Source organism: Streptomyces sp. NPDC008163 (genome assembly GCF_042956885.1).
Taxonomy (GTDB): domain Bacteria; phylum Actinomycetota; class Actinomycetes; order Streptomycetales; family Streptomycetaceae; genus Streptomyces; species Streptomyces drozdowiczii_A.
The window spans coordinates 108,705-163,785 of record NZ_JBIBHG010000017.1 but is presented as its reverse complement, the minus strand read 5'-3'; the positions used below and the strand labels follow the sequence as shown (position 1 = coordinate 163,785).

Genomic DNA, 55,081 nt, shown 5'->3' with positions numbered 1-55,081 from the left:
GGGCGGATCCGCCGCCGGGGTTACGGGAGCTGTGGGCGGCGACGCCGCCGCTGACCGGGTTGGCGGGGCGGCCGCCGCCGCTGCTGGTGTCGCCGCTGTTCTGGCCGCCGCGGCTGCTGTGGGTCTTGATGCCCTGGGAGACGAGGGCGGCGGGGGAGCTGATCATGGCGGCGGCCTGGGAGCCGTCGGTGGCCTGCTTGCGGTTGGTGCGGGCGCCTTGGATCTCGTCGCCGAAGCCGGGGACGAAGCGGTAGATCATGGCGGAGGCGAAGATGGCCAGCAGGATGATGGCGAGGCCGGAGACGACGGCGGAGAAGGCGTCGGGGCCGTCGTCGGAGGAGAGGGCGCCGGCGAGGCCGAGTACGACGACGATGACGGGTTTGACCATGATCACCGCGATCATGATGCCTGCCCAGCGGCGTACGTGTCCCCACATGTTCTTGTCGACGAGTCCGGCGTAGACGGCGGTTCCCAGGAGGGCGCCGACGTAGAGCAGGGCGGCGCGGATGACGAGTTCGAGCCAGAGGATTCCGGCGGCGAGGATGGAGACGAGGGAGACGACGATCAGCATGATCGGGCCGCCGCCGATGTCGGAGTCCTTCTTGAGGGCTTGGGCGAAGGAGCCGAAGAAGACGTCGGTCTGGCCGCCGGAGGAGGAGGCGATGACTTCGGTGACGCCGTCGGTGGCGGAGACGATGGTGTAGAGGATGAGGGGGGTGAAGGCGGAGGCGAGGACGGTGAGCCAGAGGAAGCCGATGGCTTCGGAGATGGCGGTGGTGAGGGGGACGCCGCGGATGGCGCGCTTGGCTACGGCGAGGAGCCAGAGGACGAGTGTGAGGACGGTGGAGGCGGCGAAGACGATGGCGTACTGCTGGAGGAAGCGGGTGTTCGTGAAGTCGACGTTGGCGGTCTCCTTGACCGCGTCGCTGAGCTTGCCCACGATCCACGCGGCGGCATCGGCACAGCCCCGCCCGAGCGAGGTGAGCGGGTCGAGAGCGGGGTCGGTGCTTGGGGGCGGGGTGGACCTGGAGGAACTGGAACTTCCGCCTTCGCAGTAGTCCTTGGCAGGACCGACGATCAGTGAGCACTTCCCGTCATCTGACGGGGAGGGGCTGGGAGCAGCTGTGGCACGCGTTGCCAGGACGACCAGCACGGCTTGGATGCTCGCCAGCATTGTCCCCAGTCGCAGCATGTGCCTTGCACTAGCGGGCATAGGTGAACCCTCCGTACTCCTCGACAGCCTTCGCGATTTCGTCGGCGCCTGAAGCAGTGCGATCGGCGTTGACGGGTGCCGGGCCGTCCTTCTGGGAGAAGCTGTCGACCTTCCAGTCGTTACTCTCCCAATGGAGTTCGAGCGTCATCGTGAACCAGTCGTTGCTCACGGGATTGGTGGAGCCAATGCCGGCTGTGCCGAAGACGCCAGTGCACCAGACCTCCACGGTGGCGGAGGTGTCGGTGAACTGCGTGACCTTTGTCCCGACGGGTGCTGTTCTCGATACGTAGGTCATGCCCTCTGCGGCGTCACCGTTTTCGTCGAGGCCGACCTTGTCGAGAAAGTCCTTGCTGTAAGCCTGGTCAAACTTGCTCTCGAGTTCTCCGGCCCTGTCGGTGACGAAGACCTGACGCACGATCTGTTTGCGTTGTGCCGGCTTGAGGATGTCCGCCGATACGAGGACGACCGAGTAATTCGCCGCCGCGCTCTCCGCGCCCTGTTGGTCGTGGGCGAAGCCCGAGGGGATTGTGCCGTTTTTGCCTGTTACCGGCTTCGTGCCCGTGGGGGAGGTCGGCGCGGCGCCCGCCCGGTCGCCGGAGGGTGCGCCGGACTTGCCGCTCGAGCCGTCCTTGTCGCCGCCCATGTTGGCGAAGGCGATGGCGCCCAGCAGGAGGATCACCACGCCGGCGAACGTGATGAGGGAGCGGGAGTTGCGGGCCGGGCGGCGGGGGCCGTAGGGGTCGCCGGTGGGGCCGTCGGGCAGGCGGGTGCGGGTCTGACGGGTGCCGCCGATCGTGCTGTAGGCGTCGCTCGTGCGTCCCGCGTCGTTGCCGTAGCCGTCCTCGTCGCCGAGACTCATGCCGCGTACGCCCCCTCAACCGTTGCTTGAACCGCGTCGTAGTACGACGGTAGCCGTGCTGCTCTCCGCGCGGACGCGGTGTGGTGACTCGACATCAGGGGTACGCAACCTCTGCCGGTGGGCACGACGGACGGATGGGAGGGGTGGGGCGGCCGTGCCCCGGTTCGGGGATGACGCGCGGTCAGACGGCCATCCCGTACACAATGGTGAACAGGGTGCCGAGCGATCCGATGATGAACACACCGGTCAGGCCGGCCACGATCAGCCCCTTGCCCTGTTCCGCGCTGAACGTGTCGCGCAGAGCCGTCGCGCCGATCCGCTGCTTGGCCGCGCCCCAGACCGCGATGCCGAGGCACAGCAGGATGGCGATCGCCATCACCACCTCGATCATCACGCGGGCCTCGTTGCCCAGGGTCCCGAACGGCCCCCAGTTCGGGGCGATTCCGCCGATGATGGTGGTGATGTCGCCCTTTTCAGCTGCCAGGATCATGTAAGTCACCGCCCCAGTTGGGTAGTTCACCGCCCGTACCGCATGGCACGGGTCACTCTCTATCTTCGCTGATGAAACTGGATTCGTACGACGGCTTCACGGCTCTCTTTACCCGGATCTCGCACATTTGACCGGTCTGACCGCCCTGACCTGCGGATCGAATCGGTGTGTGGGCGAAATGCGTATGGTTACTCTGTGTATCACGGAGAGTGACGCCGGGCAATGATCGTCATCACGCCAGGCTGGCCGAGATGCCCTCTGGTGGCCGAATCGCGCGCTTCAGGGCGGAGGGGGCGAGGTCGGAGCGCCCATCGGGCGCAGCAGGGGGTGACGCGGAGTCGGCGGTCGGGGCGGGGTTTTCCAGTACGACGGTGGCCGGAAGTCGCACCAGGAGCCGTCGAAGGGAAAGGTTCCGGCCTCGGCGAGCTGTGCGACGGTCGCTCCTTCGGACCGGATCGCGAGCGCTTCCTCGGCCGTCCAGTACGCGGGGTGGCCGGTCTTCTCGGCGAAGGACTGTTCGTCCTTCCAGCTCCACGTCCGGTCCGGAGCGACGTTGATGTCCAGCTCGTGGTCGGCGATGTCGATGTCCGCGCCGTGATGCACGCGCCGTTCGAGGTTGACGTACCAGCCGCGGAACTTGTGTCTGCGGCCGAAGAGCCACAGCACCGAGTGGGCCGCCCCCGTCGGCTGGTAGAAGAGGGCGTCGCCCATCGGCCAGCGGCCCGCGACGACGGGGAAGCCCTCGGCCGGGCGCTCGTGCGGGTCGATGTCGCGCAGGTGGGAGACGCCGCGCGGGAGGGCGGTGTGCCACATCGGGGTGCCCGATTTCATCCACACCAGTTGTCCGGCGGCCGTTCGCTCGACCAGGCGCACGGGTACGGAGGCGCTGAGGTGGCCGCCTATGAACAGGTTCCAGTGCAGGATCTCGCCCGGTGTGCCGCTTGCGGTGTCCCTGTTGTCCTCTTTCATGCGATTGATCATTCCCGCCGCGCATGCGCCGGACACGTGCGGAGCGCGAGGGGTACGTCCCTGACGGGGCGTCGGCGTTCAGTCGGTGGCGATGCCCCGGCTCGCGAGGACGTCCGTGTCGAACGACATGCCGATTCCGCAGTCGTCCACGCCCTCGATCAGCCGCAGGTTCGGCAGCAGATCCAGGTCGTCGAGCGAGCCCACGTCGAAGAGGTCGTCCTCCCCGTCCCAGACCGGCGCGCACTCCTGGTACACCTCGAGGCCGCCGTCGACGGTCAGCGTCTCGACGGTGGCCAGCAGCTCCGAGCTGATCTCCAGTGCCTCGAAGTGGGCCCGGGCCTCGTCCAGGACGGTGAAGGCGAGGTCGTTCTCGTAGGCGTAGCTCTGCGGGTCCTGGTCGATGCCCTTGGCCTTGAGGCAGTCGGCTATGCGGAACGCCGGGGTGAGCGTCTCGTCGGTGTACATGAGCTGTTCGATGACGAGCAGCTTGAAGTTGAAGTCGCGGAAAGCAGGCATGGCACGGATCGTAACGGTGCCCTCGGACAGACCCTTTCGTTCCGTTCGAGGGCACCGTCATCATGGCCGGGTACGGGTCAGGGCTTCGTGTTCGCCTGCTTCATGGAGGCCACCGCGTCGGCGACGGTGGTCCGGTACAGGCCCAGCTTCGGGGTGCCGACCTTCACGTCGGGGCCGAGCGGGAAGTTGAGCTGCTCGGCGTTGGGCATGTTGTCGCCGTCGGCGAGCACGTTCAGCTCGTCCACCCAGGTCACGCCGTTCCCGCCGCCCGGGTTGAGGTCGACCACCGCGATCGCGGCGGTCTTCGGCTTGACCGGGTACGCCGGTGCGCCGCCGAGGCCGCCCGGGACCAGCGGGATGATGTCGCCGCTGTGGTCCGAGGCGTTCGCCGCGCCCAGGCTGACGCGCGGGTAGTAGCTCAGGCCGCAGGAGTTCCTGCCGGTGTTGTTGACCTCGATCACGTGCTGGGTGGCCGAACCCTCGCGGGCGTACACGCGCACCGACAGGTCGCCGCTCTTGCAGGGGTGCTTGTACGCGTAGGCGTCGCTGGTGTCGCCGGCGGCGGCCCCGCCCGTCCTGGCGGCGCCCCCCTTGGACGTGCCGGTGCTGGAGGTGACCGCTTCGGTGGAGCCGCCGCCCGTCTTGGCGCCGTCGCCCGCCGAGCTGCCCTGGTCCTGGGCGGCGCCACCCGCGGTGTCCTTGCCGGTGTTCTTCGCGGCCACGGTGGCTTCGGCCGAGGCGGAGGTGTCGGCCGGGCCGGCCGCCTTCGTGCCGCTGCCGTCCCCGCCGCAGGCGGTGAGCGCGAGGGCGAGGGCGGCGGTGGCGCCGAGGACGGCGGTGCGCTTGCGGTGCGTCAGCATGGGATTCCCCGAGGTGTGTAGCGGTCGATTGGTCGGATCGGTGCAGACAGGGCCCGGATCCGCGGCGAACCGCTCCCCCTCCGGACCGTCTGACATGGGAAGCCTCCCGCGCGCCGCTCATGTTCTGCTAACGCCTGCCTGACGTCCCGCTGACGTCACTCGAAGGAGCGTTTCGGCTCACGCATGACCCGGTGTCCGGGCGGGAAAGGGGGGCCCGCGCGTGACTTCGGCGGTCCGATCACCGTTAGATGTGATGTGCCCAAGCCTGTCGTGTCCGCCGCGCCGCCCGTGACGACCGCTTCCGCCGGAGACGGTGCCGCCGCCTCGCCGCCGCCCTTCCTGCTCACACCGCGCCAGGGGGAGGGCGCCCGCGCGCTCCTCTCGTACGTGGCCGGCCTGCCCCTGGACTCCGCCGACGCACGGCTCCTCGCGGTCGTCGTGGGGATCCGGGCCGCGCGGACGGGCGCCGGGAACCTCACGGGGACCGATCTGCGGTCATTGCGGCTGGAGGACCCGGAGGGCGCCCTGGCCGAGCTGACGGCGGCGGGGTGGGAGGTGCCCGGCGGGCTCACCGGTGGGGAGCCGGACGTGCCGTACGCGATCGTGGTGCCGGATCTGGCCCCGGGGCCCGACCGCGCACTCCGCCTCGGCAAGGACGCGCGGTCGCGGGTGTCGGGCTGGTCCATGCGTACGAGGCTGGCCAAGCCGGTACGGAAGGGGGCGCCGGGGGTACGGCTGGCGGCGCTGTTCCTGGCGGCCCACTGCTCCGACGAACTGGCCGGCCGGGCGCCGGCGGAGCTGCCCGCCGTCTGTTACGGGGCGGTGCCCGTGCTCCTGGAGAAGGGGTTCCTCGCCGAGGTCTCCGGGCAGACCTACCGGCTCGGCACGTCGGTGGGGCATCTCGCGGGCCGGTTCCGTACCCCGGAGGAGCTTGCCGCAACCGCGCGGGCGGAGGAGGAACGGCGGGCCGCCCGGGAGGCGGCGGCCGCCGACGAGCCCACTCCGGAGAGCTGGGCGGCCTGGAAGTCCGGCGTCAGCCCGGCACTGCTGCGGCACGCGGAGGCGGTCGAGGCGTGCGGGCTCTGCCGGTTTCCCTTCGCGCGGGTCGCTCCGGCGTTCATGTCCGGGCCGTCCCCGCTGCCCGCGCCCCGGGCCGCTCTCGACGCGTACGAGGCGTGGCGGGCCGCCCACCCGGACTGTGGGCGCGAGGCGGCCCTGTTCACCGTCGAGTTCCGGGCGGAGCACGGCCACGGGCCGTCGTACAGCCAGCTGTGCAAGGGCCTGCGGTGGAAGAAGCTCGGGCGGGAGCTGCGCGGGGTCATCGTGCACACCCTCATCGCGGAGGGCTGGCTGACGTCCACGCCTCCGGTGCCGTGGACCCTGCGGCCGGGGAGGACCGCTCATGCGCAGGGGATCGCCCTGCCCGGTCAGGCGGTGCGGGCGGCCCGCTGACGGTCAGTGCGCCGGGGTGGACCCGGTGCCGCTGTCCGCGTTCCGGGCGGCCAGGAGCAGCGTCGCCGCGATGAGCAGGGCGGTGATGATGCCCGTGGTCAGGATGGGGGACGGGGCGTAGGTGGCCGCCAGGACCGCGAGCACCGCCACCGGGTGCAGCACGTCGGCCGTGCGGCGAAGTTCCGCGGTGCGGTGGTGCAGCAGCCAGACGAGGGTGACGAACACGGCGACCGGGACGGTGTAGACGGCCGCCGCCGTGCGGTCGGTGATGTGTCCGTGGCCCGCGGTGTGCGCGACGTTGAGGGCGAGCCCGGCGCCGACCGCGGCCGCCGACGCGAAGACGAGGTAGTGGCCGTACCCCCACAGCAGCGCCGTACGCAGGCTGGTCAGCAGCCGGGGTGCGCTCTGCGCGAAGTACAGCCACCACAGGGCGAACACCGTGAGGAGACCGCCCGCGACCAGTGCGGCGAGGTCGCCGAGTGCCGCGTGCGTGTCCAGTGCGGCGCGTACGGCGCCGGTGGCGGCGGTGATGGACTCGCCGAGCACGATCAGTGTGAACAGGCCGTACCTTTCGGCGATGTGGTGCGGGTGCCAGGTGGTGGTGGTTTTGCGTTCCGCCAGTGCGGGAACGGCGATTTCCGCGAGGACGAGGACCGCGAAGGTCCACAGGCCGGTGTCCTCGGGCAGGGCCAGCCGCACCACCCAGCCGATCTGCACCAGGAAGATCCCGGCGGCGTACCCGAGGCAGGTGCGGCGCCGCTCCGGGTCCGAGCGGGCGGCGCGCAGCCACTGCGTGACCATCGCGAGCCGCATGATCACGTAGCCCCAGGTGATGACGGTGAAGTCCTCGTGCTCCAGCGCCTCCGTCGCGCCCGCCGCGAGCACGAGCGCGCCGGTGATCTGTACGAGCGTCAGCAGCCGGTACGGGATGTCGTCGGTGTCGTAAGCGGAGGCGAACCAGGTGAAGTTCATCCACGCCCACCAGATCGCGAAGAACACCATCGCGTAGCCGAGTACGGCGTGGCCGATCCGGCCCGCGGCGAGTTCGTGTTCGAAGGCGGAGGCGGCCTGGGCGACCGCGGCCACGAAGCAGAGGTCGAAGAAGAGTTCCAGCATGGTCGAGGCGCGGTGCTGTTCGTCTGCGCGGCGCGCCACCATGGGCCGGTGCCAGAAGCTGGGGGAGGGGGACGATGAGCTCATGGGGGCGCATTCTTCCGGCTGGGCGCGGTGAGGGCGCGTGAACCGCGCCCGGTGGAAAAGCGATGGCGCGGTCCGGCGGGGCTCTGCCACACTCCGCGCCATGACCTATGGAATCGAGAACCACCCCGCCCGTTGAGCGCCCCGGAAGAGCGCGGAGCGCTCACTCCCCGGCCCTTCTCCCTGTACGCGTGCGCGTCGCGTGTCGAACACGCCGAGCCCGAGGGGCCGTGGTGCCTGGCGGACGCGGCACCGTCTGTACCCCGCCGTAGCCCGTCCAACCGGGTCAGCCGGGATTTCACCCAGACCAGGGACGAGCTGACCCGTCTCCTCGGGCCGTTGCTGGCGGCCCCCGATCCCGTCGACGCGGCGGAAGAGGTGCACCGGCGGCTCGACTCCCTGGACCCGCCCGTCAGGCACCGCACCCTGCGCCTCCTCGTGGCCGGGATGCCGGTGGAGAACGAGGAACGGGCGCGGGCGTTGGCACGCGTGCTCGTGCGCACGGGGACCGGCTACCTCGCCGTCTCCACCGGGATCGCCCTCCTCACCGAGCTGGGCGGGCCGCAGGATGTGCCGTATCTCCGGACTCTCGGCCGGCTGCGCTCCCTCGTCCGCCCTGTCGTTCACGCGCTCGACGCGCTCGACCGGCCGGCCGGGGCGCGGCTCGAACTCCGCAACCACCAGGAGCCCGTACCCTTCGAGCCGCTGCTCGCCGCCCTCGACGCCGGTGACCGTGTCGCCGTACGGCGACGGCTGGTCGCGTTGCCGCGGGACATGGCGCCCGAGGTGGCGCGGCGGGTGGCGGAGGCGTCCGGGCTGGCCGGTCTGCTGGCGGAGGCGCCCGGGCTGCCGGTCTCGGAGGGCGCCGAACTGATCGCCCGGGCCGGGCGGCTGCTGTTCCTCATGACCACCCTCCGCGACTACCGGCCCGAGATCCTCTCCTACCCGGATGCCCCTCACGCGTACGAAGCGTTCGCGCGGGGCGCCGGGCTCCTTCCCCGCACGCTCGGCCACCACGCGCTTCTCCTGTCTGCCGTTCAGGAGCTGAGCACGGGGCCCGCCGTCCTGCACGACTGGGGGGCGGGGCGGCGGGAGTCGGCGCTGGCGGAGCTGACGGCTGTCCTGGAGCGGCCGGAGTGGCGGGAGGTGCCGGACGCCGGTGCCGAGCCCGCTGCGCGGCGGCGGGTCGCGTGGGTGCGGCGTACGCGGGCGCAACTGCTCGGGGCGCCGGAGGCTTCGGGTGCGCGGTTGCGCATGGCGATCCACGAGCGCGATCCCGACGATCCGGCCACCGTCGAGGCGCGCGTCCTCGTCGACGGGCGGCCGCTGGTCCCGGACTGCTTCGGCCGGGGGCCCGCCGACTCCCCCGAGGAGTTGCTGTTCCCCGGCACCTTGCGGGCGACTGCCGAACCGCGCGAGGGGCGGCTCGCCGAGGCCTACTGCACCGAGGGCTGTTGCGGTGCGCTGTATGTCACCGTCCGGCTGGACGGGGATCAGGTCGTCTGGTCCGGCTGGCGGTGCCCCGTTCCGCCGGGCGGCACGCGTGAACTGCCCGACCTCCGCTTCGACGCCGTCGCGTACGAAGCGGAGGTCGCCCGAGCGGAGGGGGACGAGAGCTGGATGTGGCCGGCCCGGCGGGCCGCCCGCCTGATCGCCGACGGGCTGCGCGGCCGGCCGGATCTCCTCGCGCGCTGGAGCGTCCGGCTCGACTGGGCCGGGACGGGCTTCCACGACCCGGACGAGACGACGATCAGCCTGTTGTACGACGCCGAGAACGGGCACGTACGGCAGATCATCTGGCGCATCCCCGAGGACGGCACCCCACCGGAGGAGCGGGCGGCGGCCGCGTTGCGGCGGCTGGGCGAGGAGGACCCGAGGGCGTACGGGCGTTAGCGCCGGTCCACCGTTCGGGTGATCCCGGGGTGGGGGCCGGGCGTTGGCAGGGCCGGGGAGCGGGGGTGTGGCCGCTCCCCGGCCGCTGTGTGTCCGGCGTGTCGCGGTTGCCGGGTTTGGCACAGTGCCGCTCCACGATCTTCGTGATCAAGAACGGGGTGGACGATGAGTGGTGCGCGGCTGAGGCTGGTCGATCTGGCGGGCGGTGCGGGTGGCGGCTCCGCCGGTGGGGAAGAACTGCGGCACAGCGGTGCTGCGTGGTTGCGGGCTGCCGGGGGCGCGGAGGGGATGGGGGCGCATCTCGGGCCCGTGCGCGGGGAACTGGCGACGGCGCACGAGGGGGTGATCGCCGGGACCGCCGGTCTGAACTCCCTGGCCGAGTTGGGGGCCGTGCGGGAGTCCTGGGTACGCCGTGTCGAGTCCGCCCGCCATGAGTGCGGGGCGCTCGCGGGCAGCCTGCGCGCTGTCGCGCGGGCGCAGGGGGAGACGAATGAGTCCGTGCGGTCGTCCTTCTCGCCCGTCGCGCGGCTGACCCACGGGGTCGAGCGGTGACGGCGCTGTCCTCCACGTTGACGTGGGCTCAGTTACGCGACCTCAAGTGCGCCGAGCTGGAGAGCGCGGCGGATGGCTGGGGCAAGGCGAGCAACCGAGCGGATGCCGGGCGCGACCGGATCGAGAAGCAGTTGCTCGTCGGGCTGCGCGAATCCCAGCGCGGCGCGGCGGCCGAGGCGGCGGTGGGGCGGTTGCGGCGGATGAGCCGGAACCTGCAGTACGTGTACACCGAGTGCGGGTTGATCCGTACCGCGTTGAACAGCCTCGCGCACGAGATGCGGGTGCAGCAGGGGGTGCTGCGGCGTGCGTTGGAGGAGGCGGAGTCGCTGAAGTTCACCGTGCACGCGGATGGGTCGGTGTCGTATCCGCCGGGGCCCGGGGGGCTGTTCGACGGTGATCCGTTGCCTGGCGGCACGGCTCGGGCGGCCGGTATGCCCGGGCTGCTGCCTGCCTCGGGGCTGGTCGCCCCGGACACCCGTGCCGCGGCGGCGCGGGACATCTCGGACCGGGTCACGGGGGCGGTGCGGGCGGCCGCCCGGATCGACTGGCGCTTCACCCGGATCCTGAGGAGGCTCCGGGCGGAGGAGGGCCTGACGGTCCCGGACCGTACGTGGACCGACGCCGCGGGGGACGCGGCGGCGGTCCGGGAGGCGGCGCGCGGGTACCTCGAATCCCGCATCCCACGTGACGCGTCGCCTGCGGCGAGGCGTGAGTGGTGGGAACACCTGACGGACGAGCAGCGCGAGGAGTACCTCGCGGTGTACCCGGACCGGATCGGCAACTTGGACGGCATCCCGTCCCTGATCCGCGACACGGCCAACCGCGACAACCTCCAGCTCCTGATCGGCAAGCTGGAGGGGCGGGGTGACGAGGTGTCGGGGGTGCGGTTGGCGGGGTTGCGGGAGATCCAACGACAACTCGACGCGGGCGGCCAGCCGCCGATGTACCTCCTGGGCATCGGGGACGAGGGGAACGGTCGAGCGATTGTTTCGTACGGGAACCCGGATACGGCGCGGAATGTGGCGGCGTATGTGCCGGGGTTGAATACGTCGTTGGATGAGGATTTCGCTAGGGGGGACCTTAAGCGGGCACGTGACACCGCAATCGGCGCCAAAGAGATGGACCCCGATGCCTCGGTGGCATCGATTGTGTGGCTCGGTTACGACGCGCCTCAAGCATCGATGGATGACCCCCTGGGTGTGACGGGTCAGTCGAACGCGAAGACCGGTGCGGATGCCTACAATCAGTTCATGGCCGGTATTTCGGCGACGAATCAGAATTCAGACCCCCATGTCACTGCGATCGGACACTCGTACGGTTCGCTGACCGTGGGTCTCGCTGCGCAGGAGAGGGGAGGAATCCCGGGGGCTGACGACGTGGTCTTGGTTGGAAGCCCGGGCACGGGTGCACGGTCCGCAGATGAGCTCGGGGTGGGTAGAGGACATGTCTTCGTCGGTGCCGCCGAAAATGACCCTGTCACGAAGTTGCCCAACGATCGGGAAGCGAGTGGATTGGGCGCGGGGGTCGTCGGCGGTGCCTCTGCGGGATTTTCGCTCGGACTGAGTGGAGGGCCTGTTGGGGCGACGGTCGGTGGTGTAGCGGGAGGTGTGGCTGGCGGCGCTATGGGTTTTGCGGCGCAAGATGCCCAGAGCGAGGAGAGCGATGTTTGGTTCGGCACCGATCCCGCGCACCGGGATTTCGGGGCAACCCGGTTTGCTGTGAGCGAGGGCCCTCGACCCTTGGAGTGGGGGCACAGGCCAGGGGAAGCGCACTCTAACTACTTCGACCCGGCGAAAGACCAGGTTTCTGCGGACAACATCGCGAGAATCGTTGCTGGGAAATCGGACGACATTGAGCGGGAGCGTCCAAGGTGAGGGTACGAGTGGCTGCGGCAGTAGTTGCTGTGTTGTTGGTCCCAAGCTGTGCGGTGGCAGACGGCGAGTCTGACGTTTCGCAGGATGGCGAGAGGAGCGGTGGATTGAACATGCAAGAGGCTGCCGATCGAGCTGACATGATCCTCGACGAGACGTTTTCTGGAATTAAACCTCCTGTGGAGTGGGTTCATGGGGAATCGACAGAAGGAAGCTGTGACGTTTCACGCAGAAGGGCGGTTACCACGGTGATCTCTGAAGAGCGGCGGGGGAGCTTCCTGGGGGTTGTGGAACGGCAGTGGCAGAGGGCTGGCTATCGCCAGATCGGCGTAAACGCCAGCACGCGGAGCCCGGCAACATACTTTGAGACGCCGGACCGATTTCGGGTGAGGCTGCTCATTGGGGGGCGTGGGCAGGCCTTCTTTGAGGTCGCTACGCCCTGCGTGGATCGGTCCTCGGTTTCCAAGCCCACTCCGCGTGCCGGTGGGGACGGGCATGTGGGTGAGCCGGTGCCGGCCCCTAACGTCCGCGACGGCTTCTGGTCGGGGGGCGCTCCATGAGCGCCCCCGTGTGACTCGTACACACCCTCGAAAACGCTCCCGAACCGTGCCCCGATGGGGGATGGTTGACGGGTGCGTAGATTCTGGGTGGCCATGGGGGTCGGGGTCGGAGGGGCCCTGTGTTTTGTGGCGTTGCTCGTTGTGGGGACCTACTCCGCTGCTGCCGGGCTCGTCGGGGGGGCCGGTGGGGGGGCCGTCGCGTTGGCCAAGGGGGCCGTGCCGGCCAAGTATCAGGGGCTGGTGCAGAAGTGGGGGAACCTCTGTTCCGCCATCAACCCGGCCCTGCTCGCCGCCCAGCTCTACCAGGAGAGCGGCTGGAACCCCCGCGCCGAGAGCTCCGCCGCCGCGCAGGGCATCGCGCAGTTCATCCCCGGGACCTGGGCGGGGCACGGGATCGACGGGGACGGGGACGGGGACCGGGACGTGTGGGACCCGGCCGACGCCATCCCCTCCGCCGCTTCGTACGACTGCGAGCTCGCCGGGTACGTGAAGAAGGTGCCCGGTGACCCCGCCGACAACATGCTCGCCGCCTACAACGCGGGGGCGTACCGGGTGATCAGGTCCGGCGGCGTGCCCGACATCGCCGAGACCAAGAACTACGTCAAGATCATCCGCTCACTGGAGAAGAGCTTCGCCCGCCCCGTCGGCCGTGTGCAGCCGTCCCAGCAGGCGGCGGGGGCCATCTACTTCGCCCAGAAGAAGCTCGGTACGAAGTACCTGTGGGGCGGCAACGGTACGCCGGAGCAGGGCGGGCGGTTCGACTGTTCCGGACTGACCCAGGCCGCGTACCGGACCGTGGACATCGAGCTGCCCCGCGTCGCGAACGACCAGTACAACGCCGGACCGCATCCGTCGCGCGACGAACTGCTTCCCGGCGATCTCGTGTTCTTCTCCGACGATCTGACCAATTCCCGTGCCATTCATCACGTCGGCCTGTACGTCGGGGGCGGGTACATGATCAACGCTCCGTACACTGGTGCGGTCATTCGGTTCGACAAGATCGACACGCCCGACTACTTCGGTGCTACACGCGTGACCAAGGACGGGGCCGCGGCGCTGCCGACCACGCGGCCGGCCGCGTGAGGTGCGCGTGCCGGTGGCCGGAACCCTCCGTGAAGCCCGGGCCCTGAGCTGCGACGATGTGTCACTCTTCGATAACGTCATGGTGATCATTCGGTGGAGAGTGGAACGTGCGCACGGGGCGCGTCGTTCTCTGGCTGGGCGCGTGAGTGATTGACGTGGACGAACCGAACAACACGGGGGTTCGTGAATCGCGGCGCACAGGGACGTGTGCCGCAGCAGCAGACAAGGCAAGGGGCCGCAGCAGATGGCTGGACTCGCACTGGATGGGTCGAACCCCGACGTCAGCCTGCTCTACGACATCAACGGGCTCGCCAAGTCCGCTCCCACCTGGTTCGACCGGGTCATGGAGTTCGTCGGAGAGTACGGGATCATGTTCGGCATGGTCCTCGTGGTCCTGTGGTGCTGGTGGAGTGTCCGCCGGCGCGGCACGGCCGAGGACTCCGTGTCGGCGGTGGCCGGGCTCGTCTGGGCCCCGCTCGCGGCCGGTATCGCCCTGCTGATCAACATCCCGATCCGTGGATTCGTGGAGCGGCCGAGGCCGTTCAAGGACCACTCCGGGCTCGATGTCCTGGTCGACGGGAAGAACGACTTCTCGTTCGTCAGCGACCACGCCACGATGGCGATGGCCCTCGGCGTCGGGCTCTTCGTCGCCCACCGGAAATTCGGCATCGCGGCCATCGGGCTCGCGCTGCTCGAAGGCTTCTGCCGGGTCTACATGGGCGTCCACTACCCGACCGACGTCATCGGCGGCTTCGCCCTCGGTACGGCCGTCGCGCTGCTCCTCGCTCCCCTGGCGATGATGCTGCTGACGCCTCTCGTGGCGACCGTCTCCCGGTCCGCCCGCCTCGGCCCCCTCGTCCGCTCGCGGCGGCCCCGGGCGGCCGAGTCCGGCCGGAGCGACGCGCTCGGGATCCCCGAGCCGCGCCCCGGTTCGCGCGGCGGCTCCGACGGCGAGAAGGGTCTCGCGGCCTGAGCCCGTCCTCCTCACGCATGTGCCCCGGAGCCCGCAAGAGCGGCCCGGGGCACACGTGCATGTGGGGAGCCCCGCGTCCTTCGGGCCCTCTCCGCCCCCTCACACCCCCTGCGCGTACGTGAACAGCCCCTCCGGGTCGTACCGCTTCTTCACCTGGGCCAGGCGCGCCGCTCCCGAGCCGTAGTACGCGGTGCGCCAGTTGGTGAGGGACGGGTCCGTGTAGTTCTGGTACGCCGCCCCGGAGGCGTACGGACGCATCGCCGCATGGGTGTCTTTCAGCCACTTCTGCTGGGCGGTGCCCTGGGCCCCGGGCCGCCAGGCCCCGATGTACTGGGCGAGCATCCGGGAGCGGCGGTGGACGAACGCCGTGGCCTGCGGGTCCACCCGGTTGACCGCCCCGCCCAGCGCGGTCAGCGCGATCGAGCCGCCGCCGCCCTGGCCCGGGGCGAGGCGGGTGAACGCCTGGACCGCGTCGAGCAGGGCCGAAACGCCCGCCGGGGGCAGTGAGCGGTCGTAGAAGTCCGAGGCGGCGGCGTACGTCTCGCGCTGGAGGGCGCCCTGCGGGGAGCGGCCGGGCGTGGTCCCCGGGAGGTGGCACTGCGCGTCCGTGAGACCCGAGCAGCCCGCGTACACGAGCATCGACTCGCGGTAGGCGCGGCGGCGCAGCGAGACCGAGGTGGCGGAGGCGCCGATGCGGTCGGCGAGGCGGTCGACGGCGTTCTGCAGGTCCCCGTACGTGCCGAGGCTGAACGCCGAGACCGAGACCGTCGGGTTGCTGCCGCCCGGCCCGGCGTCGAGGTGCGCGGCGGACCAGATCTCGTCGGGCTGGTCCGGGCCCCACTTCTGCCAGGCGGTGACGACGTCCCGGGCGCGCGACCAGGGCCAGGACAGGTACGCGGTGACCGTGCGAGGGGCGGAGTGCGTACGGAAGCGGAGGCCGGTGACGACGCCGAAGTTGCCGTTGCCCGCGCCACGCAGTGCCCAGAAGAGGTCGGGGTCGTGTTTCGCGTCGGCGGTCACGGTGCGGCCGTCGGCCGTGACGAGGGTGGCGGCGGTGAGGCTGTCGCAGGTCAGGCCGTAGGCGCGGGCGACGACGCCGTGGCCGCCGCCGAGGGTGAGACCGGAGATGCCGACCGTGGGGCAGGAGCCGCCGGGGATCGTCAGGCCGTGCGCGGCCAGGCCCTCGTAGACGTCGAGGAGCTTGGCGCCGGCGCCGATGGTGCCGTTGGACTCGACGCGGTTGAGTGACGCGACGTCAATCACCAGGCGGCCGTTGCCGCTCGACCAGCCGGCGTACGAGTGGCCGCCGCTGCGGATCGCGACCGGCACGGAGGCGCGGCGGGCGAAGGCGAGGCACTCGCGGATGTCGTCCTCGTGCCGGACGTAGGCGATCCCGGCCGGTTTCTGGCCGTCGAAGCGGGTGTTGTAGAGCTGACGGGCGGTCGGGTAGGCGGAGTCGCCGGGGCGGATCAGCGGCCCGTCGAGGCTCTTGGCCAGCGCGGACCAGTTCGCCGGGCCGGAGGGCTTGGCGGGTTTGGACGCGGAGGGGGCGGGGGACGACGCGGGCCTGCGGGCGGCCGTGGTGTCACCGGGGGCCGGGTCCGTCGTGTCGGTGCCCTCGCAGGCGGTGGCAGTGGCGCCGGTGAGTACGGCGGCGCCCGCCGCGAGGAGCGTGCGCCGGTTCGGCAGGGTCATCGGAGCTCCGGTGTGGGGGAGAGGGGCCTGACCCGAGGGAGAGGCCCGAAGGAGGGGAGGGCCGGTGCTCAGGCCGTGGTGCGGTGTTCCTCGGCGTCCGCACGGGCCCGGTCCCGGGACCGGCGGGCGGGCCCGGACCAGCCGCAGGCGCAGCGGGCGGTGCAGAAGGAGCCGCGTTCGACGGTGGTGGGCTCATGGGCGGGGCGGGCCGGCGGGGCGTCGGCGGTGTGTCGGTCGTACACGCGAACACGGTACTGGGCGGGGCGCCCCGGCCGGGAGGGGTCCGTCAACCGTGAGGGGGCGCTCGCACCGCGCCGACGGCGCCAATCGGGGGCGTGGACGTTACAGGGGGCACGGGCCGTCGTTATGCGAGGCGGACACGACCTCGGGCAAGCGGTTCGGGATGGGCAGGCGATGGTGGTGCAGCAGCACAGGTCCGGAGGCGGGGTGCGCGTCGTGCGCGCCCTCGTCGCGGTGGGCGTGACGGCGGCGGCCGCCGGGTGCTCCGGTGGTGGCGGCGTCGACCGTGCCGCGGCGGCCGCGGACGCCCGGGACGGCGGGGCCGAGGTGGTGCGGCGGGCGGCGGCGGTGCTCGCCGGGGACGGGGTCGCGAGCGCCGAGGTGAGTACGTCGATGGAGACGGCCGCCGGTGGCACCCGGGTCACGATCAGGGGCTCGGGGGCGTACGACTTCCGGGCCGGTTCGGGCCGGCTGAAGGTGGTGCTGCCGCCGGACGCGGCGGGCGAGGAGGAGCACCGGCCGATCACGGAGCTGCTGGCGCCGGGTGCGCTGTACATGATGAACCGGGGCGCGGGGGTGCCCGCCGACAAGTGGGTGCGCATCGACACGACGGCTCTGGAGGACGGGAATCTCGTCACCGGCGGGGTGACCGATCCGCTGGCCGCCGCCGAGTTGCTGCGGGGCGCGGGGGCTGTGACGTACGTGGGCGAGACGGATGTGGCCGGGGTGGCCGTGCGGCACTACCGGGGCACCGCGGACATCGGCCGGGCGGCCCGGCTGGCGGCGCCCGGTGCGCGGGCGGCGCTGGTGGCGGCGGCGAAAGGGTTCCGCACGCGGGCCGTGCCGTTCGACGCGTATCTGGACGAGCAGGGCAGGCTGCGCAAGGTGCGCCACCGGTTCAGCTTCGCCAACGAGGGCCCGGCGGCGGAGGTCGTCTCCACGACGCTGCTGTACGGGTTCGGCGTGCCCGTCACCGTACGGCTGCCGCACGACCGGGACATCTACACCGGCGAGATCGAGCAGGGGCGGGCGTGAGATGAGTCGCACGGTCCCCGCATGGGTGGGGGCGAAATGGTCCGTCCGTGCCATGCGCGGTGCGTGTCGGGCTCTCTACCCTAGGAAGCCGGTGACGGCAGTGAGAGGTGAGTGACGTGGTGACGCTCAGCCCGACCGTTTCGGACCATGTGGCGCTCGCCGAGATCGAGCTGTGCGGGGAACTGATGATCGCGGCTTCGGCGGCGATCGGGGAACGGCTCAGCGCGGACCGTATCGACGAGGTGCTCGATGTGAAGGTGAGCACCGACCGCACCACCGTCCCCCGGCAGGGCGACCACCGGGGCTGAGGGTCAGGTGCGCAGCAGGCGGGCGATGGCCTTGGTGGCCTCCTCGACCTTCGCGTCGACCTCGTCGCCGCCCTTGAGGGCCGCGTCGGCGACGCAGTGGCGCAGGTGCTCCTCCAGGAGCTGGAGCGCGAAGGACTGGAGCGCCTTGGTGGACGCCGAGACCTGGGTGAGTATGTCGATGCAGTAGACGTCCTCGTCCACCATGCGCTGGAGGCCGCGGATCTGGCCCTCGATGCGGCGCAGGCGCTTGAGGTGTTCCGTCTTCTGGTGGTGGTAGCCGTGTATTCCGCGGTCGTGGTCGGTGACGATCGCTTCCACGGGAGCGGCGCCGGGCACGGCGTCGGGCCCGGTCCCCATGGCCTCGGTGGTCGTCATTGCTGCCTCCCGCTTTCTCTTTGCCCTGCCGTTTTGAATACCCCTGGTGGGTATATCCTAACGAATTCAGCTGAAACGTGACCTGGGGTCCGTGCTGATCACTGTGCCCGATGGGCGACACTGAAGAATGCCGGTTAGCCGTGGCCGGATGATGCGCCTAGCATCAGCCTGACCGAATCCAAAGCACCCCGAGGACCCCACGTGCGCTTTCGTCTGACCCCCAGGGAGACGAGCTTCTACGACATGTTCTCCGCATCCGCGGACAACATCGTCACGGGCTCGAAACTCCTGATGGAACTGCTCGGGGCGGATTCGTCCTCCCGGGCCGAGATCGCGGAGCGCATGCGGGCAGCGGAGCACGCGGGGGACGATGCCACCCACGCGATCTTCCACCAGCTGAACTCCTCCTTCATTACGCCGTTCGACCGTGAGGACATTTACAACCTCGCGTCGTCGCTCGACGACATCATGGACTTCATGGAGGAGGCCGTCGATCTGGTCGTGCTGTATCAGATCGAGACGCTTCCCAAGGGTGTGGAGCAGCAGATCGAGGTGCTGGCGCGGGCGGCCGAACTGACCGCCGAGGCCATGCCGGGTCTGCGCACGATGGACAACCTCACCGAGTACTGGATCGAGGTCAACCGTCTGGAGAACCAGGCCGACCAGATCCACCGCAAGCTGCTCGCCCACCTCTTCAACGGCAAGTACGACGCCATAGAGGTGCTGAAGCTGAAGCAGATCGTGGACGTGCTGGAAGAGGCTGCCGACGCGTTCGAGCACGTCGCGAACACGGTGGAGACCATCGCGGTCAAGGAGTCCTGAACCACGTGGACACCTTCGTACTGATCGTGACCATCGGCGTCGCGCTCGGCTTCACCTATACCAACGGCTTCCACGACTCGGCGAACGCGATCGCCACGTCGGTCTCGACCCGTGCGCTGACGCCGCGTGCGGCGCTGGCGATGGCGGCCGTGATGAACCTGGCGGGCGCGTTCCTCGGCAGCGGGGTCGCCAAGACCGTCAGTGAGGGCCTGATCGCGACGCCCGAGGGCAACAAGGGGATGGGCATCCTCTTCGCCGCGCTCGTCGGTGCCGTCATCTGGAACCTCGTCACCTGGTACTTCGGGCTGCCCTCCTCGTCCTCGCACGCGCTGTTCGGCGGGATGGTCGGCGCGGCGCTGGCCGGCGGGACGATGGTGCACTGGGACGGGGTGCTCGACAAGATCGTCATCCCGATGTTCCTGTCGCCGGTGATCGGCCTGGTGGTCGGTTATCTGGTGATGGTCGCCATCATGTGGATGTTCCGGAAGGCCAACCCGCACAAGGCCAAGCGCGGTTTCCGTATCGCGCAGACGGTCTCGGCCGCGGGCATGGCGCTCGGGCACGGTCTCCAGGACGCGCAGAAGACGATGGGCATCGTGGTGATGGCCCTGGTCATCGCCGACGTCGAGTCCCCGAGCGATCCGATCCCGGTGTGGGTGAAGCTGGTCTGCGCGCTGATGCTGTCGCTCGGTACGTACGCGGGCGGCTGGCGCATCATGCGTACGCTCGGCCGGAAGATCATCGAGCTGGACCCGCCGCAGGGCTTCGCCGCCGAGACGACGGGCGCGTCGATCATGTTCGGTTCGGCGTTCCTCTTCCACGCCCCGATCTCGACCACCCATGTGATCACCTCGGCGATCATGGGTGTGGGCGCCACGAAGCGGGTGAACGCCGTGCGGTGGGGTGTCGCGAAGAACATCATCCTCGGCTGGTTCATCACGATGCCGGCCGCGGCGCTTGTCGCTGCCGCGAGTTACGGGGTCGTCTACCTGATGTTCGGCTGACGCCGGCGGCTGTACGCGGGTCCGCCCCGCACTCCCTCGGGAGTGCGGGGCGGACCCTTTTCGCCTTGTGGTGGCACCGCCATGCAGCACCCCAAGGCCGTAGGGGAGGGCCGGACGGATCAGCCGAAGCGGCCGGAGATGTAGTCCTCGGTGGCCTGGACCGACGGGTTGGAGAAGATGCGTTCCGTCTCGTCGATCTCGACGAGCTTGCCGGGCTTGCCGACCGCCGCCAGGTTGAAGAACGCGGTGCGGTCCGAGACGCGGGCGGCCTGCTGCATGTTGTGCGTGACGATGACGATCGTGAACCGCTCCTTGAGCTCGCCGACCAGGTCCTCGATGGCGAGGGTGGAGATCGGGTCGAGGGCGGAGCACGGCTCGTCCATCAGCAGCACGTCCGGCTCGACGGCGATCGCGCGGGCGATGCACAGGCGCTGCTGCTGGCCGCCGGAGAGGCCGGAGCCGGGCTTGTTCAGCCGGTCCTTGACCTCGTTCCACAGGTTCGCGCCGCGCAGGGACTTCTCCACGATGTCGTTGAGGGCGCTCTTGCGGTACGAGCCGTTGAGGCGCAGGCCCGCCGCCACGTTGTCGAAGATCGACATGGTGGGGAAGGGGTTCGGGCGCTGGAAGACCATGCCGACCGTACGTCGTACGGTCACCGGGTCGACATTCGTCCCGTACAGGTTCTCGTCGTCCAGGAGCACCTTGCCCTCGACGCGGCCGCCGGGGGTGACCTCGTGCATACGGTTCAGGGTGCGCAGGAAGGTGGACTTGCCGCAGCCGGAGGGGCCGATGAAGGCGGTCACCGAGCGGGGCTCGATGGTCATGGAGATGTCGTCTATCGCCTTGTGGCTGCCGTAGTAGGCCGACAGTCCGCTGACGTCGATGCGCTTGGCCATCTGAATCACTGCTGCTTTCCGGCGGGCCTAGCGCCCGGCCTTGGGGGCCTTCCAGCGGGCGATGCCGCGGGCCACCAGGTTGAGGATCATGACGAAGGCGATCAGGACCAGGGCCGCTGCCCAGGCGCGGTCGTAGGACGCGGCCTCCCCGATCTTGTACTGCTCGTAGATGTAGAAGGGCAGTGACGACTGGGCGCCTTCGAAGGGGTTGGTGTTGATCAGCTGGCTGCCGAAGACCAGCAGGATGATCGGGGCGGTCTCGCCGGCGATGCGGGCGACGGCGAGCATGACGCCGGTCGCGATGCCGCCGATCGCGGTCGGCAGGACCACCTTCAGGATCGTGCGCCACTTCGGGATGCCGAGGGCGAGCGATGCCTCGCGGAGCTCGTTCGGGACGAGCTTGAGCATCTCCTCGGTGGAGCGGACGACGACCGGGATCATCAGGATCGTCAGGGCGAGCGCGCCCATCAGGCCGGACGGTTCCAGGCCCGCGATGAGCATGATCGAGAGGATGAAGAGACCGGCCACGATGGACGGGATGCCGGTCATGACGTCCACGAAGAAGGTGACGGCCCTGGACAGCGCGCCCTTGCCGTACTCCACCAGGTAGACCGCGGTGAGCAGGCCGAGCGGGGCGGAGATCAGGGTGGCGATGCCCACCTGTTCCAGGGTGCCGATCAGCGCGTGGTAGACGCCGCCACTGGCTTCGGAGCCGAGGACCCCGGCCATCGAGTGGGTCAGGAAGTAGCCGTCCAGGCGTTCCGAGCCGCGGCTGACGGTCGTCCAGAGCAGCGAGGCCAGCGGGACGACGGCGAGCAGGAAGCACACCCAGACCAGGCTGGTGGCGAGGCGGTCGCGGGCCTGGCGCTGGTTCTCGACGACGCTGGTGGTCACGTACGAGATGACCAGGAAGAGCAGCGCGGAGATCAGCCCCCACTGCACTCGGCTCTGCCAGCCGGCGGCGAGGCCGATGCCGATGCCGAGGGCGACGGCGACGACGGCGAAGCCGAGCGGCGCGAGGCGCGGCAGGGACCGGCTGCTGAGGCTGCCCTTCGGGGCGGCCGGTGCGGGCGTCGGGAGGTCCTGGACGCCGGGGGTGGTGGTGGCGTGGCTCATGCGTTGGCCCCCGAGTACTCCTTGCGGCGGGCGATGATGAGCCGGGCCGCGCCGTTGACCAGCAGGGTGAGGACGAAGAGGACCAGGCCGGAGGCGATCAGGGCGTCCCGCCCGAAGGCGTCGGCCTCGCCGAACTTCGCCGCGATGTTCTGGGCGAACGTCCCGCCGCCCGGGTTGAGCACGTGCAGCGAGATCAGGAAGTTCGGCGACAGGACGGTGGCGACGGCCATCGTCTCGCCGAGTGCGCGGCCGAGGCCCAGCATCGAGGCGGAGATGACGCCGGAGCGGCCGAACGGCAGGACCGAGAGGCGGATGACCTCCCAGCGCGTGGCGCCGAGGGCGAGCGCGGCCTCCTCGTTCATCCGGGGGACCTGGAGGAAGACCTCGCGGCTGACGCTGGTCACGATCGGCAGGATCATGATCGCGAGCAGGATGCCGACGGTGAAGAGGGAGCGGGCGACGCCGATCTCGGTCTTCTCGAAGACGTAGGTCCAGCCGAAGAACTGGTCGAGCCAGAGGTTCAGCCCTTCCAGGTACGGCACGAGGACGAGGGCGCCCCAGATGCCGTAGACGATGCTGGGGACGGCGGCGAGCAGGTCGATGACGTACGCGATCGGGCCGGCCAGCCTGCGCGGGGCGTAGTGCGAGATGAACAGGGCGATGCCGACGGCGACCGGGACCGCGATGGCCATCGCGATGACGGAGCTGACGACGGTCCCGAAGAGCAGGACGGCGATGCCGAAGACGGGCGGGTCACCGGCCGGGTTCCAGTCGAAGGTGGTGAGGAAGTTGCCCTCGTCCTTCGAGATGGCGACGGCGGCGCGGTAGCTCAGGAACACGGCGATCGACGCCATGATCACCAGGAGCAGGATGCCGGAGCCGCGCGAGAGGCCGAGGAAGATCCGGTCGCCGGTGCGGCCCGTGGACCGGGGGCCGGTTCGCCCGCCCGGCGGGGTCTGTATCTGTGGTGTGGTGGAAGCCATGGTCTTTCCGGTCTGTGTGGGGGAGCCGGGGCTCCCCTGGCGGCGGTGCACCGGAGGGTCTGGGGCGGTCCGGTCCGGAGGGGTGTTCCGGACCGGCCGCCGGTTGCGCTGGGTGTCGTACGGCTGGTTACGAGAGGCCGGCGACGGTCTCGCGGACCTTGGCGTTGATCTCCTCGGGGATCGGCGCGTAGCCGGCCTCGGTGAGGAGCTTCTGGCCGTCCGCGGAGGCGGTGTAGGTCAGGAAGGACTTGACGGTGCCGAGGGTGTCGGCCTTGTTGCCGGTGTCGCAGACGACCTCGTACGTGACGAGGACCAGCGGGTAGGCGCCGTCGGCCTTGGTGGTGTAGTCGAGGTCGAGCGCCAGGTCCTTGCCGGTGCCCTTGATCTTGGCGGCGGCGATGGCCTTGGAGGCGTTCTCGGAGGACGCCTTGACCGGGGTGGAGCCGCCGGTGTCGATGTCGACCGTGGAGATCTGCTGCGAGGCGGCGTAGGACAGCTCGAAGTAGCCGATCGAGCCGTCGACCTGCTTGACCTGGGTGGCGACGCCGGAGGAGCCGGACGCGGCCTGGCCGCCGGGGGCGGGCCACTTCTTCTCGGCCTCGTACTTCCAGTCCTTCGGGGCCGCGGCGCCGAGGTACTTGCCGAGGTTCTGCGTGGTGCCGGAGTCCTCGGAGCGGTGGAAGGGCTGGATCGCCTTGTCCGGCAGCTTGGCGTCGGGGTTGAGCTTGGCGATCGCCTCGTCGTTCCACTTCTTGATCTTCGTGTCGAAGATCTTGGCGAGGGTCGGGGCGTCCAGGGTCAGGCTGTCGACGCCTTCGAGGTGGAAGCCGACGGCGATCGGGCCGCCGACCATCGGGAGGTTGATGCCCTGGCCGGACTTGCAGATCTTCTTGGAGTCGGCGACCTCCTCGGGCTTCAGCGCCGAGTCGGAGCCGGCGAAGCCGACGGTGCCCTGGTTGAAGGCGACGATGCCCTCGCCGGACGAGGAGGAGTTGTAGTTGATCTCCACGCCGGAGCAGGCGGCCATGTACTCCTTGACCCAGAGGTCCATGGCGTTCTTCTGCGCACTGGAGCCGGAGGCGCGCAGCTGGCCCTTGGCTCCGTCGCACTTGACGTTGGACGCGGCCTTCGTCTTGGCGCCGCCGGTGGCGGAGGTGTCGCCGCTGTTGTCGTCCGAACCGCACGCCGTGAGGACCAGGGCGCCGGAGACGGCGAGGGCACCGAGCGCGGTGGCACGAAGCCGGTTCTTGCGCTGAAGCTTCACTTTCGGGTGTTCCTTCCAGAAGCCGCCGCGGCTGCTTGCGGGCGGCGTGCGACGCGGGCGGTGCAGTGGCTGATCGCTGCACCCGGTAGGTCTGAAATTAGGCAGAACAGGTGACGTGGTTTACGGGGGTGAGTGAACGGGGGGTGAACCGTGAAGGGCGACGGGGTTCCCGGACCTCGGGGCGGCGAAACACGCGTGTGCGGCCCGGTCGCGGGCGTCGGTTCCGTCCTCAAGCGCCGGACGGGCCGGGACTCTGCGGCAGTGTCCTCAGCGCCGCTTCCAGCACGTCCCGGTCGCGTGGCTGCGTCAGGCGCTCCCGGGCGGCCTCCGGCGGCAGCCACAGCACCGCGTCCACCTCGTCGTTCGGGGTGAAGGTGCCCGTCGTGGCCTCGGCGGACCAGTACGTGACCTCCTTCGGGCGGCCGTGCGCGACGTACCGGACCATGGGCAGCACGGCCCCCGGCACACAGTGGTGGCCCGTCTCCTCCAGGACCTCGCGGACCGCCGCGTCCCGCAGGGACTCGCCGCGCTTCAGCTTGCCCTTGGGGAACGACCAGTCGTCGTAACGCGGCCGGTGGACGAGGCACAGCTCCACGCCCCCGGCGGGTGCGGGCGGCCGGCGCCACAGGACGCAGCCCGCCGCCCGCACCGTGCCGCTCACGACCGCGCCGCCCCCGTCGTCGCGTAGGGCCAGCTCTCGCGGAAGACCGCGCGCGCCGCCTCCACCTCGTGGCGCTGGTCGGCGTGGAGCACGCCCAGGGCGTACGCGGTCGCCGGGGCGATGCGCGGTGTGCGGGCGGCCGTGGCGGCGGCGCCGGCCGCCTCGACCGCGTCCCGGTGCAGATCGAGGGCGTGCCCCGGGGCGGCCAGGACCGGGTCGGTGCCGCCGTGCACCACCTCGTGGGCGTAGCGGTGGAGCCGGAGCAGCAGGCGGGTCTGGTGCCAGGGCGCGTCGTGCGCCTCGTTGTACGGCTCCGCCGACTCGTCGGAGGGCAGCGCGGCGACGGCCCCGAGCAGCCGCTGCTCCGCCCGGTCCGCGGGTTCGGCGAGGACGTCGCCGGCGGGCCCGGCCGCGGCGGGGGCGAGCGGGACCTCGGAGGCGAGCAGCGCGACCGCGTCGGCCACCGCGTGGAAGCGGGCGGAGCCGAGGGCCTGGAGGGCGGCGGAGTGGGCGCGGGTCCGGGCGAGGGTGAGCTGCCGTTCCAGCAGGGCGCCGGCCCGGGCGGCGCCGACGCCGAGGACGGGGCGGCCCGTTCCCGTGGAGTCGCCGGTGCGGGCGGCCGGGAGGACGGGGCCGCCGGAGAGGCCGTGCAGGGCTTCCAGGAGCCGGGTCAGCCGGTCCGCGTACGCGTGTTCGCGGGCGAGGGTGCCGGAGAGCCAGGAGAGTTCGGTGCGCAGTTGCTCCGCCCAGAGCGGGTCGAGCGCGGTGCGGAAGGTGCGCAGGGTGGCGCCGATCCGGCGGGAGGAGCGGCGCAGCGCGGTGGCGGCCTGCTCGGCGGCGCGCGATCCGGCGTCCGTGGGGGCGGTGCTCTCGCGGTGCAGGCGCAGGCTGCGCAGGAAGTCCGCGGCCTGGGTGCGCAGATAGGGGCCGAGGACCGACCCCGCGCTCACGCCGGTGATGCCGGGGGCGTGGGCCGGGGCCGTGGCCTGGGTGTGCTGGTCAGGGCGTCGCACGCCGGCGCCTCCGGGCGTCAATGAGCATTTCCTGTACGTGCCGCAGGGGTTTGCCGTCCGCGTCCGTGGAGTGCCGGGTCCAGTCGCCGTCGGGGCCCAGGTGCCAGGAGGAGGTGGTGTCGGCCATGCCGGTCTCCAGGAGGCGGCTGAGGGCCGCGCGGTGGGCGGGGTCGGTGACCCGGACCAGGGCCTCGATGCGGCGGTCGAGGTTGCGGTGCATCATGTCGGCGCTGCCGAACCAGACCTCGGGTTCGCCGCCGTTGCCGAAGGCGAAGACCCGGGAGTGTTCGAGGAAGCGGCCGAGGACCGAGCGGACCCGGATGTTCTCGGAGAGGCCGGTGACGCCGGGGCGGATCGCGCAAATGCCGCGTACCCAGATGTCGACGGGGACGCCGGCCTGGGCGGCCCGGTAGCAGGCGTCGATGATCGCCTCGTCCACCATCGAGTTGACCTTGATCCGTACGTAGGCGGGGCGGCCCGCGCGGTGGTGCGTGACCTCCTTGGTGATACGGGCGACCAGGCCGTCGCGCAGCGACTTGGGGGCGACGAGGAGGCGGCGGTAGGTCTCGCGGCGGGAGTAGCCGGAGAGCCGGTTGAAGAGGTCGGAGAGGTCCGCGCCGACCTGCGGGTCGGCGGTGAGCAGGCCGAGGTCCTCGTAGAGCCGGGCCGTCTTCGGGTGGTAGTTGCCGGTGCCGACGTGCGAGTAGCGGCGCAGGGTGTCGCCCTCCTGGCGGACGACGAGGGAGAGCTTGCAGTGGGTCTTCAGGCCGACGAGCCCGTAGACGACGTGGCAGCCCGCCTCTTCCAGCTTGCGCGCCCACTTGATGTTGGCCTGCTCGTCGAAGCGGGCCTTGATCTCGACCAGGACGAGGACCTGCTTGCCGGACTCGGCGGCGTCGATGAGGGCGTCCACTATCGGTGAGTCGCCCGAGGTCCGGTACAGGGTCTGCTTGATCGCGAGGACGTCCGGGTCGCCTGCCGCCTGCTCCAGGAACGCCTGGACGGAGGTGGAGAAGGAGTCGTACGGGTGGTGCAGCAGCACGTCCCGCTCGCGTACGGCGGCGAAGATGTCCGGCGCGGACGCGGACTCGACCTCGGCGAGGTCGCGGTGGGTGCCGGCGACGAATTTGGGGTACTTCAGCTCGGGCCGGTCCAGCGACGCTATGCCGAAGAGGCCGGTGAGGTCGAGGGGGCCCGGCAGCGGGTAGACCTCGGCGTCGAACACCTTGAGCTCGCGGACGAGCAGGTCCAGTACGTAAGGGTCGATGGACTCCTCGACCTCCAGGCGGACCGGCGGGCCGAAGCGGCGGCGCATGAGCTCCTTCTCCAGGGCCTGGAGCAGGTTCTCCGCGTCGTCCTCCTCGACCTCCAGGTCCTCGTTCCTGGTGACCCGGAACATGTGGTGCGCCAGCACCTCCATGCCCGGGAACAGCTCCTCCAGGTGGGCCGCGATGACGTCCTCTATGGGCACGTAGCGCTGCGGCGACGCCTCCAGGAAGCGGGTCAGCAGCGGCGGCACCTTGACCCGGGCGAAGTGGCGGTGGCCGCTGACCGGATTGCGTACGACGACGGCGAGGTTCAGCGAGAGGCCGGAGATGTACGGGAAGGGGTGGGCCGGGTCCACGGCGAGGGGGGTGAGGACGGGGAAGACGCGCTGCCGGAAGAAGGTGAACAGGCGGGCCTGCTCCTTGTCGGTCAGCTCCGGCCAGCGGATCAGCTGGATGCCCTCGTCGGAGAGGGCCGGGGCGACGTCCTGCTGGTAGCAGGCGGCGTGCCGGGCCATGAGCTCGCGCGAGCGGGTCCAGATCAGGTCCAGCACCTCGCGGGGCTGGAGGCCGGACGCGGACCGGGTGGCGACCCCGGTCGCGATGCGGCGCTTCAGCCCTGCGACCCGGACCATGAAGAACTCGTCCAGGTTCGACGCGAAGATGGCCAGGAAGTTGGCCCGCTCCAGAAGGGGCGTGGTGGGGTCCTCGGCCAGTTCGAGGACGCGTTCGTTGAAGGCGAGCCAGCTGCGTTCGCGGTCCAGGAAGCGGCCCTGGGGCAGTTCGTCGCCGTCCACCTCGGGTTCGTAGGCGTCGGCGTCGGCGTCGATGTCCGGGTCGAAATCGGCGGCGGTGGACAGGGCCGTGCCTCTCCCGGAGGGGGCGACGGCGTGCGGCCGGTGTGCGGCGAGGGCGCCGACGGACGGCTGGGCGGCGGGCTGGACCGGGACCTCGGAGCTGGGCTGCTGGCTCATGGATCCATTGTTCCGCCCGGAGCGCTCCGGGGGCGCGTCGGAGGCGGACGAGATCGAGAGGACGGCGCGGTCGGGGCGCGTTCTGCCGGTATTTCGCCCGTTGCGGGGGGACGGCACAGCTGGCTGCATCCTGCGAGGGTCGCAAGGCCGTCTGAATGCGTGGTTACGACGACATGACGTGCGGGAAGCGGTGGGTGGCCGTGTGTGGGTCCCGCCCGGGCCGGAGCGGTCGTGCCGTCCGGGGTCGGAGCGGTCGTGCCGTCCCGGGCCGGAGCGGTCGTCCCGCCCGGGGCCGGAGCCCCGGACGGGTTTGGGATTGCCTCAGGCGTGGTAGCGCCGCAGGACCCGGAAGGCGAGGGCGGTGGCGACCGCGGCGAGGGCGAGGAGGATGGCCGTCTCCATGAGCTGGAGGGGCCAGAAGGGTCCGCCGGGGCGGACGGATTCCCTGGCCACGAGCAGCACGAGGGAGACGGCCACGGTGAGGGTCACCGACGCCAGGGCGCGCCGGACCAGCAGGGCGATGAGTGCGCCGAGGGCGAGGCCGAGCAGGGCGGAGGCTACCGGTACCGGGCCCATCGCCCCGTAGATCAGTGGTTCGGAGGACTCCGACGGGTAGTTCGTCTCGTACGTCCGGGACCAGCCCCACGCGTACACGGCGGACAGGACGGCGACCCCGGCCACGGTGACGGCGCCCGGCACGGCGAGCTTGGCGGCCAGCCAGCGGGCGGGGCTGACGGACTGGCCCCAGGAGAGCCGGTAGGTGCCGTCCTCCAGCTCCCGGCCGATCAGCGGCCCGGCGACGAAGAGGCCGACGAGGGCCGGCAGCACGGCCATCACCAGCCCGGCATAACTGAAGAGGTGGTTGTAGTACAGCTCGATGCTGAGGAAGTGGCGGACCTGGATGCCGCAGCCGTGGACGGTGTGCTGCACCGAGCAACCTGTTCCGGCGAAGTCGTCGGCGGCGGAGGACGTGAACAACCAGGCCCCGGCCACCAGGGCGATCCCGGCGAGTGTGAGGGCGCCGCTCATCCACAGGACGAGGCGGTGCTGCCGCACGAGGAGCCGTTCAGGGCCCCGCAGAATCATCGCGCTCATGCCGCCACCGCCTCGTGGGCCGTCGTGTTCGGTGTGAGCAGGGCCGGGGCCTCCGGGGAGCGCAGGTGGGCGAGCAACAGCTCTTCCAGGGAGGGTTCGGAGCGGTCCCAGGTCGGGGCCACCGGGCCCTCCGGGCGGATCAGGGCGGTGACCGCGCGGCCCGTCGTGCGGGATTCGATCACCGTGTGCGGGGCCAGGTCGCGGGCCGGGCCCGTGAGGACGGCGTGGGCGGCGATGAGGTCGTCCGTCTCGCCGCCGAGGCGGACGCGGCCGTCGTCGATCAGGAGGAGGTGGTCGCAGGCGCCCTCCAGCTCGCTGAGGATGTGCGAGGACATCACGATGGTCGTCCCGTGCTCGGCGGCCTCGGCCATCAGGGCGCCCATCAACTGGTGGCGGGCGAGGGGGTCGAGGTCGGCCATCGGCTCGTCCAGGAGCAGGAGTTCGGCCCGCTTGCCCAGCGCGAGGGCGAGGGCGAGACGGCTGCGCTGCCCGCCGGAGAGGTCCCGGACCTTCGCGTCCGACGGCAGTGGTCCGGCGATGCGCGCCGCCGCCTCCCGGTCCCAGCCGTCCGGGTTCAGCTCCGCACCCGCCCACAGGGTTTCGGAGACCGTCAACTGCGGGTAGAGCGGCTTGTCCTGGGCGACGTACGCCATCCGGCCACGCGTCTCGCCGGGTGCCGAGCCGAGGACCCGCAGCGTTCCCTCGCCCGATCGCAGGAAACCCGCCGCCAGGGCGAGCAGGGTGGACTTGCCGGCGCCATTGGGTCCGACGAGCGCGCAGACGGCGCCGACGGGCAGCCGGAACGTGCAGTCCCGCAGCGCCCAGCCGCCCCCGCGGCCCCTGTACCTCATGCCGAGCCCCTCGGCCTCCAGTGCGGTCCCTGTCATCGGTCCTGGCCCCCCTCGAATGTGCTGTCCAGTACGGCGGTGAAGAGCGCGCTCACGTCGTCGCGTTCGAGTCCGGCCGCCCGCGCCCGACCCGCCCACGCGGTGAGTTCGGCGCGCAGCGGGGAGTCGGCGGCCGCCGCGCCGCCGAGCGTCCCGGTGACGAAGGTGCCGAGGCCGCGACGGCCCTCGACGAGCCCTTCGCGTTCCAGCTCGCGGTACGCCTTGAGCACGGTGTTCGGGTTGATCGCGGTCGCCTCGACCACCTCCCGTGCGGTGGGCAGCCGGTCGCCCGGCTCCAGCAGGCCCAGGCGCAGGGCCTGTCTGGTCTGCTGGACGATCTGGAGGTAGGTGGCGACACCGCTGCGCCGGTCGATGCGGAACTCGACTGCCGCGGACTCTGCCATCTTCACCCTTTCACTAGTTGAGTAGTGAAAGGGTGCCGTAAGGGAGGGGCGGCGTCAAGCGACGCCGCCCCGAGCGGACTTGAGGGGTGATCAGGACTCCGTGCGGTACATCAGGTCGACCTCGTGCGTCGTGAAGCCCATCCGCTCGTACACGGCGAGCGCCGCCGGGTTGTCCGCGTCGACGTAGAGCATCGCGGTCGGCAGGCCCTCCGCCGCCAGGTGGCGCAGCCCGGTCGCGGTGAGCGCCTTGCCGAGGCCGCCGCCCTGCGCGTCGGGCCGGATGCCGACCACGTACACCTCGCCGAGCTGCTCCTCGGCGTGCACCTTCGTCCAGTGGAAGCCGATCAGTTCCGGGGCGCCCGCGCCGTCCTCGCGCTCGGCCAGGAAGAAGCCCTTCGGGTCGAACCAGGACTCGGCCTTGCGGTCGTCCAGGTCGCGCTGGGTCAGCGAGCCCTGCTCCGGGTGGTGGGCGAACGCCGCGCGGTTCACCGCGAGCCAGGCGGCGTCGTCCTCGCCCGGGACGAAGGTGCGCACGGTGACGCCCGGCGGGAGCACCGGCTCGGCGAGGTTCAGCGGGTTCAACGGGCGGCGCAGCTGGCGCAGTTCCCGGAACAGCGAGAGGCCGAGGACCTGGGCGAGGTGGCGCGCCGCGGCCTTCCCGCCGTGCGCCCAGACCCGCAGCCGCTTCCCGGTGGCGGCGAGCAGGGCGGCCCCGAGCGCGCGGCCGTGGCCGTGGCCCCGGTGGGCGGGGTGCACGACCAGCTCGGCGGCCGGGGCTTCCACGGGGTCGGTGTCCTCCAGTTGCGCGTATCCGGCGAGCACGCCTCCGGCGGACAGCAGGAAGTGCCGTACGCCTTCCCGCTGTCCGCCACGCAGTTGCAGACGGCCCTGCTCCGAAACGGCCTGCCGGCCGTCGGCACGCGCGGCCTCGGCGAGCAGGTCGAGCACGGCCGCGGCCTGGTCGGGGGAGAGGGTGTCGAGCGTCTGGATCTCGCGTCCGGGGGCGGGGAGCGGTGCGTCTGTCGTCATGCGTACGAGCGTAAGGGCCCGCTGCCCGCAGGTCCTGGTCGCCTGCCCGGGTCCGGGGCGACGGTTCCGTCCTCGTTCTCCGGACGGGCTGGAACGCCGCACCGGTTGGCAACCACTTCGTAACCCCGTACACCTGTCGCGCTACGCGCGTTGACTCTAGGCTGCGGCTCGTACTTCACCCGCTGAACTCACAAGGGGACCGATGTCAGCGACACCGCAGAAGAACCGGGCGTCACGGCGGGTGCTCGCCGCCGCGGCCGGTCTCGCCACCGTGGGCGCGCTCGTCGCCGCCATGCCGGCCGACGCCCACGGGCGCGGCCACGGCGGCGACCACGGCCACGGGCACCACACGCCGGCCCGGACCGTCGACGTACAGCTGCTGTCCTTCAACGACCTGCACGGCAACCTGGAGCCGCCGGCCGGCTCGGCCGGTACGGTCACCGAGACGCAGGCGGACGGCACGACGAAGGCGATTCCGGCCGGCGGCGTCGAGTACCTCGCCTCCTCGCTGCGCACCGCCCGGAAGGGCCACCCGTACTCGATCACGGCGGCCGGCGGCGACATGGTCGGCGCGAGCCCGCTGCTGTCGGGGCTCTTCCACGACGAGCCGACCATCGAGGCGCTGAACAAGATCGACCTCGATGTCACGAGCGTCGGCAACCACGAGTTCGACGAGGGCGCGACCGAGCTGGCGCGCCTTCAGAACGGCGGCTGCCACCCGGTCGAGGGGTGCTACGAGAAGGGCAAGAAGTTCCCGGGCGCCGATTTCCCGTACCTCGCGGCCAATGTGACGAGCGAGAAGTCCGGGAAGCCCATCCTCAAGCCGTACACCGTATGGAAGAAGAACGGCGTCAAGATCGGCTTCATCGGGGTGACCCTGGAGGGCACGCCGAACATCGTGACGGCCAACGGCGTCAAGGGGCTCAAGTTCCACGACGAGGTCGAGACGATCAACAAGTACGCCAAGGAGCTGGACCGCCAGGGCGTGAAGTCGATCGTCGCGCTCATCCACGAGGGCGGTCTGCCCGCCTCCGCCTCGTACAACTACGACTGCGACAGCCCGGGCGCCGGTGACGGCATCTCCGGGCCGATCACGGACATCGCCAAGGGCATCACGCCGAAGGTCGACGCCCTGGTCACGGGCCACACCCACCAGGCGTACGTCTGCACCATCCCGGACCCCGCCGGCAACCCGCGCCTGGTCACCTCGGCGGCCTCCTTCGGCCGGCTGTACACGGACACGACGCTGACGTACGACCGCCGCACCGGTGACATCGTGCGCACGGCGGTTCGGGGCAGCGGCAAGCACGGTTCGAAGCACCACGGTCCGACCCCGTCGAACCCGGTCTCGGCGAACCACCTCGTCAGCCGTGACCAGGCGCCCGCCAAGGACATGACGGACCTGATCGCCCGCTGGAACACGCTCGCGGCCCCGATCTCGAACCGGCCCCAGGGCTACATCTCCGCCGACATCAACGGGCGCGGCTCCACCGCCCCGGAGAAGCCGCTCGGTGACCTGATCGCGGACGCGCAGCTGGAGGGCCTGGCCCCGGCGGACAAGGGCGGGGCGGTCGTCGCCTTCATGAACCCGGGCGGCATCCGCGCGGACCTGGTGTACAAGGCGTCCGGCAGCGAGGGCGACGGCGTCGTCACCTACGGCGAGGCGTTCACCGTGCAGCCGTTCACCAACATGATGAACGTCGTGGACCTGACCGGCGCCCAGCTCGTCTCCGCGCTCCAGCAGCAGGTCAGCGGTTCCAACGAGGCCAGCCCGAAGATCCTCCAGGTCTCCAAGGGCCTCACCTACACGCTGGACATGACCAAGTCCGGCGCGGCCCGCGTGGTCACCGACACGATCAAGCTGAACGGCGAGGCGATCGACCCGGGCAAGACGTACCGCGTCGCGATGAACGAGTTCCTGGCGGGCGGCGGCGACGGCTTCGCGGCGCTCGGTCAGGGCACCAACAAGCTGGTCGGCGCCTCCGACCTGGATCTGTTCAACGCCTACCTGGCCGCGCACTCCACGTCCTCGTCCCCGCTGGCCCCGCCGGCGACGGACCGGATCACGGTCGTGCAGTAGAGGGAGCAGCACAGTAGAAGGGGAGGGGCTGCGGACCGGTCGAACCGGTCCGCAGCCCCTCCCCCTTTCCGCCCGCGCGCTCGCTCAGACCTGTGCGCCGGCCTTGCGGCGGCGGACGACGAACACGGCCGCCCCACCGAGCGCCACGGCGGCGGCGCCGGTGATGCCGAGCGGGACGGTGGCGTCGGACGAGCCCGTGGAGGCGAGGCCGCCGCCGGTGGACGCCTCGTCGGACGCCGAGCCCTGGGCCTGCTGCCCGGAGGTGCCGGTCGAGCCGGTGGAGCCGGTGGAGCCGGTGTCACCGGTGGAGCCCGTGTCTCCGGTGGTGCCTCCGTTGCCGGTGGAGCCGGTCGTGCCGGTCCCCGAGCCCGCGGCCTTGACCGTGAAGGCGGCCGTCTCCCCGCCGGGGGCGCCGCCGCAGGAGCCGTCCTTGTTGACGTACTCGGCCGAGGTGAGGACGACGCCGTTGCCGGCCGGAGCCTTGGCGTCGGCGGTGAGGCGGAGCTTGACGTCGGTCTGCGCGCCCGCCTTCAGCGCACCGATGCCGATGCGGTGGTCCTTGGCGACGGCGTGCCACTTCGGCGACGCGGCGGTGGACCACTGGAGGTGCATGTACGCGTCGGTCGTCTTGAGGCCGGTCGTGTCGGTGGTGTGGACGTACGCGTACGCGGTGACCGCGTCGAGCGTCTGCTCGGTGCCGTTCCTCACGCGCAGCGAGAAGGTGGTGCCGGTGCCGGCGACGACCGAGGAGGGCAGGCCGGTCAGGGTGGCGCGGAGGTTCGCGGGCACGCAGTCCGGGCCGCCCTCCTCCTCACGGGCCTTGGCCAGTGCCTCGTCGGCGGCGGTCTTGGCGGCGAGTGCGTCGGCCACGGCCTTCTGCAGCACGCCGTAGGCGCGGACGGCGGCGACGCGGGCGTCGTCGCTGGCGGTGTCGGCCTCCGTGGCCCTGGTCTCCGCTTCGGCCTCGGCGGTCGCCGCGGTGGCGGCCGCGGCCTCGGCGCCGGTGACGGCCTTCCCGGCGGCGGTGCGCTCGGCGTCGGACGCGGTGTCGGGCAGCGCGGCGAGCGCGGCCTTGGCGTCGGTGACGGCCTGGTCGGCGGTGGTCCTGGCGGCAGCGGCGTCGTCCGCCTTCTTGCGGGCGGCCCTGGCCGCCACGGCGAGGGGTGCCTCGTCGGAGACGGCCGCCTCCACGACCTCGTAGCCGGCCTTCTGCGCGGCGAGCGCGTCGTCGTAGGCCTTCTGCGCCTCGGCGGCGGCCTTCTCGAGTTCCTCGATCGTCGGCTCGGCCCGGGCCTCCGCCGCCGGCTCGGAGTCGGCGAAGGCCGGGGTGACGGAGAGGAACGCGGCGGGGGTGGTGACGGCGACGGCCACGGCCGTGGCGAGTATGCGGCGAATCTTCACATGAGCCCTTGGGGTCGGTCCGGGGAAGCGGACGGTTCAGGCGGTGCCGGCCACAGCGGAGTGAACACGCGGGCGGCTGTGAAGATCCTATGAGGTATGTGCATGGCCTCTGCACGCGAGGGGGGTGTCAGTCGCGTACGGCGTCCGGCGGCGGCTGCGGGGCCCCCGGCAGGTTGATCGCCGCTTCCGTGCCGCCGCCCTCGGCCGGGGTGAGGGCGATGTCGCCGCCCGACTGCTGGACCGTACGGGCCACGATCGACAGGCCGAGGCCCGAGCCCGGGAGCTGGCGGGCGGACGGGGAGCGCCAGAAGCGTTCGAAGACGTGCGGGAGTTCGTCGGCGGGGATGCCGGGGCCGTGGTCGCGGACCGTGAGGCGGCCCCGGTGCAGGACCACGTCGATCGTGCCGTGCGCCGGGCTGAACTTCACCGCGTTGTCCAGGACGTTGACGATCGCCCTTTCGAGGGCGGCCGGTTCGGCGCGTACGTACCAGGGGGCCAGGTCGTCCGTGATCGTCAGCTCCGGACCGCGCAGCCGGGCGCGGCGGAGGGCGGCGCGGGTGATGTCGTGCAGGGCCACCACCTGGAGCGGGCCCGGCTGGGCGGCGTCCGGGCGGGCGAGCTCCTGGAGGTCGCCGATGAGCGCGGCCAGCTCCGTCATCTGCGCCTTGACCGACGACATCAGGGCCCTGCGGTCGTCCGGCGGGATCGCCCGGCCGGTGTCGTCGCTGCGGGCCAGCAGCTCGATGTTGGTCCGCAGCGAGGTGAGCGGGGTACGCAGCTCGTGGCCCGCGTCCGCGATGAGCTGGGCCTGCCGGTCGCGGGAGGTCGCCAGGGACGCGGTCATGGAGTTGAACGACCGGGACAGGCGGGCGATCTCGTCCTCGCCCTCGACGGGGATGCGGACGGTCAGGTCCTCGGTCCTGGCCACGTGCTCGACGGCCTCGGTGAGCTCGTCCACGGGGCGCAGCCCGGAACGGGCGACCCAGAGCCCGGCGGCGCCGGCGCCGACGACGCCGATGCCGCCGACGAGGAGGAGGACCCAGGCGAGGGTGGACAGGGGGTCGTCGATCTCGCTGAGGGGGCGGGCGATGGAGAGTCCGAGGGGGATGGCGGGCTCCCCCGGAACGCCCGTCGCCGTCACCGGGGAGGTGAGGACGCGCATCTTCGCCCCGGCGGAGTCGGTCTCCGTGTGCAGCTGGCCGGTCGGCTCGCCGCCGATCACCGCGAGGTCGTCCTGGGTCACCGGGAGCCGGGGCGAGCCGGGGGCCACGCACACGTTCCCCTGGCTGTCGATGAGCTGGACGGTGAGGCCGGTGTAGGGCGTGGGCGGCCGTTTGGCGGTGGTGCGCTGGCAGTACTGGTACAGGTCGGTCAGATAGACCTTGTCGACCGTGGCACCGCGCAGCGCCTCGTCCTGCTGCTCCTCCAGCTGCTCCCGCGTCACGAACCAGCAGGCCACCGCCACCGCCGCCACCGCCACCGCGACCGCCGTCGCGACCAGCAGGGCCAGCCGGGAGCGGAGCGGCAGCGCGCGGAAACGCCGCACCGGGCCCGTCATCCGTCGCCCCCGCCGGAGCGGAGCGCGTACCCCACACCGCGCACGGTGTGGACGAGGCGCGGTTCGCCGCCCGCCTCCGTCTTGCGGCGCAGGTACATCACGTAGACGTCCAGCGAGTTGGAGCTCGGCTCGAAGTCGAAGCCCCACACCGCCTTCAGGATCTGCTCGCGGGTCAGCACCTGGCGCGGGTGCGCGAGGAACATCTCCAGGAGCGTGAATTCGGTACGGGTCAGCTCCACGCGCCGGTTGCCGCGCATGACCTCGCGGGTCGACAGGTCCATGCGCAGATCGGCGAAGGAGAGCACGTTGTCGTCGGGGACGGGACCGCCCGAGGCCGTCGCGTACGAGCTGCGGCGCAGCAGCGCGCGGATGCGGGCGAACAGCTCGTCCAGTTCGAACGGCTTGACCAGGTAGTCGTCGGCGCCCGCGTCGAGTCCGGTGACGCGGTCGCCGACGGTGTCCCGGGCCGTGAGCATCAGGATGGGCGTGGTGGTGCCCGTGGCGCGGATGCGGCGGGCGGCGGTCAGGCCGTCCATGCGGGGCATCTGGATGTCCAGGACGATGAGGTCGGGGGCGTACGACTCCGCCTTGGCGAGGGCGTCGAGGCCGTCGACGGCGACCTCGGTGCCGTATCCCTCGAAGGCGAGGCTGCGTTGCAGGGCCTCGCGCACGGCGGGCTCGTCGTCGACGATCAGAATGCGCTGCGGATCGTCTTCGGCGGGGCTCATCGCTCTCTCGTCCTCTTCTCGGTCGTACGGGCCGGGGCGCGGGGGCCTGGGGGGTGTCGCCGGATACCCACTAGTTTCTCAGCCCCGTACGGTCAGGAACCGTTCCCGGCCCGCAGGGTGTCGAGGTCGGCCTTCAGGGTGTTCACCGGGATGGCGAAGCCGAGGCCGACGCTGCCCGCGCCGGAGCTGCTCTGACCGGCGGCGGAGCTCGCCGAGTACATCGCGGAGTTGATGCCGATGATCTCGCCGTTCATGTTGATCAGCGCACCGCCGGAGTTGCCAGGGTTGAGCGAGGCGTCGGTCTGGAGGGCCTTGTACGTGGTGGTGGACTCGCCGGTGTCGCCGTTGAACTGCTGTCCGCCGAACTCGAAGGGCCACTGGCGCCCGCCGCCCTGCTGTTCCTGGCCCTGACCCTGGCCCTGCCCGTTGCCGCCCTCCTTGGCGACCGTGACGTCACGGTCGAGGGCGGAGACGATGCCGCTGGTGACGGTGCCGGTCAGGCCCTCGGGCGAGCCGATCGCGACGACCTCGTCGCCGACGGCGACCTGGGAGGAGTCGCCGAGGGTAGCGGTCTTCAGACCGCTCGCGCCCTGGAGCTTGATCAGCGCGAGGTCCTTGTCGGCGTCGGTGCCGACGACGTCGGCGGTGTACGTCTTGCCGGTGCTGAGGGTGACCTTGATCCGGGACGCGTCCGCGATGACGTGGTTGTTGGTGACGATCTCGCCGTCCGAGGTGATGACCACGCCCGAACCGGTGGACTGGCCGGCCGTCGAGGTCGCGCCGATCTCCACGATGGTCGGCGAGAGGGCCTTGGCCACACCGGACACCGTGCCCTTGTCGCTCTGCGAGACGGTGGTGCCCTGGACGATGCCGCTCCCGGCGGCCGTGGTGGCGGGGTCGTCGGCGAGCCTGCCGATCACCGTGGCCGTGCCGCCGCCGATGACCGCCGCCGCGATGGCCACCGCCGCGACGAGCGCGACCGGCTTGCGGGCCCGGCGGCGGTGTGCGGGCGGCTCTTCGCCGGGGCCGGGGCCCGTCGGGGCCGGAGAGACCGGCGGGAGGGGCTGGTATGACGGCGGCGGCGGGTAGGCCGCTTCGCCGTTGCCGTACGAGGGGTACATCGGGTACTCGCCGCTCGGGCGCTGGCTCTCTGTCATGTCTATGAGCCTGTCCGGCCAACATGAGAGGAGCGTGAGGGCGTCCTGAGAAGCCCGGCAGAACCGCGTATGCCCGATATAAAGCCCGGGGCCCCCGACGGGAGGCCCGGGGCTCAGGCGGACGCCGGCGGCTCTCCGCAGCCGCACGAGCGGCGGACCACCAGCGCCGAGGGGAACTGCTTCAGCCGCTCCCGCCGCGACCCCGAGACCCGCAGCGAGTCGTCGAGCACCAGGTCCACCGCCGCCCGCGCCATCGCCGGGCGGTCCGAGGAGACCGTGGTGAGCGGCGGATCGGTCAGCCCGGCTTCCTTGACGTCGTCGAAGCCGGCGACGGCCAGCTCGCCCGGCACGTCGATGCGCAGCTCGCGGGCGGCCCGCAGCACGCCGATCGCCTGGTCGTCCGTGGCGCAGAAGATGGCCGGCGGCCTGTCCGGCCCGGAGAGCAGTTCCAGGGCCACCTGATAGGCGTCGTAGCGGTTGTACGGGGCCTGGAAGAGCCGGCCCTCCGTGGAGCGACCCGACTCGTGCATCGCGCGCCGCCACCCCTCGACGTGGTCGGCGACCGGGTCGCCGACGGACGGGGTCTCCTCCGTGCCGCCGAGGCAGGCCACGTACGCGTTGCCGTGTTCGAGGAGGTGGCGGGTGGCGAGCTGGGCGCCGCCGATGTCGTCCGTGACGACCGCGACGTCGTCGATGGCCTCGGGCCGCTCGTGGAGCAGCACGACCCGGGCGTCCCACGCCTCTATCTCCGCCGCCGCGCGCTCGCTGGGGCCCTGGCTGACCAGGATGAGACCGGAGACCCGCATGCCGAGGAAGGCCCGCAGATAGTGGACCTCGCGCTCGTCGCGATAGTCGGAGTTGCCGACGAGCACCATTTTCCCGCGCTCGGCGGCGGCCTGTTCGACCGCGTGTGCCATCTCCGCGAAGAACGGCTGCCGGGCGTCGGGCACGATCATCCCTATGAGATCGGTCCGCCGCGAGGCCATGGCCTGGGCGACCCGGTCGGGCCGGTAGCCCAGCTCCTTGATCGCGGCGAGCACCCGCTCGCGCGTGGCCGGGGCGACCGGCCGGGGTCCGTTGTTGATGACGTAACTGACCACTGCGGTCGACGTCCCCGCCAGTCTCGCCACATCGTCCCGCGTCACCTTGGCCACGCGCGGCAGTCTACGCGGATGGAACTACCTCTTGGCAGGCCGGACCGGGGCTTCTTCCGTGACCTCGGCGACGGCCGGCTGCTCCGAACGGGTGACACCCCGCTGGGCCGCCTTGGCCTCCTCCGCCGCCCGCTCGACCTTCTCGGGGGCGACGAAGCGGTAGCCCACGTTGCGCACGGTCCCGATCAGTGACTCGTGCTCCGGGCCGAGCTTGGCGCGCAGCCGCCGTACGTGCACGTCGACCGTGCGCGTACCGCCGAAGTAGTCGTAGCCCCAGACCTCCTGGAGCAGCTGCGCGCGGGTGAAGACCCGGCCCGGGTGCTGCGCCAGGTACTTCAGCAGTTCGAATTCCTTGAAGGTCAGGTCGAGGACCCGGCCCTTCAGCTTCGCGCTGTACGTCGCCTCGTCCACCGAGAGGTCGCCGTTGCGGATCTCCATCGGGGAGTCGTCGGCAGTGATCTGCTGCCGGCCGGTCGCCAGCCGCAGCCGTGCCTCGACCTCGGCGGGGCCCGCGGTGTCCAGCAGGACGTCGTCGATGCCCCAGTCGGCGGTGACGGCCGCGAGGCCGCCCTCCGTGACGACGAGGATCAGCGGACAGCCGGGCCCGGTGGACCGCAGCAGCTGGCAGAGCGAGCGGACCTGCGGGAGGTCGCGGCGCCCGTCCACGAGGATGACGTCGGCCCCCGGGGTGTCCACGAGTGCGGGCCCCTCGGCGGGCGCGACGCGCACGCTGTGGAGCAGGAGACCGAGGGCCGGAAGCACCTCCGTCGACGGCTGGAGGGCATTCGTGAGGAGCAGCAGAGAGCTCATCGCCGTCCACCTGCCCGGTTCGTCGGTCGTTGATGGTGCACGGTCGGCTCGCCCATGACGTTCGGTCCTCCTCGTTCCCTGCGAGAGGGGCACTCCCGGGCGCTGCCCGGGGGAGTATGCGGCTCTGCTTCGTACGGTCCCGCTGAGCTTGTCGAAACGTCGTCGTAACAACGCCCGGAAAGCACAAAAGGATCCGGGGGCTGCTCTGCCCGGATCCTCTTCACAGGAGAATAACCCACATGAGTTCTGTGTCAGAGGGGAGAATTCCGGATTTCGTTGTTCGCTCGGTCACGCGGGTACCCCTGAGGGCCGCGTTGCGGGCGGATGACGGGACCTGGATCGAGGCGGTGTACGACCCGTGTACGGGGGATGACGGCGGGGGAACGGCGATCGTCGTCGCGCACGGATTCACCGGTTCGGCGGACCGCCCCGCGGTGCGCAGGGCGGTGCGCGCGTTCTCCCGGTACGCGGCGGTGGTGACGTTCTCCTTCCGGGGTCACGGCAGGTCCGGCGGGTTCTCCACGGTCGGCGACCGCGAGGTGCTGGACCTGGCGGCGGCGGTCGCCTGGGCGCGCTCGCTGGGACACCGGCGCGTGGTGACCGTCGGCTTCTCGATGGGCGGCTCGGTGGTGCTGCGGCACGGGGCGCTGTACGCCTCCCCGGCGGCGGACGGCGGGGACGGCCACGGGGCCGAGCGGGTTGCGGAGCGCGAGGGGCGCGCAGGGGCGCGCACGGGGGCGCACGCGGACGCGGTGGTGTCCGTGAGCGCCCCCGCGCGCTGGTACTACCGGGGGACGGCCCCGATGCGCCGCCTGCACTGGATGGTGACCCGGCCCGCCGGACGGCTGGTCGGGCGCTACGGCTTCCGCACGCGCATCCACCGCGAGGCGTGGGACCCGGTCCCGCTCTCCCCGGTGGAGGCCGCCGCTCTCATCGCCCCGGCCCCGCTGCTGATCGTGCACGGCGACCGGGACCCGTACTTCCCGCTCGACCACCCCCGTATGCTCGCCGCCGCCGCGGGCGACGCGGCGGAGCTGTGGCTGGAGCGGGGCATGGGGCACGCGGAGAACGCGGCCGACGAGACCTTGCTCACCCGCATCGGCGACTGGGTGGTGCGGCGGTGAACCATGATGGAGGGCCGGTGTCCCCCGAACCGGCACCGGAGGAACGGAACGAAAGGAGTGCCGCCATGCCCGCGGGAACGATCCGTTACTGGGCGGCCGCCAAGGCCGCGGCCGGGACCGCGGAGGAGCCGTACGCCGCCGCGACCCTCAAGGACGCGCTCGACGCGGTGCGCGAGCGGCACCCCGGCGAGCTGAGCCGCGTACTGCTCAGGTGCTCGTTCCTCATCGACGGCGACCCCGTCGGGACCCGGAGCCATGAGACCGTACGCCTTGCCGAGGGCGGCACGGTCGAGGTGCTCCCGCCGTTCGCAGGAGGGTGAACCCCAGCACATGAGCAACGATCAGCAGTATCCGTACCACCCGGGCGGCCAGGGCCCGGAGCAGCAGCAGCAGTACGGGTACGGGCAGGACCCGCAGCAGCAGTACGGGTACGGGCAGGACCCGCAGCAGCAGTACGCGTACGGCCAGGACCAGCAGCAGTACGGCTATCCGCAGCAGCAGGGGTACCCGCAGCAGGACTACCCGCAGCAGGCGTATCCGGACCCCTCGGCCGGCCAGCCGGACCAGGGCGCCGCGCAGACCTGGCAGGGGCAGACCTGGGACACGCAGTACCAGCCGACGGTGCAGCGCACGGACGGGCCCGCGCCGCAGGGGGAGCACACCGCGCCCCTCGGCACCGGCTCCTGCCCGCTGCCGCCCGAGGTCCACGCGGAGCCCGCTCCCGTGGCACCCGTGCCGCCGGTCCCCGCCGCTTCCGGCGCCGACGGATACAGCGCCCCCACCACCCTCGGCAACGCCCGGATCACCGACGCGCAGCGCGCCCGGGCCGAGGGGCGTTCCCCGATCATCGCGCCGGGAATCCAGCCGGCCGCGATCACCGCGGTGCTCGGGCTGCTGCTGGCGCTCGGCGCGGCGATCGGCTCGTACGCGCTGGCCGTGCCGCTGGTGCTGCTCCAGGCGGTGACGGCGGCGGGCTGGTTCCGGCTGAACGGCATGTGGCCGGCCCGGCAGGGCATCGCGCTGGCCTTCGCCGGCGGCCTGGTCGCCGATGTGGCGCTCCTCGCGGCGGGCCGGGAGAACGGTCCGGCCGCGATCATCGGCACGCTGGGCGTCTGGGTGCTGCTCACCGTGGTCCTCCAGCTGCGCAGCCGGGCGGGCGCGGACGAGCGGATGCAGGGCCTCATGGCGACCGTCGCCTCGGCCGCCTTCGCGGTGCTGGCGGCCGGCCACCTCGCGGCGGTCCCGGACGCGGTGACGGTGGGCGCGGTCGCGGTCGCCGCCGCCGTGCTCGTACGGGCGCTGCCGCTGCCCGCGCCGGTGTCCGTGGTGGCCGCGCTGGCCGTCGCGGCGGGGGCGGGGGCGGTGGCGGGGGGCTTCACGGACCTGGGTGCGAGGGGTGCGTTCCTCGGCCTCGCCGCCGGGGTCTGCGCGCTGATCGGGCTGCGGGTCGCGAGCTATGACTACCCGTCACGCTTCGTGCACATGACGGCGGGTGTGGCCCTGCCGCTGACCGCGGCGGCGCCGGCCGTCTATGTGCTGGGCCGCGTGCTGACGTAGTCCCGTACCGCTCGAATCCGTAGCGCTCCATCCGCATGGCGAAGCCCTCCACGGGGAACCGTTGGGGGGCTTTCGCACGTCGATCACGCCGTACGGGCGGCAGGGGTGGGGGAAGGACAGGCATGCGTGCACTGCGAATATGGGGCATCGCCCTGGTGATCCTGGCGGCGTTGTTCGTGGCCGTGGACCGGGTGGCGGTGCACATCGCCGAGTCGCAGGCCGAGGACCGGGTGCAGGTCCCGGGCGCGCAGATCGGCTCCACCGACGTCTCCGTCAAGGGCTTCCCGTTCCTCACCCAGCTCGCCGGCTCGGAGCTGGACGAGGTCGACGTGAAGATCACCGGCATCGAGACCCGCGCCGGGGGGCGCACGCTGCGGATCTCCACCATGAACGCCGAACTGCACGACGTGCGGCTGACCGACGGCTTCTCCGGCGCCACCGCCGCCCGCGCCACCGGGACGGCCGTGATCTCGTACGAGGACCTGACCAAGGCCGCCAGCGACGGCGTCGCGGTCGAGTACGGCGGCAAGAACAAGGTGAAGGTGACCGGGACCGTCAACGTGCTGGGGCGCACGATCTCGCGCAGCGTCCTGTCCACTGTCACGCTGCTCGACGGCCGTACCGTCCGCGTCCACGCGGACAAGGTGCCGGGTGAGGGCATCCCCGGCCTGGAGAAGCTGGTCCGCGAGAAGACCGACTTCGAGCGCGAGGTGGGCGGGCTGCCGAACGGCCTGAAGCTGGAGAGGATCCAGCCCACCGCCGAGGGCCTGGAGATATCGGTGACCGGCACCGATGTGCGCCTGGCGGGATGACCGGGCCCGCGAGCGGGTAGGGAAGGCCCGCCCAGCCACATAGTGAGACACCCCGGTCCGGTCCGCAGATGGCCGACCGCCCCGACGCCGCGCGCGACGGTGCCGGGCCTGCGCCGAAGCGGCAGTCATTCCGTCATGCGGACGATCCTGTCTCACTATGCGACACGGCGGTGACATGTCCGCCCGTACGTCCCTACGATCGGTCCCATGCAGTGCTCTATTGGCGGTCTCCCCCAGGGTGGCCAGGCGGACCTCACGAAGCGGCGGGCAGTGGACCTGTGCCGCGTCGCCGCCATGCTCTGTCGCACTGTCTGAGCGGGACGCCCGGTTTCCCGCATTCCCAGGCCCTTCGACCGCACGTCGGGGCCATCCCGCATGCCGCCCGTGGACAACGGGTCCGGCCCGCGCCCCGCACATCCGCATGACGCACGACCCGTGCACCATCTCGCCGCAGACTGCCCCGGAGGAGAAACACAATGAGCCGCAGTGACGTCCTGGTAGACGCCGACTGGGTCGAGGCCCACATCGACGACCCGCAGGTCGCCATCGTCGAGGTCGACGAGGACACCTCCGCGTACGAGAAGAACCACATCAAGAACGCGATCCGGATCGACTGGACCAAGGACCTCCAGGACCCGGTCCGCCGCGACTTCATCGACCAGGCCGGTTTCGAGGCGCTGCTGTCCGCGAAGGGCATCGCCAACGACACCACGGTCGTCCTCTACGGCGGCAACAACAACTGGTTCGCGTCCTACGCCTTCTGGTACTTCAAGCTCTACGGCCACCAGGACGTCCGCCTGCTCGACGGCGGCCGCAAGAAGTGGGAGCTCGACTCCCGCGACCTCGTGGACGGCGACCAGGTCCCGTCCCGCCCGGCCACGCAGTACCAGGCCCAGCCGCAGGACGAGTCGATCCGTGCCTACCGCGACGACGTCGTGAAGGCCATCGGCACCCAGAACCTGGTCGACGTGCGGTCGCCCGACGAGTTCAGCGGCAAGCTGCTCGCCCCGGCGCACCTCCCGCAGGAGCAGTCGCAGCGTCCCGGCCACGTGCCGAGCGCCCGCAACATCCCGTGGTCGAAGAACGCCAACGACGACGGCACCTTCAAGTCGGACGACGAGCTGCGCGCCCTCTACGAGGCCGAGCAGGTCGACCTGTCGAAGGACACCATCGCGTACTGCCGCATCGGCGAGCGCTCCGCGCTCACCTGGTTCGTGCTGCACCAGCTGCTCGGCCAGGAGAACGTCAAGAACTACGACGGTTCGTGGACCGAGTACGGCTCCCTCGTCGGCGTGCCGATCGAGCTCGGCGCCAACAAGTAATCCGTACGACCCGGATCAGCACGTTCCCCCGACCAGAAGGACTGAACCATGTGTGGAGCAAAGGCCGGCGGCCCCGACGCTTCGACCATCAAGCCCGGTGAGACCACCATCCAGGGCAGCGTGACCCGCGACGGCGAGCCCGTCACCGGATACGTCCGCCTGCTGGACTCGACCGGCGAGTTCACCGCCGAGGTCCCGACCTCGGCGACCGGCCAGTTCCGCTTCTACGCGGCCGAGGGCACCTGGACCGTTCGCGCCCTCGTCCCCGGTGGCACCGCCGACCGCACGGTCGTCGCCCAGACCGGTGGCCTGGCCGAGGTGGCCATCGCCGTCTAGTACGACCGTCGGCGCAGCCGACGACCGGCCGAAGGGCCGTACCCCAGGGGGTTTGGACGCTTGCCTGGCACGGGTACGGCCCTTCGTGCCGCCCGCATGAAGTGCGGGTTCTCCCAGGACCGGCCGAGTGCGCCGATCGGGCCTACGCTGGACTCATGTACCGCCGACGCCGGCGCGCCTACTTCGTACTGATGGGCGTATGCCTCGTCCTCTTCGTCTCGGCCTGGGCCTTCGTGAGGCTCTGGTCGATGCCCGCCGCCATCGCGATGTGTGTGGTCGCGATGGTGATCCCGCCCGTCGCGGCGATGGTCGGCAACCGCAAGGGTCCGGAGGACCGCTGGTGGGACGAGCCCGGCGGGCGGGAGGAGCAGCAGCCGCAGCCGCCTCCCGGTGACACCCGGCCGCGCAAAGGCGGCGGCGCCACCGGCGATCCGGAGTCGGACGCGTGGTGGGACGAGCTGGACGGCCGGAAGCGGCGCGGCTGAGGAGCTTCTGGGGGCAGGCGCTCTCAGTAGACGAGTGCCTGTACGCCGTCGGCCATGATCTCGCTGACGAAGACCTGTGCCCCGGCGATCCGCACGCCCTCCAGCACGTCCGCCTCGGTGATGTCGCGCCGGGCCGCGCACTGCGTGCACAGGGTGATCCGGCCGCCCGCCTGGATGGACTCGATCAGGTCCGGCAGCGGTGCGGCGTGCGGCAGTTCGAACTCGGCGGCCCGGCCCGGCAGGGCGAACCACGCCGATTCCCCGGTCAGCCAGAGCGAAACCTCCACCCCGCTGGCGACGGCCACCGCCGCCACCGTGAACGCCTGCGAGCAGCGTTCGGCGGAGTCGGCACCTGCGGTCACCTTGATCACGAGCTTCTTCGGCATATACGGAACTGTAATCCTCGGCCGCACAACCCCACCCCCAACCTGTGGGTCAGTTGTGTGCGCGGATAACGGAATCCGTGCTTCAAGGTCTCGTGGGGGGACCCATTTTGCATTCGAATGACAGCATTTCCGACGGGCAGCCCGAGCCGCCCGTCGATGCGGGCGAGGCGGCCGGGGCGGGGGAGCGTCCGGAGCCTGCGGCCGAGCCCGCCGCGGAGCCCGCCGGCGCCGTGAAGCGGCGCCCGCGCGGGCGTACGACCCTGATCATCGCCGCCGCGCTCGTGCTCGGCATCGCCGGCGGCATCGCGACCGGTTACGCCGTGCAGGCCGGCCACGCCCCGACGCCGCTCGCCGCGCTCTCGCAGCCGGGGCTCGCGTACCCGGCGAAGGCGCTGCCCGCCGACAAGGCGCCCGGTCCGCTGCCGGCCTCGCAGGACCGCCAGGTCCGTACGGAGGGGGACCTGCGCAAGCTGATCGTGCCCCGGCCGAAGGGCTGGCAGGAGGACAAGGCCCTGACCGCCCTCACCCAGGACGGCTGGCTGGGGGTGGAGGACTACGCCATGAACTTCGAGAACGAGGAGTACATGTACAGCGACCTCCTCGACCAGGGGCTCCGCCGCGTCGCGGGCACGTCCTGGACGAAGGGCGAGTACCGCGCGGCCGACGTGTACCTGGTTCAGTTCCGCTCGGGCGCCGCTGCCGCCGCGCACGCGGAGGACCAGCGCTCGTACATGCCCGAGAAGCGTGCTGCCGGAAGCGAGGGCACCGCGATCAAGGGCAGCGCCGAGGGCCGCTACTACCTCTTCCCGGCCGAGCGCAAGGCCGGTTACCTGCCCTTCTACCAGGCCAGGGCGATCTTCAGCCGGGGCGACGTGATGGTCGACATCCACATGTACGACAGCGCGCCGATCAGCAAGAAGGACATCCGGACGCTGGCCGAGCGACAGCTGGAGCGCCTGTGAACGACGACAACACTCCCGAGTCCGTTCCGCCGGTGAGCGACGACAACACCCCCGAGTCCGTTCCGCCGGTGAACGAGGGCGGCCCCTTCGCGGCGCCCGCTCCCGTGAGCAGGGGGAGGGCGCGCCGGGTGGTCCTCGCGGTCCTCCCCGTCGTGCTGGTGCTCGCCGCGGTCGGCGGCGCCGCCGCGTACACGAAGGTCACCGTCGACGGCGCGGACCGCTCCGTTCCCACCCGGCTCTGGCAGAAACCCGCGCACGAGCCGGGCAAGGACCCCGCCGGCGACATCGTGCGGGGCAGGGCCACCACCGAGCTGAGCAAGCTGCTGCTGCCCGTCCCGGCCGGCTACCGGCTCGGCCCGGACTCCGGCACGTACGGCAACGACACCGAACTCAGCGGCGCCGCGGCCACCGCGGAGATGAAGGACGGCGGACGCGGTCTGTCCGGCCGGCAGCGGCGGGAGTTCGAGAAGCGGGTCGACAAGCTGCGCGTCCAGGGCCTGGCCGTGCGCACGTACACCTCGCACGACGACGACCTGGTCATCGACACCCAGCTGGTGCGGATGAAGGACAAGAAGGCGGTCCGGGACCTCTACGCCTTCCGGCACGAGCTCTTCGACAGCATCGGCGTCCTGCGCGACGGTCCGAAGATCGACGGCCACAAGAAGAACGCCTCCTGCTTCCTCGACCCCAAGGACGACAAGCGGCGGATCGAAGGCATGTTCTGCATGGCGTACGAGGGCGAGGTGATGGTCACCTTCTCGGCATCGGGCATCGAGCCCTTCCGCAAGGAGGCCGTCGCCGAACTGGTGAAGGACCAGCTGAACCACATCACGTCCCCGGGGGAGTACGTATGAGCGAGCAGACGGCCGCACCCGCGACCGAGGAGCCGCAGCCCGAGGCGGTGGCGCCGGCCCCGCTGATGCCGCCCATGCCTCCGGCGCCGCCCGCCGTCCCTTCGCCCCGGCCCCGGCCCCCGCGCCGGGTGCTGCGGGCCGTGGCGCGGTGGACCGCCGCCGTGCTGGTGTTCGGCGCGGCCGGAGCGGGTACGGCGTACGGCATCACCTCGATGGAGCGCACCGACGTGCCCGGTCTCGCCACCGAGGACGACGGGCGCTGGGACTACCCGGCACTCGCCCTTCCCGCGCTCCCCGCGGACAAACCGCGCCCCTACAACGACGGCAACCCGTCCGAGATCCACTACGCCGACCTGCGCGAGCTGCTGCTGCCCGCCCCGGCCGGGGCCACGGTGGACAAGAAGCTCAAGGGCGGCTGGGTCAGCGACGAGCAGTTCGCCTCCGAGTTCACCGAGGGCGGGCGCGCCGGTATCGGCGAGACCCTGCGCGAGGGCACCCTGCGGCACATCGCGGCACGCGGCTGGACCATGCCCGACGGCACGTCGAACCGGATCTACCTGCTCCAGTTCAGCTCGGCGGACGACGCCGACGCGTACCGCGACGACCGTTTCATCGGGGCGTCGGCCGGGGACGAGATGCTCGGCGCGCACGAGATGGAGCTCGACGAGAGCTGGAAGGGCGGCGGGAAGGTGGAGGCCACGGCCTCGTACGTGTTCAGCGAGCCGAAGCCCTACGGCGCCGCGCAGGTGCGGACGGGCTTCGTCATCGCGGGGGACACGCTCGCCGTGGTCGTCCAGTCCCGCAAGGGCGGTGCCGGGACGCCGGGCGTGCCGTTCCACCAGACGCTCATCCTGCAGAACCAGCTCCTGGGCTGACCCGCCCCGGAACGGCGGGACCGGGCCCCACCTATTAGGCTGGGGCCCGGTCCTGTACTGCCCTGTACTGCCGCCATACCGCTCGTCCGAGGAGCCCCCCGTGCTTGAGGCATTCTTCTCCGCCCTGCTGGTCCTGGTCTGCGTCGGCGTCCTCGCCTTCGCCGCCGTGACCGTGAAGAAGCTGTACCAGGGTCAGCGCTGACCACCTCCCCGTTCCCGGCGTTCCCGCCTCCCGCCTCACAGATCGACTGAGCCGCTCATGATCGAGATCCCGTCCGACCTCCACCCGGACCTCGTCCCGCTGGCCTTCCTCCTGGGCAACTGGGTGGGCGCGGGAGTCTCCGACTTCCCGGGCGCCGAGAAGTGCAACTTCGGCCAGGAGGTCACCTTCCGCCACGACGGCCGTGACTTCCTGGAGTACACCTCGCACTCCTGGGTCCTCGACGCCGACGGCAACAAGGCCCGCCCGCTGGAGACCGAGACCGGCTACTGGCGCATCGACAAGGACCGCAAGGTCGAGGTCGTCATGGCCCGCGACCAGGGCGTCATCGAGATCTGGTACGGCGAGCTGGCCGACAAGAAGCCGCAGATCGACCTGGTCACCGACGCGGTGGCCCGTACCGCGGCCTCCGGCCCGTACAGCGGTGGCAAGCGGCTCTACGGCTATGTCAACAGCGACCTGATGTGGGTCGGCGAGAAGGCCACGCCCGAGGTCGAGCTGCGGCCGTACATGTCGGCGCACCTGAAGAAGACCGTCACGCCCGAGGAGGTCGAGGCGATGGCCAAGAGCCTCGGTGACCTGCCGGACGACGGGATCGCCTTCTTCAAGTAGCCGCGGTTTCCGCCGAGTAGCCGTCCGGCCGGACCTACACTGGGGGCTGTGGTGAGCACCGACTGGAAGACCGATCTCCGGAAGCGCGGTTACCGGCTGACCCCGCAGCGCCAGCTGGTCCTGGAGGCCGTCGACACGCTCGAACACGCGACGCCCGACGACATCCTCTCCGAGGTGCGCCGGACCGCGTCCGGCGTGAACATCTCGACGGTCTACCGGACGCTGGAGCTCCTGGAGGAGCTGGAGCTCGTCAGCCACGCCCATCTGGGGCACGGCGCTCCCACGTACCACCTGGCCGACCGGCACCACCACATCCACCTGGTGTGCCGGGACTGCGCGGACGTGATCGAGGCCGATGTGAGCGTCGTCGCGGAGTTCACCGAGAAGCTGCGCGGCGCGTTCGGGTTCGAGACGGACATGAAGCACTTCGCGATCTTCGGCCGCTGCGCCGACTGCGCGGCGAAGGCAGCGAGGAACGGCGCGGACGCCACCGGTCCGGCAGCGGCGGACGGGGCCTGAGGCACCGGGCGGCCGGCGCCTCGGGCACCGGGCCGCCGGACCCCGGGGCACCGGGCGGCCGGGGTCCGAAAACCAGTCGTACGCTGGTCGCATGAAGAGCCCCCTGCTGTCCCTGCCCGGCGCCGTCCCCGCCGAGGGCCGCGACGAAGGCGTCGCCGCGCACTACGGCGACCTGTTCCGCGAGCAGCGCGCCCTCGCCGACGGTTCGGGCCTGGTCGACCTCTCGCACCGCGGAGTCGTCGCGGTCACCGGCAGCGACCGGCTGGCCTGGCTGCACCTCCTGGTCACGCAGCACGTCACCGAGCTCGCCCCCGGCCGGGCCACCGAAGCGCTCATCCTCAGCGCGAACGGCCACATCGAACACGCCCTGTATCTCGTGGACGACGGCGAGACGGTGTGGATGCACGTCGAACCGGGTACGCAGGGCGACCTGATCGCCTACCTGGAGTCGATGAAGTTCTTCTACCGGGTGGAGGTCGCCGACCGCACCGAGGACTTCGCGGTGGTCTACCTCCCGGCCGGCTCGATCGCCGAGGTCCCGGAGGGGGCCGTCGTACGCGAGACACCGCACGGCCGCGACCTGTTCCTGCCGCGCGCCGCGCTGGAGGCGTACGCGGCGGAGCACGGCCCGGTCGCCGGGGTGCTGGCGTACGAGGCGCTGCGCGTGGAGGCGCACCGGCCGAGGCTCGGCTTCGAGACCGACCACCGCACCATCCCGCACGAGCTGGGCCTGATCGGTGTCGCCGTACACCTCCAGAAGGGCTGCTACCGGGGTCAGGAGACCGTCGCCCGGGTGCACAACCTGGGCAAGCCGCCGCGCCGCCTGGTCTTCCTGCACCTGGACGGCAGCGAGGTCCACCTGCCGGGCCCCGGCACCCCGGTCCGGCTCGCGTCGGACGGGCCGGAGGGGCGCCAGCTGGGCTTCGTCACCACCTCCGCCCGCCACCACGAGCTGGGCCCGATCGCCCTCGCCCTGGTGAAGCGGAACGTGGCGGTCGACGCCCAGCTGCTGGCCGGGGACACGGCGGCGGCGCAGGAGACGGTGGTCGAACCGTAGGAGCTCCGGGGGCGGGGCTCAGACCTCGACGATGACGGTGAACGGGCCGTGGTTGGTGAGCGAGACGCGCATGTCCGCCCCGAACCGGCCCGTCTCCACCGTCGCCCCGAGCGCCCGCAACCGTGCCACCACCTCGTCCACCAGCGGCTCGGCGACCTCGCCGGGCGCGGCGGCGTTCCAGGTGGGGCGGCGGCCCTTCCGGGCGTCCCCGTAGAGGGTGAACTGCGAAATCACCAGAAGCGGCGCATTCACGTCGGAGCAGGACTTCTCGCCCTCCAGGATGCGAACCGACCAGAGCTTCCGGGCGAGCTGCGCCGCCTTCTCCGGGGTGTCCTCATGGGTCACCCCCACCAGCACACACAGGCCCTCGCCGACTATTTCCCCGACGACGCGGGAACCGCCGTCGCCGTCCGCGGCGTCCGCCACCGTGACGCTCGCACCATCCACCCTCTGTACCACTGCACGCATACAGACCAACCTATCTTGGGCCGAACGGGTACAGAGCAACCTCAGAAGGCCCCTCGGGGTGGCACGATGCTCGGGAGGCGGTGCGCCGACGCACCGGGTCGAGGGGATGGACACAAGCATGAGCACCCATGGAACCGGGCAGTCCCCGGGGGCAGTGCCGGTCGCGCGCCCCGGTGTCAGCAGCACGGGCAGCGGTACGAGCATCAGCACCATGCGCCCGCCCGTACAGCGGACCGGGCAGGGCGACGACACCGGCGACGGCGGGACCCGGGCCGAACTGGCCGCCCTGCGCCTGCCGGAACTGCGCGCGCTGCGCCGCGACGCCCAGCGCGACGAGGCCGACCTCAGCTATGTGCGGCGGCTGGTGCAGGGGCGCATCGACATCCTGAAGGCCGAGCTGGCCCGGCGCCGGGACCCGGAGTCGCCCGTGGTGGACCGGCTGTCGGAGATCCTGGCCGATGCCCCGTCCCCGCAGCGCTCGTCCGCCCGGCACGTCACGCTGTCCACGCCGCGCAGCGACGAGTACCGCAAGCTGGCCGCCGAGACGCTGGCCGAGGTGGAGCTGTCCGACCTCGACGCCCGGACGGACGAAGAGCTGCACACCGCGATGGGGCGGCTGGTCCGTTACGAGCAGCAGGTTTCCCGGCGCCGGCACCGGCTCCAGCGCACGGCGGACGGTTGCGGCGCGGAGATCGCCCGCAGGTACCGTGACGGGGAAGCACAAGTAGACGACCTGCTCGCCTGAGGTGATCCCTCCGGGGGCGGTCCCGCCCGTCCCCGGAAGGCCACCATGACCTCCAGCGCAGCCCGTCACCCCGCCATATCCGACCCGGCCCCCGGCCTGCCCGTGCTGGCCGAGGTCGTGCGGTCCGGCTTCACCGAGGGCCACCACCGGGGCTCGCTGGTCGTGCTGGCGGCCGACGGCGGCGTGGAGCTGTCCCTGGGCGATCCGGCGGCGCCGGTCTTCCCGCGCTCCTCGAACAAGCCGATGCAGGCGGCGGCGGTGCTGCGGGCCGGGCTCGACCTGTCGGGGGAGCGGCTGGCGCTGGCCGCCGCGAGCCATTCCGGCGAGGGCTTCCACCTCGATCTCGTACGCAAGATGCTCGCCGAGCACGGACTGACGCCCGAGGACCTCCAGACCCCGCCGGACCTGCCGCTGGACGCGGTGGAGGCCGAGGCGTATCTGGCCGCCGGCCAGGTCCGCGAGCGCCTCACGATGAACTGCTCCGGCAAGCACGCGGCGATGCTCGCCGTCTGCGCGCAGAACGGCTGGGACATGACCGGCTATCTGGACCCGGCGCACCCCCTCCAGCAGCTGGTGCACCAGGTCGTGGAGGAGGCCGCGGGTGAGGAGGTCGCCGCCGTCGGCACGGACGGCTGCGGGGCGCCGCTGATGGCGGTCTCGCTGGTGGGCCTGGCGCGCGCGTTCCGCGGTTTCGTCCTGGCGGAGCCGGGTACGGCGGAGCGCCGGGTGGCGGACGCGATGCGGGCGCACCCGGAGTACGTGGCGGGCACCCGGCGCCCCGACACCTGGCTGATGCGCGAGGTGCCCGGCACGCTGTCGAAGATGGGCGCGGAGGCCGTGCAGGCGGTGGCCCTGGCGGACGGCCGGGCGCTGGCCTTCAAGATCGACGACGGCTCGACCCGGGCACTGGGCCCGGTCCTGGCCCGCGCGCTGGGGCTGCTGGGGATCGACGCCCCGGTGGTCGGGCGGATCGGCCGGGCGCCGCTGCTGGGCGGCGGGGCCGAGGTGGGGGAGATCCGGGCGGCGTTCTGAGCCCCCGGCCCTTCCCGCGCCCACGGCCGCCAAAACCGGGCGACATCCCGTAGCGCGCTGCCTAGCGTGGGGCGCATGAACCCCCTCGATATCCGCCCCGTCACCCCGTCCGAGTTCCCCGACTGGCTGCGCGCCCTGAACACCGGCTTCCTCCGGCCGCCCACGCCGCCGGAGGAGGAGGTGTCGGGGCGCCTGGCGTACATGGACCTCTCGCGCACGCGCGGGGCGTTCGACGCGGGGCGGTGCGTGGCGACGTTCCGTTCCTTCGCGCAGGAGCTGACGGTGGTCGGCGGTGCCACCGTGCCGACCGACGCGGTCACCAACGTCACCGTCTCGCCGACCCACCGGCGGCGCGGCCTGCTCACGCGGCTGATGGCCGACGACCTGGCGGAGGCGAAAGAGGGCGGGGACGTGGCGGCGACGCTGATCGCCGCCGAGTACCCGATCTACGGGCGGTACGGCTTCGGCCCGGCGGCCCAGGCGACCGTGTGGGAGGTCGACGTCCACCGTACGGGCCTCGACCCGCACCGCCGGGTCCCGGCGGACGGTGACGGCGGCCGGATCGACCTGGTGGACGGCGCGGAGATCCGGAAGCTGGGCCCCGCGCTGCACGACCGGCTGCGGGCCCGGCAGCACGGTGCGGTGAGCCGGGACGCCCGCTGGTGGGAGAAGACCACGGGGGAGGGGGTCTTCGCCCAGGACCACTGGACCGAACCCTTCTACGCCGTGTACCGGGGCGCGGACGGCACGGTCGACGGCATGCTGGTCTACCGCGCCGACGACCACTGGGGCGACGCGAAGCAGCCGCTGAACAGGGCGACGGTGCGCGACATGGTCGCGGTGACCCCGGCTGCGGAGCGGGCGCTGTGGCACTTCCTGTGTTCGGTGGACTGGATCTCCACCATCCGTACCGGCATCCGCCCGGCCGACGACCTGCTCCCGCTGCTGCTGCCGGACCCGCGCGCGGCGCGTGTCGTGACGCAGGCGGACTTCCTGTGGGTGCGCGTCCTGGACGTCGTACGCGCCCTTGAGGCCCGTACGTACGCGGTGCCCGGGTCGCTGGTCCTGGAGGTCCGGGACGCGGCGGGTCACGCGGCCGGCCGCTTCCACCTGGACGCCACGCCGGACGGCGCCACCTGCGCGCCGACGACGCGCTCGGCGGACCTGGCGATGGACGTCCGGGAGCTGGGGACGCTCTGGCTCGGCGACGAGTCGCTCCTGCGGCTGGCGGCGCTGGGCCGGGTGGAGGAGCTGGCCCCGGGCGCGGCGGCGA

The 55,081-nt window shown here is 71.5% G+C and carries 57 protein-coding genes (2 of these 57 only partly in view); 28 read left to right on the top strand and 29 right to left on the bottom strand.

The window, feature by feature from the left end; translation table 11 throughout:
- The 6 genes from ACFZAT_RS30985 to ACFZAT_RS30960 all read right to left on the bottom strand — a co-directional run.
- A protein-coding gene (locus ACFZAT_RS30985) for a hypothetical protein (protein WP_391268819.1) crosses the window boundary here: on the bottom strand, positions 1-1,174 show its 5' portion. Its footprint begins 125 nt before the window's first position; the window shows 1,174 of its 1,299 coding nt (coding positions 1-1,174); its start codon is at positions 1,172-1,174; its stop codon lies off the left edge, out of view.
- A gap of 28 nt (positions 1,175-1,202) precedes the next feature.
- Complete coding sequence (locus tag ACFZAT_RS30980) at positions 1,203-2,072, bottom strand: hypothetical protein (RefSeq protein WP_391268817.1); 870 nt, start codon at positions 2,070-2,072, stop codon at positions 1,203-1,205.
- Positions 2,073-2,253: 181 nt separating this feature from the next.
- Positions 2,254-2,562, bottom strand: coding sequence for a hypothetical protein (locus tag ACFZAT_RS30975; protein ID WP_018101695.1), 309 nt, complete (start codon positions 2,560-2,562; stop codon positions 2,254-2,256).
- Positions 2,563-2,841: 279 nt separating this feature from the next.
- On the bottom strand, positions 2,842-3,531 hold the full coding sequence (locus tag ACFZAT_RS30970; RefSeq protein ID WP_391268815.1) for a DUF402 domain-containing protein: 690 nt from the start codon (positions 3,529-3,531) through the stop codon (positions 2,842-2,844).
- A gap of 78 nt (positions 3,532-3,609) precedes the next feature.
- Positions 3,610-4,047 carry a DUF6892 domain-containing protein gene (locus ACFZAT_RS30965; protein WP_391268813.1) on the bottom strand — a complete coding sequence of 146 codons (438 nt, stop codon included), beginning with the start codon at positions 4,045-4,047 and terminating at the stop codon, positions 3,610-3,612.
- Positions 4,048-4,124: 77 nt separating this feature from the next.
- A complete protein-coding gene (locus tag ACFZAT_RS30960) occupies positions 4,125-4,907 on the bottom strand; it encodes a DUF4232 domain-containing protein (RefSeq protein WP_391268811.1) in 783 nt (260 codons plus the stop codon).
- Between the two features lie 270 nt (positions 4,908-5,177).
- On the opposite strand from ACFZAT_RS30960, the gene ACFZAT_RS30955 reads away from it, so the two are divergent.
- Entirely contained in the window at positions 5,178-6,359 is a 1,182-nt protein-coding gene (locus tag ACFZAT_RS30955; RefSeq protein ID WP_391268844.1) for a hypothetical protein, read from the top strand.
- 3 nt (positions 6,360-6,362) lie between these two features.
- Here ACFZAT_RS30955 and ACFZAT_RS30950 read toward each other — a convergent pair whose 3' ends face one another.
- Positions 6,363-7,559, bottom strand: a complete 1,197-nt coding sequence (locus ACFZAT_RS30950) for a low temperature requirement protein A (protein WP_391268809.1) — start codon at positions 7,557-7,559, stop codon at positions 6,363-6,365.
- A 132-nt stretch (positions 7,560-7,691) separates the two neighbouring features.
- Here ACFZAT_RS30950 and ACFZAT_RS30945 point away from each other — a divergent pair, with 132 nt between their 5' ends.
- From ACFZAT_RS30945 to ACFZAT_RS30925, 5 genes are all read left to right on the top strand, one after another.
- Positions 7,692-9,449: a hypothetical protein gene (locus ACFZAT_RS30945; RefSeq protein ID WP_391268807.1), complete on the top strand. Its 1,758-nt coding sequence runs from the start codon at positions 7,692-7,694 to the stop codon at positions 9,447-9,449.
- A 288-nt stretch (positions 9,450-9,737) separates the two neighbouring features.
- Positions 9,738-10,001, top strand: a complete 264-nt coding sequence (locus tag ACFZAT_RS30940) for a hypothetical protein (RefSeq protein WP_391268805.1) — start codon at positions 9,738-9,740, stop codon at positions 9,999-10,001.
- Positions 9,998-11,875 (top strand): alpha/beta hydrolase, encoded by a 1,878-nt coding sequence (locus ACFZAT_RS30935; protein WP_391268802.1) that lies wholly within the window; start codon positions 9,998-10,000, stop codon positions 11,873-11,875. Before ACFZAT_RS30940 ends, ACFZAT_RS30935 begins: the two co-directional genes overlap by 4 nt.
- Positions 11,876-12,504: 629 nt before the next feature.
- A complete protein-coding gene (locus ACFZAT_RS30930) occupies positions 12,505-13,515 on the top strand; it encodes an NlpC/P60 family protein (RefSeq protein ID WP_391268800.1) in 1,011 nt (336 codons plus the stop codon).
- Positions 13,516-13,759: 244 nt separating this feature from the next.
- Positions 13,760-14,488 (top strand): phosphatase PAP2 family protein, encoded by a 729-nt coding sequence (locus tag ACFZAT_RS30925; protein WP_391268797.1) that lies wholly within the window; start codon positions 13,760-13,762, stop codon positions 14,486-14,488.
- A 99-nt stretch (positions 14,489-14,587) separates the two neighbouring features.
- Here ACFZAT_RS30925 and ACFZAT_RS30920 read toward each other — a convergent pair whose 3' ends face one another.
- Both ACFZAT_RS30920 and ACFZAT_RS30915 read right to left on the bottom strand, forming a co-directional pair.
- Positions 14,588-16,183: an FAD-binding protein gene (locus ACFZAT_RS30920; protein ID WP_391268796.1), complete on the bottom strand. Its 1,596-nt coding sequence runs from the start codon at positions 16,181-16,183 to the stop codon at positions 14,588-14,590.
- Between the two features lie 68 nt (positions 16,184-16,251).
- Positions 16,252-16,425, bottom strand: a complete 174-nt coding sequence (locus ACFZAT_RS30915) for a hypothetical protein (RefSeq protein ID WP_391268795.1) — start codon at positions 16,423-16,425, stop codon at positions 16,252-16,254.
- Positions 16,426-16,597: 172 nt separating this feature from the next.
- On the opposite strand from ACFZAT_RS30915, the gene ACFZAT_RS30910 reads away from it, so the two are divergent.
- Complete coding sequence (locus tag ACFZAT_RS30910) at positions 16,598-17,458, top strand: hypothetical protein (protein WP_391268794.1); 861 nt, start codon at positions 16,598-16,600, stop codon at positions 17,456-17,458.
- 116 nt (positions 17,459-17,574) lie between these two features.
- Positions 17,575-17,766, top strand: a complete 192-nt coding sequence (locus ACFZAT_RS30905) for a hypothetical protein (RefSeq protein ID WP_018101681.1) — start codon at positions 17,575-17,577, stop codon at positions 17,764-17,766.
- A 3-nt stretch (positions 17,767-17,769) separates the two neighbouring features.
- On the opposite strand, the gene ACFZAT_RS30900 is transcribed toward ACFZAT_RS30905, so the two are convergent.
- Positions 17,770-18,141 carry a metal-sensing transcriptional repressor gene (locus ACFZAT_RS30900; RefSeq protein WP_391268793.1) on the bottom strand — a complete coding sequence of 124 codons (372 nt, stop codon included), beginning with the start codon at positions 18,139-18,141 and terminating at the stop codon, positions 17,770-17,772.
- Between the two features lie 201 nt (positions 18,142-18,342).
- On the opposite strand from ACFZAT_RS30900, the gene ACFZAT_RS30895 reads away from it, so the two are divergent.
- Both ACFZAT_RS30895 and ACFZAT_RS30890 read left to right on the top strand, forming a co-directional pair.
- Positions 18,343-18,963 (top strand): DUF47 domain-containing protein, encoded by a 621-nt coding sequence (locus ACFZAT_RS30895; protein ID WP_026171331.1) that lies wholly within the window; start codon positions 18,343-18,345, stop codon positions 18,961-18,963.
- A 5-nt stretch (positions 18,964-18,968) separates the two neighbouring features.
- Positions 18,969-19,967, top strand: coding sequence for an inorganic phosphate transporter (locus ACFZAT_RS30890; protein ID WP_073964811.1), 999 nt, complete (start codon positions 18,969-18,971; stop codon positions 19,965-19,967).
- Positions 19,968-20,086: 119 nt separating this feature from the next.
- On the opposite strand, the gene pstB is transcribed toward ACFZAT_RS30890, so the two are convergent.
- The 11 genes from pstB to mshD all read right to left on the bottom strand — a co-directional run bounded on the left by pstB (position 20,087) and on the right by mshD (position 31,554).
- Entirely contained in the window at positions 20,087-20,863 is a 777-nt protein-coding gene (pstB, locus tag ACFZAT_RS30885; RefSeq protein ID WP_391268792.1) for a phosphate ABC transporter ATP-binding protein PstB, read from the bottom strand.
- A gap of 27 nt (positions 20,864-20,890) precedes the next feature.
- On the bottom strand, positions 20,891-21,979 hold the full coding sequence (gene pstA, locus ACFZAT_RS30880; protein WP_391268791.1) for a phosphate ABC transporter permease PstA: 1,089 nt from the start codon (positions 21,977-21,979) through the stop codon (positions 20,891-20,893).
- Positions 21,976-22,962, bottom strand: a complete 987-nt coding sequence (pstC, locus tag ACFZAT_RS30875) for a phosphate ABC transporter permease subunit PstC (protein ID WP_391268790.1) — start codon at positions 22,960-22,962, stop codon at positions 21,976-21,978. The genes pstA and pstC overlap by 4 nt, the downstream gene beginning before the upstream one ends.
- Positions 22,963-23,089: 127 nt before the next feature.
- Positions 23,090-24,226, bottom strand: a complete 1,137-nt coding sequence (pstS, locus tag ACFZAT_RS30870) for a phosphate ABC transporter substrate-binding protein PstS (RefSeq protein WP_391268789.1) — start codon at positions 24,224-24,226, stop codon at positions 23,090-23,092.
- Positions 24,227-24,455: 229 nt separating this feature from the next.
- Positions 24,456-24,887, bottom strand: a complete 432-nt coding sequence (locus ACFZAT_RS30865; RefSeq protein ID WP_391268788.1) for an NUDIX domain-containing protein — start codon at positions 24,885-24,887, stop codon at positions 24,456-24,458.
- On the bottom strand, positions 24,884-25,921 hold the full coding sequence (locus tag ACFZAT_RS30860) for a CHAD domain-containing protein (RefSeq protein WP_391268787.1): 1,038 nt from the start codon (positions 25,919-25,921) through the stop codon (positions 24,884-24,886). The genes ACFZAT_RS30865 and ACFZAT_RS30860 overlap by 4 nt, the downstream gene beginning before the upstream one ends.
- On the bottom strand, positions 25,887-28,139 hold the full coding sequence (locus ACFZAT_RS30855; RefSeq protein ID WP_391268786.1) for an RNA degradosome polyphosphate kinase: 2,253 nt from the start codon (positions 28,137-28,139) through the stop codon (positions 25,887-25,889). Before ACFZAT_RS30855 ends, ACFZAT_RS30860 begins: the two co-directional genes overlap by 35 nt.
- Positions 28,140-28,460: 321 nt before the next feature.
- Complete coding sequence (locus tag ACFZAT_RS30850) at positions 28,461-29,234, bottom strand: hypothetical protein (RefSeq protein ID WP_391268785.1); 774 nt, start codon at positions 29,232-29,234, stop codon at positions 28,461-28,463.
- Entirely contained in the window at positions 29,231-30,121 is an 891-nt protein-coding gene (locus tag ACFZAT_RS30845; protein WP_391268784.1) for an ATP-binding cassette domain-containing protein, read from the bottom strand. Before ACFZAT_RS30845 ends, ACFZAT_RS30850 begins: the two co-directional genes overlap by 4 nt.
- On the bottom strand, positions 30,118-30,525 hold the full coding sequence (locus tag ACFZAT_RS30840; RefSeq protein ID WP_391268783.1) for a GntR family transcriptional regulator: 408 nt from the start codon (positions 30,523-30,525) through the stop codon (positions 30,118-30,120). The genes ACFZAT_RS30845 and ACFZAT_RS30840 overlap by 4 nt, the downstream gene beginning before the upstream one ends.
- 90 nt (positions 30,526-30,615) lie before the next feature.
- Positions 30,616-31,554, bottom strand: coding sequence for a mycothiol synthase (gene mshD / locus ACFZAT_RS30835; RefSeq protein ID WP_391268782.1), 939 nt, complete (start codon positions 31,552-31,554; stop codon positions 30,616-30,618).
- A 202-nt stretch (positions 31,555-31,756) separates the two neighbouring features.
- Between mshD and ACFZAT_RS30830 the strand changes: the two genes are divergently transcribed.
- Entirely contained in the window at positions 31,757-33,634 is a 1,878-nt protein-coding gene (locus ACFZAT_RS30830) for a 5'-nucleotidase C-terminal domain-containing protein (RefSeq protein WP_391268781.1), read from the top strand.
- Between the two features lie 84 nt (positions 33,635-33,718).
- Here the strand turns inward: ACFZAT_RS30830 and ACFZAT_RS30825 are convergent, their stop codons facing one another.
- The 6 genes from ACFZAT_RS30825 to ACFZAT_RS30800 all read right to left on the bottom strand — a co-directional run bounded on the left by ACFZAT_RS30825 (position 33,719) and on the right by ACFZAT_RS30800 (position 40,442).
- A complete protein-coding gene (locus tag ACFZAT_RS30825; protein WP_391268780.1) occupies positions 33,719-35,035 on the bottom strand; it encodes an LPXTG cell wall anchor domain-containing protein in 1,317 nt (438 codons plus the stop codon).
- 127 nt (positions 35,036-35,162) lie between these two features.
- A complete protein-coding gene (locus tag ACFZAT_RS30820) occupies positions 35,163-36,593 on the bottom strand; it encodes an ATP-binding protein (RefSeq protein ID WP_391268779.1) in 1,431 nt (476 codons plus the stop codon).
- Positions 36,590-37,321 carry a response regulator gene (locus ACFZAT_RS30815; protein ID WP_391268778.1) on the bottom strand — a complete coding sequence of 244 codons (732 nt, stop codon included), beginning with the start codon at positions 37,319-37,321 and terminating at the stop codon, positions 36,590-36,592. The genes ACFZAT_RS30820 and ACFZAT_RS30815 overlap by 4 nt, the downstream gene beginning before the upstream one ends.
- A gap of 92 nt (positions 37,322-37,413) precedes the next feature.
- A complete protein-coding gene (locus ACFZAT_RS30810) occupies positions 37,414-38,478 on the bottom strand; it encodes a trypsin-like peptidase domain-containing protein (RefSeq protein ID WP_391268777.1) in 1,065 nt (354 codons plus the stop codon).
- A gap of 113 nt (positions 38,479-38,591) precedes the next feature.
- Positions 38,592-39,632, bottom strand: coding sequence for a LacI family DNA-binding transcriptional regulator (locus ACFZAT_RS30805; RefSeq protein WP_073964795.1), 1,041 nt, complete (start codon positions 39,630-39,632; stop codon positions 38,592-38,594).
- A gap of 24 nt (positions 39,633-39,656) precedes the next feature.
- Positions 39,657-40,442, bottom strand: coding sequence for a response regulator transcription factor (locus ACFZAT_RS30800; protein ID WP_265542746.1), 786 nt, complete (start codon positions 40,440-40,442; stop codon positions 39,657-39,659).
- Between the two features lie 239 nt (positions 40,443-40,681).
- Here ACFZAT_RS30800 and ACFZAT_RS30795 point away from each other — a divergent pair, with 239 nt between their 5' ends.
- From ACFZAT_RS30795 to ACFZAT_RS30760, 8 genes are all read left to right on the top strand, one after another.
- Positions 40,682-41,566 (top strand): alpha/beta fold hydrolase, encoded by an 885-nt coding sequence (locus tag ACFZAT_RS30795; RefSeq protein ID WP_391268776.1) that lies wholly within the window; start codon positions 40,682-40,684, stop codon positions 41,564-41,566.
- Positions 41,567-41,631: 65 nt separating this feature from the next.
- Positions 41,632-41,886, top strand: coding sequence for a MoaD/ThiS family protein (locus tag ACFZAT_RS30790; RefSeq protein ID WP_391268775.1), 255 nt, complete (start codon positions 41,632-41,634; stop codon positions 41,884-41,886).
- Positions 41,887-41,896: 10 nt separating this feature from the next.
- Entirely contained in the window at positions 41,897-43,123 is a 1,227-nt protein-coding gene (locus ACFZAT_RS30785; protein ID WP_391268774.1) for a hypothetical protein, read from the top strand.
- A 122-nt stretch (positions 43,124-43,245) separates the two neighbouring features.
- Entirely contained in the window at positions 43,246-43,935 is a 690-nt protein-coding gene (locus ACFZAT_RS30780; protein WP_391268773.1) for an LmeA family phospholipid-binding protein, read from the top strand.
- Positions 43,936-44,142: 207 nt separating this feature from the next.
- Complete coding sequence (locus ACFZAT_RS30775) at positions 44,143-44,250, top strand: putative leader peptide (RefSeq protein WP_365679305.1); 108 nt, start codon at positions 44,143-44,145, stop codon at positions 44,248-44,250.
- Between the two features lie 161 nt (positions 44,251-44,411).
- The gene (locus ACFZAT_RS30770) at positions 44,412-45,257 is read left to right on the top strand and encodes a rhodanese-like domain-containing protein (RefSeq protein ID WP_391268772.1); all 846 of its coding nucleotides are present in this window, start codon (positions 44,412-44,414) and stop codon (positions 45,255-45,257) included.
- A 48-nt stretch (positions 45,258-45,305) separates the two neighbouring features.
- Positions 45,306-45,593, top strand: a complete 288-nt coding sequence (locus tag ACFZAT_RS30765; RefSeq protein WP_018101653.1) for a DUF1416 domain-containing protein — start codon at positions 45,306-45,308, stop codon at positions 45,591-45,593.
- Between the two features lie 155 nt (positions 45,594-45,748).
- Positions 45,749-46,078, top strand: coding sequence for a DUF3099 domain-containing protein (locus ACFZAT_RS30760; RefSeq protein ID WP_391268771.1), 330 nt, complete (start codon positions 45,749-45,751; stop codon positions 46,076-46,078).
- A gap of 23 nt (positions 46,079-46,101) precedes the next feature.
- Here the strand turns inward: ACFZAT_RS30760 and ACFZAT_RS30755 are convergent, their stop codons facing one another.
- A complete protein-coding gene (locus ACFZAT_RS30755) occupies positions 46,102-46,464 on the bottom strand; it encodes a DsrE family protein (RefSeq protein WP_374781319.1) in 363 nt (120 codons plus the stop codon).
- 107 nt (positions 46,465-46,571) lie between these two features.
- Here ACFZAT_RS30755 and ACFZAT_RS30750 point away from each other — a divergent pair, with 107 nt between their 5' ends.
- The 6 genes from ACFZAT_RS30750 (at position 46,572) to ACFZAT_RS30725 (ending at position 51,563) form a co-directional block, all read left to right on the top strand.
- Complete coding sequence (locus ACFZAT_RS30750; RefSeq protein WP_391268770.1) at positions 46,572-47,426, top strand: hypothetical protein; 855 nt, start codon at positions 46,572-46,574, stop codon at positions 47,424-47,426.
- 32 nt (positions 47,427-47,458) lie between these two features.
- Positions 47,459-48,280: a hypothetical protein gene (locus ACFZAT_RS30745; RefSeq protein ID WP_391268843.1), complete on the top strand. Its 822-nt coding sequence runs from the start codon at positions 47,459-47,461 to the stop codon at positions 48,278-48,280.
- Positions 48,277-49,155 carry a hypothetical protein gene (locus tag ACFZAT_RS30740; RefSeq protein ID WP_391268769.1) on the top strand — a complete coding sequence of 293 codons (879 nt, stop codon included), beginning with the start codon at positions 48,277-48,279 and terminating at the stop codon, positions 49,153-49,155. Before ACFZAT_RS30745 ends, ACFZAT_RS30740 begins: the two co-directional genes overlap by 4 nt.
- Before the next feature lie 259 nt (positions 49,156-49,414).
- Complete coding sequence (locus tag ACFZAT_RS30735) at positions 49,415-49,987, top strand: FABP family protein (protein WP_361029918.1); 573 nt, start codon at positions 49,415-49,417, stop codon at positions 49,985-49,987.
- A 48-nt stretch (positions 49,988-50,035) separates the two neighbouring features.
- The gene (locus tag ACFZAT_RS30730) at positions 50,036-50,506 is read left to right on the top strand and encodes a transcriptional repressor (protein ID WP_391268768.1); all 471 of its coding nucleotides are present in this window, start codon (positions 50,036-50,038) and stop codon (positions 50,504-50,506) included.
- 91 nt (positions 50,507-50,597) lie between these two features.
- Entirely contained in the window at positions 50,598-51,563 is a 966-nt protein-coding gene (locus tag ACFZAT_RS30725) for a YgfZ/GcvT domain-containing protein (RefSeq protein ID WP_391268767.1), read from the top strand.
- 18 nt (positions 51,564-51,581) lie between these two features.
- Here ACFZAT_RS30725 and dtd read toward each other — a convergent pair whose 3' ends face one another.
- A complete protein-coding gene (dtd, locus tag ACFZAT_RS30720) occupies positions 51,582-52,031 on the bottom strand; it encodes a D-aminoacyl-tRNA deacylase (protein WP_164638904.1) in 450 nt (149 codons plus the stop codon).
- A 118-nt stretch (positions 52,032-52,149) separates the two neighbouring features.
- Between dtd and ACFZAT_RS30715 the strand changes: the two genes are divergently transcribed.
- The 3 genes from ACFZAT_RS30715 to ACFZAT_RS30705 all read left to right on the top strand — a co-directional run.
- On the top strand, positions 52,150-52,776 hold the full coding sequence (locus tag ACFZAT_RS30715) for an ABC transporter substrate-binding protein (RefSeq protein WP_391268766.1): 627 nt from the start codon (positions 52,150-52,152) through the stop codon (positions 52,774-52,776).
- Between the two features lie 45 nt (positions 52,777-52,821).
- Positions 52,822-53,808: an asparaginase gene (locus ACFZAT_RS30710; RefSeq protein WP_391268765.1), complete on the top strand. Its 987-nt coding sequence runs from the start codon at positions 52,822-52,824 to the stop codon at positions 53,806-53,808.
- Positions 53,809-53,883: 75 nt separating this feature from the next.
- Positions 53,884-55,081, top strand: the 5' portion of a protein-coding gene (locus ACFZAT_RS30705) for a GNAT family N-acetyltransferase (protein WP_391268764.1). The gene runs 56 nt beyond the window's last position; 1,198 of the gene's 1,254 nt are visible here — the first part of the coding sequence; the start codon lies at positions 53,884-53,886; its stop codon lies off the right edge, out of view.

What these genes read in the sequence shown, in the direction of transcription:
- ACFZAT_RS30980 (WP_391268817.1), bottom strand. Translation starts at nt 2,072, where the DNA reads ATGAGTCTCGGCGACGAGGACGGCTACGGCAACGACGCGGGACGCACG.
- ACFZAT_RS30975 (WP_018101695.1), bottom strand. Translation starts at nt 2,562, where the DNA reads ATGATCCTGGCAGCTGAAAAGGGCGACATCACCACCATCATCGGCGGA.
- ACFZAT_RS30970 (WP_391268815.1), bottom strand. Translation starts at nt 3,531, where the DNA reads ATGAAAGAGGACAACAGGGACACCGCAAGCGGCACACCGGGCGAGATC.
- ACFZAT_RS30965 (WP_391268813.1), bottom strand. Translation starts at nt 4,047, where the DNA reads ATGCCTGCTTTCCGCGACTTCAACTTCAAGCTGCTCGTCATCGAACAG.
- ACFZAT_RS30960 (WP_391268811.1), bottom strand. Translation starts at nt 4,907, where the DNA reads ATGCTGACGCACCGCAAGCGCACCGCCGTCCTCGGCGCCACCGCCGCC.
- ACFZAT_RS30950 (WP_391268809.1), bottom strand. Translation starts at nt 7,559, where the DNA reads ATGAGCTCATCGTCCCCCTCCCCCAGCTTCTGGCACCGGCCCATGGTG.
- ACFZAT_RS30940 (WP_391268805.1), top strand. Translation starts at nt 9,738, where the DNA reads ATGGGGGCGCATCTCGGGCCCGTGCGCGGGGAACTGGCGACGGCGCAC.
- ACFZAT_RS30925 (WP_391268797.1), top strand. Translation starts at nt 13,760, where the DNA reads ATGGCTGGACTCGCACTGGATGGGTCGAACCCCGACGTCAGCCTGCTC.
- ACFZAT_RS30920 (WP_391268796.1), bottom strand. Translation starts at nt 16,183, where the DNA reads ATGACCCTGCCGAACCGGCGCACGCTCCTCGCGGCGGGCGCCGCCGTA.
- ACFZAT_RS30910 (WP_391268794.1), top strand. Translation starts at nt 16,598, where the DNA reads ATGGTGGTGCAGCAGCACAGGTCCGGAGGCGGGGTGCGCGTCGTGCGC.
- ACFZAT_RS30900 (WP_391268793.1), bottom strand. Translation starts at nt 18,141, where the DNA reads ATGACGACCACCGAGGCCATGGGGACCGGGCCCGACGCCGTGCCCGGC.
- pstB (WP_391268792.1), bottom strand. Translation starts at nt 20,863, where the DNA reads ATGGCCAAGCGCATCGACGTCAGCGGACTGTCGGCCTACTACGGCAGC.
- pstA (WP_391268791.1), bottom strand. Translation starts at nt 21,979, where the DNA reads ATGAGCCACGCCACCACCACCCCCGGCGTCCAGGACCTCCCGACGCCC.
- pstC (WP_391268790.1), bottom strand. Translation starts at nt 22,962, where the DNA reads ATGGCTTCCACCACACCACAGATACAGACCCCGCCGGGCGGGCGAACC.
- ACFZAT_RS30855 (WP_391268786.1), bottom strand. Translation starts at nt 28,139, where the DNA reads ATGAGCCAGCAGCCCAGCTCCGAGGTCCCGGTCCAGCCCGCCGCCCAG.
- ACFZAT_RS30850 (WP_391268785.1), bottom strand. Translation starts at nt 29,234, where the DNA reads ATGAGCGCGATGATTCTGCGGGGCCCTGAACGGCTCCTCGTGCGGCAG.
- ACFZAT_RS30845 (WP_391268784.1), bottom strand. Translation starts at nt 30,121, where the DNA reads ATGACAGGGACCGCACTGGAGGCCGAGGGGCTCGGCATGAGGTACAGG.
- ACFZAT_RS30840 (WP_391268783.1), bottom strand. Translation starts at nt 30,525, where the DNA reads ATGGCAGAGTCCGCGGCAGTCGAGTTCCGCATCGACCGGCGCAGCGGT.
- mshD (WP_391268782.1), bottom strand. Translation starts at nt 31,554, where the DNA reads ATGACGACAGACGCACCGCTCCCCGCCCCCGGACGCGAGATCCAGACG.
- ACFZAT_RS30830 (WP_391268781.1), top strand. Translation starts at nt 31,757, where the DNA reads ATGTCAGCGACACCGCAGAAGAACCGGGCGTCACGGCGGGTGCTCGCC.
- ACFZAT_RS30820 (WP_391268779.1), bottom strand. Translation starts at nt 36,593, where the DNA reads ATGACGGGCCCGGTGCGGCGTTTCCGCGCGCTGCCGCTCCGCTCCCGG.
- ACFZAT_RS30815 (WP_391268778.1), bottom strand. Translation starts at nt 37,321, where the DNA reads ATGAGCCCCGCCGAAGACGATCCGCAGCGCATTCTGATCGTCGACGAC.
- ACFZAT_RS30810 (WP_391268777.1), bottom strand. Translation starts at nt 38,478, where the DNA reads ATGACAGAGAGCCAGCGCCCGAGCGGCGAGTACCCGATGTACCCCTCG.
- ACFZAT_RS30800 (WP_265542746.1), bottom strand. Translation starts at nt 40,442, where the DNA reads ATGAGCTCTCTGCTGCTCCTCACGAATGCCCTCCAGCCGTCGACGGAG.
- ACFZAT_RS30795 (WP_391268776.1), top strand. Translation starts at nt 40,682, where the DNA reads ATGAGTTCTGTGTCAGAGGGGAGAATTCCGGATTTCGTTGTTCGCTCG.
- ACFZAT_RS30790 (WP_391268775.1), top strand. Translation starts at nt 41,632, where the DNA reads ATGCCCGCGGGAACGATCCGTTACTGGGCGGCCGCCAAGGCCGCGGCC.
- ACFZAT_RS30785 (WP_391268774.1), top strand. Translation starts at nt 41,897, where the DNA reads ATGAGCAACGATCAGCAGTATCCGTACCACCCGGGCGGCCAGGGCCCG.
- ACFZAT_RS30780 (WP_391268773.1), top strand. Translation starts at nt 43,246, where the DNA reads ATGCGTGCACTGCGAATATGGGGCATCGCCCTGGTGATCCTGGCGGCG.
- ACFZAT_RS30775 (WP_365679305.1), top strand. Translation starts at nt 44,143, where the DNA reads ATGCAGTGCTCTATTGGCGGTCTCCCCCAGGGTGGCCAGGCGGACCTC.
- ACFZAT_RS30770 (WP_391268772.1), top strand. Translation starts at nt 44,412, where the DNA reads ATGAGCCGCAGTGACGTCCTGGTAGACGCCGACTGGGTCGAGGCCCAC.
- ACFZAT_RS30765 (WP_018101653.1), top strand. Translation starts at nt 45,306, where the DNA reads ATGTGTGGAGCAAAGGCCGGCGGCCCCGACGCTTCGACCATCAAGCCC.
- ACFZAT_RS30760 (WP_391268771.1), top strand. Translation starts at nt 45,749, where the DNA reads ATGTACCGCCGACGCCGGCGCGCCTACTTCGTACTGATGGGCGTATGC.
- ACFZAT_RS30755 (WP_374781319.1), bottom strand. Translation starts at nt 46,464, where the DNA reads ATGCCGAAGAAGCTCGTGATCAAGGTGACCGCAGGTGCCGACTCCGCC.
- ACFZAT_RS30740 (WP_391268769.1), top strand. Translation starts at nt 48,277, where the DNA reads ATGAGCGAGCAGACGGCCGCACCCGCGACCGAGGAGCCGCAGCCCGAG.
- ACFZAT_RS30735 (WP_361029918.1), top strand. Translation starts at nt 49,415, where the DNA reads ATGATCGAGATCCCGTCCGACCTCCACCCGGACCTCGTCCCGCTGGCC.
- ACFZAT_RS30725 (WP_391268767.1), top strand. Translation starts at nt 50,598, where the DNA reads ATGAAGAGCCCCCTGCTGTCCCTGCCCGGCGCCGTCCCCGCCGAGGGC.
- dtd (WP_164638904.1), bottom strand. Translation starts at nt 52,031, where the DNA reads ATGCGTGCAGTGGTACAGAGGGTGGATGGTGCGAGCGTCACGGTGGCG.
- ACFZAT_RS30715 (WP_391268766.1), top strand. Translation starts at nt 52,150, where the DNA reads ATGAGCACCCATGGAACCGGGCAGTCCCCGGGGGCAGTGCCGGTCGCG.
- ACFZAT_RS30710 (WP_391268765.1), top strand. Translation starts at nt 52,822, where the DNA reads ATGACCTCCAGCGCAGCCCGTCACCCCGCCATATCCGACCCGGCCCCC.